The organism is Pseudomonadota bacterium, from assembly GCA_039193195.1.
In the GTDB taxonomy this organism is placed as follows: Bacteria; Pseudomonadota; Gammaproteobacteria; order Steroidobacterales; family JBCBZW01; genus JBCBZW01.
This window is the reverse complement of record JBCCWS010000030.1, coordinates 1-57671: the sequence shown is the minus strand read 5'-3', so window position 1 is coordinate 57671 and position 57671 is coordinate 1. Positions and strand designations below refer to the sequence as shown.

Annotated in this window: 47 protein-coding genes and 1 pseudogene (1 of these 48 running past the window's edge); 22 read left to right on the top strand and 26 right to left on the bottom strand. The window is 64.0% G+C overall.

Annotation, left to right across the window (positions count from 1 at the left end):
* From AAGA68_19515 to AAGA68_19490, 6 genes are all read right to left on the bottom strand, one after another.
* On the bottom strand, window positions 1-1139 hold the 5' portion of the coding sequence (locus AAGA68_19515) for a hypothetical protein (protein ID MEM9387259.1). 271 nt of this gene lie to the left of the window's left edge; the window shows 1139 of its 1410 coding nt (coding positions 1-1139); it begins with the start codon at window positions 1137-1139; its stop codon lies beyond the left edge, outside the window.
* Window positions 1136-2377, bottom strand: coding sequence for a polysaccharide biosynthesis/export family protein (locus AAGA68_19510; GenBank protein MEM9387258.1), 1242 nt, complete (start codon window positions 2375-2377; stop codon window positions 1136-1138). The genes AAGA68_19515 and AAGA68_19510 overlap by 4 nt, the downstream gene beginning before the upstream one ends.
* A gap of 161 nt (window positions 2378-2538) precedes the next feature.
* On the bottom strand, window positions 2539-3924 hold the full coding sequence (locus tag AAGA68_19505) for a sigma-54 dependent transcriptional regulator (GenBank protein ID MEM9387257.1): 1386 nt from the start codon (window positions 3922-3924) through the stop codon (window positions 2539-2541).
* A 44-nt stretch (window positions 3925-3968) separates the two neighbouring features.
* Window positions 3969-6170 (bottom strand): ATP-binding protein, encoded by a 2202-nt coding sequence (locus AAGA68_19500; GenBank protein MEM9387256.1) that lies wholly within the window; start codon window positions 6168-6170, stop codon window positions 3969-3971.
* Window positions 6163-6714: a heme NO-binding domain-containing protein gene (locus AAGA68_19495; protein MEM9387255.1), complete on the bottom strand. Its 552-nt coding sequence runs from the start codon at window positions 6712-6714 to the stop codon at window positions 6163-6165. Before AAGA68_19495 ends, AAGA68_19500 begins: the two co-directional genes overlap by 8 nt.
* A 128-nt stretch (window positions 6715-6842) precedes the next feature.
* Window positions 6843-8252: a WecB/TagA/CpsF family glycosyltransferase gene (locus tag AAGA68_19490; protein ID MEM9387254.1), complete on the bottom strand. Its 1410-nt coding sequence runs from the start codon at window positions 8250-8252 to the stop codon at window positions 6843-6845.
* A gap of 282 nt (window positions 8253-8534) precedes the next feature.
* On the opposite strand from AAGA68_19490, the gene AAGA68_19485 reads away from it, so the two are divergent.
* The 5 genes from AAGA68_19485 to AAGA68_19465 all read left to right on the top strand — a co-directional run bounded on the left by AAGA68_19485 (window position 8535) and on the right by AAGA68_19465 (window position 14326).
* On the top strand, window positions 8535-9788 hold the full coding sequence (locus AAGA68_19485; GenBank protein ID MEM9387253.1) for an oligosaccharide flippase family protein: 1254 nt from the start codon (window positions 8535-8537) through the stop codon (window positions 9786-9788).
* Complete coding sequence (locus AAGA68_19480; protein ID MEM9387252.1) at window positions 9776-10672, top strand: glycosyltransferase; 897 nt, start codon at window positions 9776-9778, stop codon at window positions 10670-10672. The genes AAGA68_19485 and AAGA68_19480 overlap by 13 nt, the downstream gene beginning before the upstream one ends.
* Before the next feature lie 11 nt (window positions 10673-10683).
* Window positions 10684-11670 (top strand): glycosyltransferase family 2 protein, encoded by a 987-nt coding sequence (locus tag AAGA68_19475; protein MEM9387251.1) that lies wholly within the window; start codon window positions 10684-10686, stop codon window positions 11668-11670.
* Window positions 11667-12659 (top strand): glycosyltransferase, encoded by a 993-nt coding sequence (locus AAGA68_19470; protein ID MEM9387250.1) that lies wholly within the window; start codon window positions 11667-11669, stop codon window positions 12657-12659. Before AAGA68_19475 ends, AAGA68_19470 begins: the two co-directional genes overlap by 4 nt.
* 269 nt (window positions 12660-12928) lie before the next feature.
* Window positions 12929-14326, top strand: coding sequence for a DUF4397 domain-containing protein (locus tag AAGA68_19465; protein MEM9387249.1), 1398 nt, complete (start codon window positions 12929-12931; stop codon window positions 14324-14326).
* Between the two features lie 26 nt (window positions 14327-14352).
* Here the strand turns inward: AAGA68_19465 and AAGA68_19460 are convergent, their stop codons facing one another.
* The gene (locus AAGA68_19460; GenBank protein MEM9387248.1) at window positions 14353-14931 is read right to left on the bottom strand and encodes a hypothetical protein; all 579 of its coding nucleotides are present in this window, start codon (window positions 14929-14931) and stop codon (window positions 14353-14355) included.
* Between the two features lie 746 nt (window positions 14932-15677).
* The gene (locus AAGA68_19455) at window positions 15678-16373 is read right to left on the bottom strand and encodes a glutathione S-transferase (GenBank protein ID MEM9387247.1); all 696 of its coding nucleotides are present in this window, start codon (window positions 16371-16373) and stop codon (window positions 15678-15680) included.
* A gap of 184 nt (window positions 16374-16557) precedes the next feature.
* On the opposite strand from AAGA68_19455, the gene AAGA68_19450 reads away from it, so the two are divergent.
* Together AAGA68_19450 and AAGA68_19445 are read left to right on the top strand one after the other, a co-directional pair.
* The gene (locus tag AAGA68_19450; GenBank protein ID MEM9387246.1) at window positions 16558-18597 is read left to right on the top strand and encodes a VCBS repeat-containing protein; all 2040 of its coding nucleotides are present in this window, start codon (window positions 16558-16560) and stop codon (window positions 18595-18597) included.
* Between the two features lie 3 nt (window positions 18598-18600).
* Window positions 18601-20439, top strand: a complete 1839-nt coding sequence (locus AAGA68_19445; GenBank protein MEM9387245.1) for a hypothetical protein — start codon at window positions 18601-18603, stop codon at window positions 20437-20439.
* Window positions 20440-20775: 336 nt separating this feature from the next.
* On the opposite strand, the gene AAGA68_19440 is transcribed toward AAGA68_19445, so the two are convergent.
* Window positions 20776-21702, bottom strand: coding sequence for a hypothetical protein (locus AAGA68_19440; protein MEM9387244.1), 927 nt, complete (start codon window positions 21700-21702; stop codon window positions 20776-20778).
* Between the two features lie 254 nt (window positions 21703-21956).
* Window positions 21957-25145: a tetratricopeptide repeat protein gene (locus AAGA68_19435; GenBank protein ID MEM9387243.1), complete on the bottom strand. Its 3189-nt coding sequence runs from the start codon at window positions 25143-25145 to the stop codon at window positions 21957-21959.
* A 467-nt stretch (window positions 25146-25612) separates the two neighbouring features.
* Here AAGA68_19435 and AAGA68_19430 point away from each other — a divergent pair, with 467 nt between their 5' ends.
* Window positions 25613-27073, top strand: a complete 1461-nt coding sequence (locus AAGA68_19430; GenBank protein MEM9387242.1) for a PLP-dependent aminotransferase family protein — start codon at window positions 25613-25615, stop codon at window positions 27071-27073.
* A gap of 37 nt (window positions 27074-27110) precedes the next feature.
* Here AAGA68_19430 and AAGA68_19425 read toward each other — a convergent pair whose 3' ends face one another.
* Window positions 27111-27347, bottom strand: a complete 237-nt coding sequence (locus AAGA68_19425) for a hypothetical protein (GenBank protein MEM9387241.1) — start codon at window positions 27345-27347, stop codon at window positions 27111-27113.
* 233 nt (window positions 27348-27580) lie between these two features.
* Between AAGA68_19425 and trmA the strand changes: the two genes are divergently transcribed.
* The gene (gene trmA, locus AAGA68_19420) at window positions 27581-28681 is read left to right on the top strand and encodes a tRNA (uridine(54)-C5)-methyltransferase TrmA (GenBank protein MEM9387240.1); all 1101 of its coding nucleotides are present in this window, start codon (window positions 27581-27583) and stop codon (window positions 28679-28681) included.
* A 39-nt stretch (window positions 28682-28720) separates the two neighbouring features.
* Here the strand turns inward: trmA and AAGA68_19415 are convergent, their stop codons facing one another.
* Complete coding sequence (locus tag AAGA68_19415; GenBank protein MEM9387239.1) at window positions 28721-30502, bottom strand: S9 family peptidase; 1782 nt, start codon at window positions 30500-30502, stop codon at window positions 28721-28723.
* A 308-nt stretch (window positions 30503-30810) separates the two neighbouring features.
* Window positions 30811-31032 (bottom strand): hypothetical protein, encoded by a 222-nt coding sequence (locus AAGA68_19410; protein MEM9387238.1) that lies wholly within the window; start codon window positions 31030-31032, stop codon window positions 30811-30813.
* A 293-nt stretch (window positions 31033-31325) separates the two neighbouring features.
* Between AAGA68_19410 and AAGA68_19405 the strand changes: the two genes are divergently transcribed.
* The 3 genes from AAGA68_19405 (at window position 31326) to AAGA68_19395 (ending at window position 34228) form a co-directional block, all read left to right on the top strand.
* Window positions 31326-31889 carry an ECF-type sigma factor gene (locus AAGA68_19405; GenBank protein MEM9387237.1) on the top strand — a complete coding sequence of 188 codons (564 nt, stop codon included), beginning with the start codon at window positions 31326-31328 and terminating at the stop codon, window positions 31887-31889.
* Window positions 31890-31988: 99 nt separating this feature from the next.
* Window positions 31989-33461 carry an SGNH/GDSL hydrolase family protein gene (locus tag AAGA68_19400; protein ID MEM9387236.1) on the top strand — a complete coding sequence of 491 codons (1473 nt, stop codon included), beginning with the start codon at window positions 31989-31991 and terminating at the stop codon, window positions 33459-33461.
* A 314-nt stretch (window positions 33462-33775) separates the two neighbouring features.
* A complete protein-coding gene (locus AAGA68_19395; GenBank protein MEM9387235.1) occupies window positions 33776-34228 on the top strand; it encodes a hypothetical protein in 453 nt (150 codons plus the stop codon).
* Window positions 34229-34236: 8 nt separating this feature from the next.
* On the opposite strand, the gene AAGA68_19390 is transcribed toward AAGA68_19395, so the two are convergent.
* The 6 genes from AAGA68_19390 to AAGA68_19365 form a co-directional block, all read right to left on the bottom strand.
* Window positions 34237-35136, bottom strand: a complete 900-nt coding sequence (locus AAGA68_19390; protein ID MEM9387234.1) for a hypothetical protein — start codon at window positions 35134-35136, stop codon at window positions 34237-34239.
* Window positions 35137-35570: 434 nt separating this feature from the next.
* Window positions 35571-35975, bottom strand: a complete 405-nt coding sequence (locus AAGA68_19385) for a hypothetical protein (protein MEM9387233.1) — start codon at window positions 35973-35975, stop codon at window positions 35571-35573.
* Between the two features lie 8 nt (window positions 35976-35983).
* The gene (locus tag AAGA68_19380; GenBank protein ID MEM9387232.1) at window positions 35984-37180 is read right to left on the bottom strand and encodes a glycosyltransferase; all 1197 of its coding nucleotides are present in this window, start codon (window positions 37178-37180) and stop codon (window positions 35984-35986) included.
* A gap of 388 nt (window positions 37181-37568) precedes the next feature.
* Window positions 37569-39476 (bottom strand): PhoX family phosphatase, encoded by a 1908-nt coding sequence (locus AAGA68_19375; protein MEM9387231.1) that lies wholly within the window; start codon window positions 39474-39476, stop codon window positions 37569-37571.
* A gap of 215 nt (window positions 39477-39691) precedes the next feature.
* Complete coding sequence (locus AAGA68_19370) at window positions 39692-40231, bottom strand: GNAT family N-acetyltransferase (protein MEM9387230.1); 540 nt, start codon at window positions 40229-40231, stop codon at window positions 39692-39694.
* Window positions 40232-40305: 74 nt separating this feature from the next.
* On the bottom strand, window positions 40306-40794 hold the full coding sequence (locus tag AAGA68_19365; protein MEM9387229.1) for a molybdopterin cofactor-binding domain-containing protein: 489 nt from the start codon (window positions 40792-40794) through the stop codon (window positions 40306-40308).
* 81 nt (window positions 40795-40875) lie between these two features.
* Here AAGA68_19365 and AAGA68_19360 point away from each other — a divergent pair.
* Window positions 40876-41375, top strand: a pseudogene (locus AAGA68_19360) (GNAT family N-acetyltransferase).
* Here the strand turns inward: AAGA68_19360 and AAGA68_19355 are convergent.
* The 4 genes from AAGA68_19355 to AAGA68_19340 all read right to left on the bottom strand — a co-directional run bounded on the left by AAGA68_19355 (window position 41372) and on the right by AAGA68_19340 (window position 45655).
* A complete protein-coding gene (locus AAGA68_19355) occupies window positions 41372-42223 on the bottom strand; it encodes a cobalamin-dependent protein (GenBank protein MEM9387228.1) in 852 nt (283 codons plus the stop codon). The pseudogene AAGA68_19360 and the gene AAGA68_19355 sit on opposite strands and share 4 nt — an antisense overlap.
* A gap of 224 nt (window positions 42224-42447) precedes the next feature.
* Window positions 42448-42912, bottom strand: coding sequence for a DUF6491 family protein (locus AAGA68_19350; protein MEM9387227.1), 465 nt, complete (start codon window positions 42910-42912; stop codon window positions 42448-42450).
* A gap of 104 nt (window positions 42913-43016) precedes the next feature.
* Window positions 43017-43673, bottom strand: coding sequence for a copper resistance protein B (locus tag AAGA68_19345; protein MEM9387226.1), 657 nt, complete (start codon window positions 43671-43673; stop codon window positions 43017-43019).
* Between the two features lie 107 nt (window positions 43674-43780).
* Complete coding sequence (locus AAGA68_19340; protein ID MEM9387225.1) at window positions 43781-45655, bottom strand: copper resistance system multicopper oxidase; 1875 nt, start codon at window positions 45653-45655, stop codon at window positions 43781-43783.
* Window positions 45656-45670: 15 nt separating this feature from the next.
* Between AAGA68_19340 and AAGA68_19335 the strand changes: the two genes are divergently transcribed.
* On the top strand, window positions 45671-45943 hold the full coding sequence (locus AAGA68_19335) for a metal-sensitive transcriptional regulator (GenBank protein MEM9387224.1): 273 nt from the start codon (window positions 45671-45673) through the stop codon (window positions 45941-45943).
* Between the two features lie 49 nt (window positions 45944-45992).
* Here the strand turns inward: AAGA68_19335 and pckA are convergent, their stop codons facing one another.
* The 3 genes from pckA to AAGA68_19320 form a co-directional block, all read right to left on the bottom strand.
* On the bottom strand, window positions 45993-47576 hold the full coding sequence (gene pckA, locus AAGA68_19330) for a phosphoenolpyruvate carboxykinase (ATP) (GenBank protein MEM9387223.1): 1584 nt from the start codon (window positions 47574-47576) through the stop codon (window positions 45993-45995).
* A 169-nt stretch (window positions 47577-47745) separates the two neighbouring features.
* Window positions 47746-48318: an NnrU family protein gene (locus AAGA68_19325; protein ID MEM9387222.1), complete on the bottom strand. Its 573-nt coding sequence runs from the start codon at window positions 48316-48318 to the stop codon at window positions 47746-47748.
* An 84-nt stretch (window positions 48319-48402) separates the two neighbouring features.
* Entirely contained in the window at window positions 48403-49671 is a 1269-nt protein-coding gene (locus AAGA68_19320; GenBank protein ID MEM9387221.1) for an MFS transporter, read from the bottom strand.
* A 539-nt stretch (window positions 49672-50210) separates the two neighbouring features.
* On the opposite strand from AAGA68_19320, the gene AAGA68_19315 reads away from it, so the two are divergent.
* The 8 genes from AAGA68_19315 (at window position 50211) to AAGA68_19280 (ending at window position 57579) form a co-directional block, all read left to right on the top strand.
* On the top strand, window positions 50211-50900 hold the full coding sequence (locus AAGA68_19315) for a hypothetical protein (GenBank protein ID MEM9387220.1): 690 nt from the start codon (window positions 50211-50213) through the stop codon (window positions 50898-50900).
* A gap of 294 nt (window positions 50901-51194) precedes the next feature.
* The gene (locus AAGA68_19310) at window positions 51195-52145 is read left to right on the top strand and encodes a hypothetical protein (GenBank protein ID MEM9387219.1); all 951 of its coding nucleotides are present in this window, start codon (window positions 51195-51197) and stop codon (window positions 52143-52145) included.
* A 19-nt stretch (window positions 52146-52164) separates the two neighbouring features.
* Window positions 52165-52302 carry a hypothetical protein gene (locus AAGA68_19305; GenBank protein ID MEM9387218.1) on the top strand — a complete coding sequence of 46 codons (138 nt, stop codon included), beginning with the start codon at window positions 52165-52167 and terminating at the stop codon, window positions 52300-52302.
* Window positions 52303-53596: 1294 nt separating this feature from the next.
* Window positions 53597-53710 carry a type I restriction enzyme endonuclease domain-containing protein gene (locus AAGA68_19300; protein MEM9387217.1) on the top strand — a complete coding sequence of 38 codons (114 nt, stop codon included), beginning with the start codon at window positions 53597-53599 and terminating at the stop codon, window positions 53708-53710.
* A 42-nt stretch (window positions 53711-53752) separates the two neighbouring features.
* Window positions 53753-54934: a dsDNA nuclease domain-containing protein gene (locus tag AAGA68_19295; protein ID MEM9387216.1), complete on the top strand. Its 1182-nt coding sequence runs from the start codon at window positions 53753-53755 to the stop codon at window positions 54932-54934.
* Window positions 54935-54936: 2 nt separating this feature from the next.
* Entirely contained in the window at window positions 54937-55413 is a 477-nt protein-coding gene (locus AAGA68_19290; GenBank protein ID MEM9387215.1) for a hypothetical protein, read from the top strand.
* Window positions 55413-57182, top strand: coding sequence for a hypothetical protein (locus AAGA68_19285; GenBank protein ID MEM9387214.1), 1770 nt, complete (start codon window positions 55413-55415; stop codon window positions 57180-57182). Before AAGA68_19290 ends, AAGA68_19285 begins: the two co-directional genes overlap by 1 nt.
* A 241-nt stretch (window positions 57183-57423) precedes the next feature.
* Window positions 57424-57579, top strand: coding sequence for a hypothetical protein (locus AAGA68_19280; GenBank protein ID MEM9387213.1), 156 nt, complete (start codon window positions 57424-57426; stop codon window positions 57577-57579).
* The last annotated feature ends 92 nt before the right edge of the window (window positions 57580-57671 follow it).

The window sequence follows — 57671 nt, the reverse complement described above, 5'->3', positions numbered from 1 at the left end:
GCGCGACGGGCTAGCTCGCCGGCATCTTCAGCAAGCTGGGTCACGCGACGGTGCTGACGCTCGATCTGTCTGACCAATGCCGCCTCCTGCGCCGCAAAGCCCGCGCGTTGCGCTTCATCGGCAAGCAGCTGCTCGAACAGGCGCGCTCGCTGCTGGCTCACCGATAGGTCTACCAGGCGCAGTATGACTGCACCGGCGAGCCCGGTTAGGGTGGCGCCGCGGGCACTCAGCGAGTCCACTAGGGCGGTGTAGTCCGCCATCAACGCCATGCGACGCGGATGCCGCTCGCCCAGGCGCCCACTCAACTCATTCAACTCACCCGACACGCGGGTGAAGCGCTCTAGCAAATCTTGAAACTGCGTGTCGGCTTGCAGCACGAAGGCACGCGATGCGGCGCGGACATCGATTCCCAGCGACTCGCTCAGCCGAGTCACGGTCGCCTGCGCCTTCGCCAACGCGGCGCGTACTTCCATCGCCCGCGCACGAAGCTGCTCCAGGGTAGCCACCGTGGCGTCGTACTGCTCGACCGACGCCACCTCGCCCGACACCTGCAGCTCGATCACAGCGCGTCGTGCCCGATCCACCTTTTCCTCGAACTCGCCGATCAGCGAGCGCATCATTCGCTCGCGGATCTTCGCCTCTCCCGCACGTAGGCGCTCGAGCTCCGCCGAGAAGGCGCGCTCCACCGTAAGCGCGAAGTCACGCGCCTGCGCGGCCGTGGCACCGGTGAGTTCCACATGAATGAGCTCAGTTTGATCGACCAGCTCTACGCGCGGCCTGGGAAAGCGCTCCAGGCTGATGCCTTGCTCGCTTGCGGCGATCGACAGGGTCTGATCGGCAACGATAAGTCGCTTGTACTTCTCCGTTGGCGACAGGCTAGAGGAGGCGTAAGGAGAGGCTGTCGAGGAGACAGCCTGCCCAAGACTCTCGAGCTGCAATGTCGTGCTCACGCCCGCCGCGGGGAGCAGCAGGGAGAACCGACTGGTGTACGTGGCGCGAGCCAGCGTGCAGTAGGCAATCACGCTTGCCCACACGAGGCTCAAGGCAAGGGCGGTGATGCCCCCGTAGCGCCGACCCCGTCCGGTGGGATCGAACCCGTAGCGCAGCCGGTGCCACGCCTTGATGGCGAAGGCCTTCATCCACCGGTACCTGGAAGGCCGAGGGCACGCGATGCGCCCCACGCGCCAGCCAGTACATCGCCCAGGTTGATCACCGCGCTGTCGTAGCAAGCAATCGCATCGCCAGGCAACAGGTAGGGGTCAAAGCCATCGCGATCCGCTCGCCTGACCAGCGCCTCTACGGGGCGACTGATCACCTCGCTGCGTCCCGTCAGTGGATTTCGACTGATTAGCACCGCGTGACGATTTGCGTTGGTCGCTTGCGTGCCGCCGACGCAATTGGCCGACACCAACGCCTGGAGCAAGCGCGTACCGTAAGGGAGCGACCAGGCATCGCGCCCAATCGCGGCCAGCGCGTTGCCTGGCGCCGGTCGGGTCAGGTTAGACATGAACACGCGTATGCCCGGCGGCGTCACCGCGCTCGCTCGCGCAAGCTCTGGCTGGAAACACTCGCGGCTCATCACGTGCACCTGATCCCCAGCGATCAGCGGCAGGTCGTCGAAGGGCGCTCCATCCATTGCGCCGCGCAGGTCGATGATCCGCCTGCGTCCGGCGCGCGTCAGCACCACGTTAGTCAGATCAGCGTCCGGGCGCACGCCCCCTGCCGCCTGCAGGGCCACGCTCAGGCGACGACCGCCCGGCGCATCACCTGGCGACTCCAGGCGGACGGTGGGCTGGTCTTCGGCCCGCCGAACGTTGATCTCGCGCATACCAGGAGCGAACACGGCACCGGACACGAACACTTGGACAGGACCGTAGTCCACCACCTGCAGACTCAGACGTAGTGCGCCCTGGCGGTAGAAGCGCTCGGCCACTAGCATCGCCGCCAACATGGACTCGACGTCCGAGGGGCGAAAACCTGCAGCGATCAACGGCGCTAGGTGAGGAAGCTGAAGGCGACCGTCCGGGCTCAGCACGTAGGTACCGGAGAGCAGCTCATCATCCTCGATAATCACTCGCACCATGTCCCCCGGGGACAAGGGGAGGTCCACCCGCGTGGCTACTTGCGCAGGCGTGTAGGCAGTGTCCGCGTAGGACGAGGGCTGCGCGGCGGCGCGACAGGCGTCGCGGTTGAGGGCGTCTAGTTCCTCGAGCGCAAGCGTCCCACCGGAGCGAAACGAGACGCGCTCGTCCATGTACGGGGCATCCCCTTGAGACGCCTGGTACAGGTTGCTCGGCGCCTGCACGGCGGATACACATCCGGTCAAGCACAGGCAAGTTACCAGCGGTGTCAGCAGACGGATCATCGGGGAATTCATGGCAGCGCTCCTGCAGGACTACAGGGCCAGGGGCAAGGGCTGTGCCAGCCCGAGCGCCCTATATCGATCAGGGAGTTAGCGCAGACCTTTGCATTTCGCGAGGCGAGTGATTCGCCGTTCGCAACGCCCAGATGCGCAGCGCGCAGGCGTGTGTGCTGCGGCTAGCCGGCGTGGCGATTCCACCCCTCGAGCTTGCGGTACAGGGTAGAGGGCGACACGCCGAGGATCTTGGCCGCTTGAGGCACAGAGCCATCCACCATATCCAAGGTGCCCTCGATCACCTGACGCTCGATATCACGCAGCTTGCCCCCCAGGGGCACATAGCCCGTGCGACCGGAAACGGACGCGCGGGCTTGCACCGAATGACTGCTCAACGGCGGCGCCGACACTGCCTCGCCGGGCGCCGCGGCGAGGGCCGTCACCTGACCGTGGAGGTCTTCACCGAATCCGGGCACCGCTTGCACCATCTGCCCGCTCACATGCGTGCCTTCGTTCAACACCACGATGTTGCGCACCGCATTTTGCAGCTCGCGTACGTTTCCGGGCCAGCGGTGAGCGCAGAGCATAGCGGCAGCTTCCTGATCGAAGTCCTCGAACTCCCGATGCTCCTCCGCCGCGAAAGCGCGCAGAAAGCTGAGGGCCAACAGCAAGATGTCATCGCCGCGATCGCGCAGCGGCGGCAAGGCAATCGGCAGCACGTTCAAACGGTAGTAGAGATCTTCGCGAAAACGACCGGCGCGCACTTCCGCCACCGGATCTCGGTTCGTGGCGCAGATCACCCGCACATCCACCTCGCGCAGCTCATTGCCTCCGATCGGTTGAATCAGCGAGGTCTGCAAAAAGCGCAGCAGCTTGGTCTGCAGCTGTACGTCCATCTCGCAGATCTCATCCAGGAACAAGGTGCCCCCATGGGCAGAGAGCGCAGCACCGGGACGATCGGCGATCGCGCCCGTAAACGCTCCCTTTAGGTGGCCAAACAGCTCACTCTCGATCAGGTCTTTCGGTATTGCGCCGCAGTTTAGAGGCACGAAGGGGCCTGACGCTCGAGGGCCGGCTCGGTGGATCGCGTTCGCGGCCACTTCCTTACCCGTGCCGCTCTCGCCCGAGATGAACACCGTCGCCTTCGACTGTGCGACGTTCTCGATCGCTCGGTAAACCGACTGCATTACCAAGGACCCACCGACGAATCCGTGGTACTCGCCGACAGCGCTCTCGCGCCGATAGGCCGTAACCTCGCGGCGCAGGGACTGCAGCTGCAACGCGTTCTCAACGGTGGTGAGCAGACGGTTCTTGGAAACGGGCTTGACCAGAAAGTCGTGCGCCCCCCGGCGCATCGCTTCCACCGCACGCGAGATCGACCCGTCCGCGGTGATCACGACCACTGCCGCGGGATACTGGTCGCGGCGCAGGGTCTCAGCGAGCTCGAGCCCATCGCCATCGGGCAGCTGCAAATCGAGCAGCAGCAGGTCATAGGCGTACTCCGCGATGGCCCTACGCGCATCGCTCAAGGACCCTACTAGCGTGCAGTGATAGGCACCTCCTTCCAAATGGGCGGCGAGCAGCGCGGCCAGAGAAGGGGTGTCCTCTACGATCAGGACACGGCGACTGATGATCGTTCCTCCCGGTAGCGTTCAAGGGCACTGAGCGCGCGACGCCCCTCGTGCAATAGCGCGCCTCGCATCGCGTCCACCGCGGCCGGATCGGCGTCGCCGCGGCGACATGCCCGATCCAGGCGCCGCGCAAGCTCTCCCACCTGTACCGCACCGAAGCTACGCCCTAGGCTCTTGAGCTTGTGTGCCACGTGCGCGAGTTGTTCGTCTTCCGTGGCGACCTCGATCGTATCGAGCATCTCGCCAAGATCGTGAGACGCCATCCGCATGAGGCCGGCGGCGGGCTCGCCTTCGAGGCCTTCCAGCATTTCGTCTAAGATCGCGCGGTCTATCCCATCGCCATCGCTCGCCTCCTGATGCTCGTCGGGCCTGTCGAGGTCGAGAGTTGGTACTAGCGCGCACTGCACGACCTGCCACAGCAGATGAGGCTGTATCGGTTTCTCGACAAACCCCTGAACATCCATAAAGCTGCACCGCAGGCGCGTGTCCGCATCCGCGAAAGCCGTCGCCATGATGATAGGCAGCTCTGCGTGAGGCCCCTTCATGGAACGTATTGTCCGGATGGCTTCGAATCCCCCCACGATGGGCATGTCCACGTCCATCAGCACGACGTCGTAGGACTCCGCCTCGACCGCGTCGATCGCCTCCTGCCCGTTGTCGGCCAGTTCAACCGCCGCGCCCATGCGCTCGAGGTAGGCCTTCGCGATCAGTTGATTGGTCGCGAGATCCTCTGCCACCAGCACACGCGGTGGTGCCCCGGCCTCCGTGCGCAGCCTGCGCTCACTCCAACGCACGGGCTCTGCCTCCTCACGCTCGGGCAACACTTCGGGCAGAGGAATCTGCACGCTGAAGCAGCTGCCGACACCGAGCTCGCTCTCGAGGGTGATCCCCCCTTGCATGAGTTCCACCAGATGCCGTGTGATCGCAAGTCCAAGGCCAAAGCCACGAATGCCACGCGCCGACTGACCAACCCGCGTGAAATGATCGAACAGGCGGCGCTGATCTTCCTCTGCGATGCCGTACCCCGTGTCCTCGACGCGAAAGCTAACGCTCCCTCCGATTCGTTCTACGCAAAGGCGAATCCCGCCATCGATGGAGTACTTGACGGCGTTGGAGAGCAGGTTCTCCAGAATCTGGCGCAAGCGCCCAGCATCGCCTACCACCACGTGGGGCAATTGGCCGCAAATCGTGGTGTCGAAGGTGAGCCCCTTCTTGACCGCGGCAGCCCGCCAGGTCGCGGCCACCTTATCGACGAACTTCGGCAGGTCGAAGCGTGCGCTCTCCAAGCGAATGGCGCCGGCATCCGCCTGGCTGAGCTCGATCAGGTCGGCGAGCAACCCTCGCAGCTGCTCGCCGGAGGCGAGCGACAGGGAAATCAACTCATGCTGCTCATCGTCGAGATCGGTCTGTTCGAGCAGGGTCAGGGTGCCGAGCAGGCCGTTTACGGGCGTGCGGATGTCGTGGCTGATCATCGCTACGAAGCGCGACTTCGCGCGATTCGCAGACTGCGCCATGTCGTGCGCCTCCTCGAGCGAGCGGCCGAGGGTCTGCAGCTGCGCCACCTGCTCGCCGAGGGCTCGCTTCTGTGCCACCAGCGTGTGTTCGGTGTGCTTTTGATCGGTAATGTCTGAGTAGGTGGTCACGATGCCGCCGTTGCGCAGCACTCGACTGCTGATGGCAATGTGCTTGCCGTTGGCGCGTTGACTGACCTCTTGGAACTGACCGCGCTCGCGACGGCGCTTGAGCATCGCCAGGCGCTCCTGCATCAGCACCCGGGGGTCGCCCTCTCCGTAGTCCCTACGCTCCGCGCAGTACAGCAATAGCTCCTGCAGGGATTGACCTTCGCGCAGATAGTCCGCGGGCAAACTCAGAATTACCGCTAAATTTTTGTTCCAATTGCGCAGGCGCAGCTGCGAGTCGAAGACACTTACCCCCTGGCTGATCGCATCCAGGGTGGTGGTCAGGAATTCCGCCTCGTCCTGCGCCCGCTTACGCTCCGCCTCCAAGGCCAGCGTTCGCTGCAGCACCTTCTTGTTCAGGCGGACGCTCGCCTGCTCCAGACTCTGATTGCTCTCGAATAGCTCGCGGCTCTTGAGCTCGAGCAGCTGTTCGGCGCGCTTGCGCGCGCGACGCTCACGCAGTAAGCGCCGTTCGAGCAACTCGATCTCGGTAAGCTCAGGCATGCGCACTCAGATCCAACAGGCGAAACACAGCCTGCAAGTCTTGAGCACCGTCTGCGACTTCGCGCACGATGCGCAGGCGCTCGCCAAAGTGTACAGCTGAGGCTTCCATTAGGCCGTGCGCAAGAGCGTGGAGCGGGCGATGGGAGTAATAGCGTACTGTCCATTCGCCATTCCCGCCCTGCGTTCTAAAGCGAGGCGGTTTGGCATCCGGATGCAGTTTCTTCACTTCGATGTGAATGTGATCCTCGACGCGTTCCATCAACGCTGCCGTGCTTTGCAACGCGCCGAAGTACTCGGGGTGTCCGGTCAGGAATACCCCGAAGAGGTGGCGACCGTAATCGACCAATAGCGCCTCGGCATCCTCGTGCTCTTGGCGAGCGACGGCCGCCAGCATGGCGTACAGCTCCTGCGCCGGATAGTTGTCGACCGCGGTGTAGGCACCGCCATCGCTGGCCGCTATGGCATCGAGCACGGCCTCCACCCGCCCCAAACCAAAGCGTGCCTCGACGTAGTCCATAAACTCCGTAAATATCAGCCCGCGCATTAGCTTCCTATCCCAGGGGTTGCGGCCCAGCTCACACTTTCGACACGGTATAGAACTATCGAATCGGAAGATGTGACAGGCCCGGTGTTTTTGCGAAATCTCACAGATTAGGAGGCACTTTCAACACCTTACATCGCGCCGCGCCCGGAGATTACGGCTGGTACGGTGCGCAGCAAGATGGATATGTCTAAGCGCAAGGAGCGGCGGCGTAGGTAGTCAAGATCCATCTCCACCTGCTGCTCAAAGCCGATCAGTGCGCGACCGGACACCTGCCAGGTACAGGTCAGGCCAGGCTTGCCAGTGAGCCTTCCAAGGGCGCGTCGGTCGTAGTACGAGACCTCCCTAGGGATCGCCGGACGCGGCCCCACGACGGCCATGTCTCCAGCCAGGATGTTGAATAGCTGAGGGAGCTCATCGAGGGAGGTTCTGCGCAGCATGTGGCCAACCGCCGTTACCCGTGGATCATCACTCATCTTGAAGCTGCGCAAATCGCCACGTTCGTTCCGCGCCAGGAGCGCGGCGTGGCGCGCCTCGGCGTCCACGTACATTGATCGGAACTTCAGCATCTGAAACGGCTCACCGTGCGCGCCCATACGGGTCTGGCGAAACAGCACCGGCCCCTTGCTGCCCGCGCGAATCGCGAGTGCGATGATCGCGAGCAGGGGGCTGAGCACAAGCAGCGCACCTGCGCTTAGAGCAACGTCGAGCGCACGTTTCGTCCCATCGGAGTCGATGGCTCGCCTGCTGTGATGGCTCAGCGCCAGCAGCAATGCGGTGGCCAAAAACGCGGGGTTGCCCAGAACGTAGCGTCTGAACAAACGTATCGGCTCCTGATAGAGGCGGAACACCCACTCGCCGCCGAGTTGCCGCAGCCACTTGGGCGCGCGAGGGATGCGTCCGGAGTAGAAATCGAATAAGCCACCCACACCAAGGCTGGCACGTACGTTCAGGGAGTCGTGGTGGCGTGCCAGCCACCGATCCTGGCGAGGCACGCCCATCGCGACCAGCAAAATGTCAGCGCCCGACGCGTTCACTCTTTCGATGGCCGCCGTTTCCTCGACACTGCCAGCATCGAAGTAGCCGTGGTGCGTGCCGGCGATTCGAATGCCTGGCGCCAGACGCTCGGCGGTATGTGCGACTCGCTCGGCGACGCCGGGCTGAGCTCCCAACAGGAAGATGGAAAGACCGGCATCGCGTGCGGCACGGCAGAGCAGGGGAAACATGTCAGTGCCGTTCAGGTTGTCCGCACGCTCACCGACCAGGCGCGCCGCCCACCGCACACCGGTACCATCCGGGAACAAGCTATCGGCGCTGTTCAGCGCCTCTCGGTAAGACGTCGATCGCCACATGACGTTGTAGCAATGGGCGTTCACGAAAGCGTAGCGGCGCTTGGCACCCTCGAGGGCGCTGGCGACGATTCGCTCGACGGCCTGCTCCAACGTGCCGCGCGCCAGTGCTAGCCCCAGCACCTTCGCCGTGCTGGTCGCATCGAGTGGGGAGTGTCGATCGGGGTAGCTCATCACGAACCTCTTCTGCATACGGTGCTCGCCGTCCTGGAGCAGAGTTCGTGCCAAATGCGTAAGTCATTGAACCAGATGGACTCTTCTACGGCTGCGATGGATGCAAGACCGGACGAGCTTCGCGAAACGCAAAGGTCCGAGCGCAGAAGGCGACGAGCCTCGCAAACTCAGCACCCCCAGCAACGCCAGAAGGGTCGCCGAGCGCCTCAGTTTAGGTTGGCTCGTCAGTGAGTTACTGCCCCGCAAGGCGAATTGGCCCGTTTCGTGGACAGCTACCCCGTCTCACCCATGAGCCAACCCATGACGGATCACCGCCACATACTCCTCGCCCAATTCGGCGCCTTCTGTGCTAGCGAAGGTGCGACGCGCCTAACCCATGTCTTCGCTGCTGTGGTTGCGGCGAGGTACCTAAGCCCCAGTGAGCTTGGTCTCGCGGCACTGGCTATCGCCGTCAGTGAGATGGTGAAGGCCATGGCCAACGGGGGCCTGGGTCCGCAGCTGATCGCCGTGGACGGCAAGGAGCTGGCCGCGCACGCACGCACCTGTCAGCGGCTTGCCTACTGGACCTGCTTTGGCGCCGCGGGCATCCAGTGTGTGTTGGGCCTACTGCTCGCGCACTGGATGGACGCACCCATCTTGGCCCCGCTCCTCGCCAGCCTCGCGCTGGTGTATCCGATCATGGCCCCAGGCCTGGTCTCTTGCTTCCTCATCATGCGCGAGGGTCGCCTCGCGAAGACAGCCGAGATCAGCGCCACACAGATGGTGACGGACAACTTACTTACGATTGTGCTGCTGCTGCTGTGGCCGAGCGTGTGGGCGCTGGTGATACCCAAGCTGTTGGTGGCTCCCGTCTGGCTGGCACGCACGCGCAGCGCCCGCCCCTGGCGTGCAGACCAGACCGTCCCCCCGGCACCCTCCTGGCCTCTGCTGCGCTTTGGCGCCCACGTCGCGATGGCCGAGCTGGCGGCGACGGCCCGGCTGCAGGGTGACAAGCTACTGCTAGGCCTCATCCTAGGCGCAGATGCGCTCGGCGTTTACGTGTTCGCCTTCAACGCTGGGCTCGGCATCAGCTTGGCCCTGTGCGGCGCGTTCTCCTTGATCGCTTACCCGAAGCTCTGTCGCAGCGAGGTACCAGCGCGCGAACTGCCGGCCCTCATCGGCCTCGGGCTGGTGGTGATCGCGCCCCTGACGCTCCTGCAATCGCTCGGCGCACCACTCTACGTTCCCCTGCTCTTCGGCGAGCACTGGCGCGAGGCAGCTCCCCTGATCGGCGTGCTTTGCCTGGCCGCCCCAGCGCGATTGATGGGTGGAATCTCGCAGCAGTTCCTGCGCGCCACGCACCGCACCGACAGCGACGCGGCTTGGGCCTGGGGCAGCACCATCCTCACGCTTGGCACCGTGGTGGCCGCCGCCATGGCGGGCAGCGTCGGCGGCGCCATCCACGTCTACACCTTTATCACCTGGGTCTGCGACGGACTGCTGTGCGCGTTCGTCTTAGGCTCTCTCTCCCAAACCACCAGGCCTAGTGCCAGGAGTACCCCATGCAAACCGTAAGCATCATCATGCCGGTGCACAACGCACAGGCCACCCTCACGGACACGATTCAAAGCGTGCTCGAACAAGACTACCGCGAGTGGGAGCTGCTCATCGTGGATGACGGCTCCACCGACGACAGCGTGGCCCTCGCCCTGGCCGCGGCGGAGCACGACGAGCGCATCCGTGTCCTGTCGCAGGAGAACCGTGGTCCCTCGGCAGCCCGCAATCTTGGTCTGCAACACGCTTCCGGGCGAATCATCGCGTTCATCGACGCGGACGATCTCTGGCAGTACGACAAGTTGGCCACGCACGTCTCACTGTTCAGCTTCAGGCCGGAGGTCGACATGAGTTTCGCACGCGTCCAGCCCATCGACGGCACCGGTAAGCGGTGCGCACGGCGCAGCCGCATTTCAAAGACCACCTTAAAGCTAACGAATCTATTGGCAAAAAACCCTGCCTGCACCTCCTCGAATCTCGTTGTGCGCAAGGACCTCCTAGATCGTATCGGTGCGTTCGATGAACGTCTGCGTCATGCGGAGGACCAGGAGCTGATGATCCGCGCACTCAGGCAGGGCGCCCAAATCGAAGCGATCCAGTGCACTCTCGTGCGCTATCGGGTCAGCGGCACGAGCGCCTCGGCAGACCTCGAGGCCATGCTTCGCGGGTGGCGCTCGATGATCGATGCGATCCCAGGGCTCGCCAGCGCGACGATCGAGCATGCCCAAGCCAAGTACCATTGCTACCTCGCGCGCCAAGCGCTGCGCACCGGTCGCCCCTTGGGAGAAGCCATCGGCTATCTGCGCCTAGCATTCCTCAGACGCCGCGACTGCGCCACCGGACCTTCAACCCGGGACAGCATCGCCACCGCCCTGCGCCTGCCCTTCGCCCACGGCCGAAGCTAGGAGGGATCGCCATGCCAACCGTCTCAGTCATCATGCCAGCCTTTAGGGCGTCGAAGACGATTCGCGAAGCGGTCGACTCGGTTCTGTCCCAGCGCTACAAGGACTTTGAGCTTCTGGTGGTGGACGACGGATGCCCTGAGCGAAGCGGCAACATCGCCCTGCGTGCGAGAGATAGCCGCGTGCGATTGATCCGCCAGTCGAACCGTGGACTGGCCGGCGCGCGAAACACGGGAATCGCTGCGGCAGATGGGCGCTACATCGCCCTGCTCGATAGCGACGATCGCTGGATGCAGGGAAAGCTTGAGCAACACGTAGCTCTGCTCGAGCGAGCGCCCAAGGTGGGCGTCAGCTACAGCGCCTCCTCGCTGATCGGCAGCGACGGGCGTGCACTCGCCCTTACCCAGCGCCCGCGCCTTAGGCAGATCTCGCCGGCCCACGTATTCTGTCGGAATCCAATCGGTAATGGCTCCGCGGCTGTGCTTCGGAGAGAGGTCTTCGATCAGATCGCCTTCCATCGGCCGGGTGAGAATCGTCCTGAGTTCTTCGACGAGCACTTCCGCCAAAGCGAAGACATCGAGTGTTGGACACGGATCGCCCTGACCACGGATTGGGAGTTTCGCGGCATCGCCGAGCGACTAACCGAGTACCGCGTGGCTGAGGGGGGGCTATCCGCAGACGTCATCAAGCAGTTCGATAGCTGGGAGCAGATGGTGGAGCGCGTGCGCGGCATCGACTCCGCGTTCGCAGCGCGTTACGAGCGCATCGCCCGGGCCTATCAACTTCGATACCTCGCCCGCCGGCTGGTGGCGCAGCGCGATGGCGGCTTCGCCTCACAGCTCATGGCGCAGGCCCTGCGCTGTCACCCGGCCATGGTCGTGGCCGAACCGAGCAAGACTTTCACCACGCTCGGTGCCTGCCTGGCCCTCAAGGTGCTGCGCGACTCCTGGTACTCGGCGCTGGAGCGCTCCATCACAGGACTGAAGGGGGTAACCTCATGACACCTCACAGGGTCGTGCACCTCCTCGGTGACACGAGACTCGGCGGCGTCGTGCGCATGATTCACACGCTGGTCGAAGGCGGCGCCCTGGCGGATATCGACCAGGCACTGCGAGCCGCCGATCGGCCGCAGCAGTGGGGTGCGGCCTGCCGCGACGCAGATATCATCGTGCTCCACGACTCCCTTAGTTGGCGCCTGCTACCTTGGCTGATGCTCCTTCGCGCGGGGCGGCCCCGCGCTAAGATCATCCTCGTCGAGCACACCTACTGCGCAGGCTTCGAACGCCATCGTGTCCCCGCGCGAGGTCGCTTCCGCCTGATGCTGGCGCTGTCCTACGCCCTGTTCGACAAGGTGGTCGCCGTGAGTGCGGCGCAGCGGCGCTGGATGCTCGACGCCCGCTTGCTGGCCCCGGCGAAGATCCAGGTGATCTACCCCCATCTCGACTACTCTAGGCTGCTTCGGCTACAGACCCCTGCAGCCACACGGCGGCTGCGAATCGGCGCCATCGGTCGGCTCCACAAGCAGAAAGGGTTTGACCGACTGATCCGAGCGGTGCGCGCCCTTGGGCGCCGGGACATCGAGGTGCTCATCGCAGGCGAGGGACCGCAAAACGATGTTCTCAAGACCCTCGCCCACGACTTGTCACAGGTGCACTTCTACGGGCGTGCCGACGATGTCGCACAGTTCATGCGCCAGGTGGATATCGTCGTGGTGCCATCGCGCTACGAGCCCTTCGGAATCGTCGCCGCCGAAGCGCGCGCTGCCGGTCGACCCATTCTGGTCACCGCCAGCGATGGCCTCGCCGAGCAAGTGGTGCCCGGGGCGGGCTGGGTGATAGAGAACGACACCCAGCAGGCGCTGATCGAGGCCTTAAACGCGCTGCCTACCCGACGAGAGCTGCGTGCTGCCGGCGCCCTGGCGCGGGAGAGCCTGACGGGGGAGTACGAGGTGTCGATGCACCGATGGCGCATGCTTCTCACCTCGCCCTGAATTGCTCTTTGAATGATCGCTCGGTGCCTGCGCTCCCTGGCTTGCGGTGTACCCCTCGATGGGCTTGACCGCTTCGGCTCTTCTCTACACCTCACGGCCCCTCCCGAGAACCGCACCGCGACGCCCTGGCGACTGCCCGCCTCTCGCGGGCAGTGCAGTTCACTAGCCCCCCCCGTCTGTGCAACACTTGCGGCGCTTTTTTCACCGTCGAGCTGTGGATGCGCGGGCCAGGCCCACGATCGCTCACCGCTCGAAAGGACCGAATACCGATGAGTTTCCGCCTTGCCCTTGGCGCCGTCACCCTGCTACTGGCCCTAGGCGCCTGCACCTCGAACGACGATGACACCCCCGAGAACGACCCGTTCCTCGGCGCCGTGCGCGGCATCAACGCTCTGGCGGAGCTGGAGGATGTCCGCTGGCGCGTCATCTTTGAAGACTTCGATCCCTCCGTGTCGACGCAGCTGTTCTTCCGTGCAGCATCGCCTCAGGTCGAGTTCAGCCAGCGTTCCTACGCCTTCTCCTTCGATGTGCTGCTGCCCGGCGATGAGGACACCACTCTCATCATCGAAACCACGGGCACCATCGACCCCGAGATCATCTACGACTACGTCATCACCGGCACCTTCGCCGATCCCCAGATATTCCTCTGGACCCAACCGCGACGCGACTGGGCCCAGGAACTGGCCGATGCGGCCGACAACGGCACAGAGATCACCGAGCTCGTGGTGAGCTTCGGCCACGTTGCAACGGGCGTCGGTGCGGTCGATGTGTACTTCGAAGCGCCGGGCACGGACATCACCGCGGCCACCCCAATCGCCACCATGGCCTTTGGCCAGCTCGCCCCGCCGGCGACCGTCGAGGGGGGCACCTACCAGCTCACCCTGACCCCGGAAGGTGATCCCAACACGGTGTTGTACGCCTCCGAGGATCTCGACGTGCTGGCCGCCAACACGGCCCTGTTCACGATCATGGAGAACGGCGGCATCACAACGCAGGCGGTGAGCGTGCAGCTCTACGTCGACAGCCTTGGGAGCACCGTCTCGGACGTCACGACACCTGGCGTCCTGAGCGTGGTACACGGCTCCCCGGATGCGGCGGCCATCGACGTCTTCAATAGCGACAACTTCGACATGCCGCTGATCAGCGGTCTCGCCTTCGGCGAACTGTCCGATGACGTGGTGGTTGAGGAGGGCGAGATCGATCTGGCCGTGACGCCCGCCGATGATGTAGGCGCAATCCTCGCGGAGCAGACCGTGGACGTGCCGGCGACCGCCTACCGCCGCGTGTTCGTCGTCGGCGCCCCTGGGGAGCTGCAGAGCTTCTCCGTCGAAGACGACAGGCGTGCGTTTCTCACCCAGGGGCGTTTGCGCGGAGTCAACGCGTCCACGCGCTTCGACACGGTGGACGTCTACCTGCTAGATCCCGGGGCAGACCTCGAGGAGTCGACGCCTGCCATCACCAACCTCTCCTTCGCTGGTGCCTCCACCATCGCAACGATCGACCCCGGCACCTATGAGCTGGTGGTCACGGAGGTGGACACTACCACCATCCTCTTCGGTCGCAGTGAGCTGGTAATCGACGCGGGAGATGTGGTCGAGCTCATCGTCATCGACGATGCGGAGTCGACCAACGCGGACGTGTTCGTGCTGCAGACGGCAGGCGAGTAAGCTCGCCAGCGCGCAGCATCGCCTCCTTAGTCACGCCGCGGCGCCTGTGTTGCAAGTACCTCTGCCTGTGCCAGCACGTAGCTCAGCAACTTAGCGCTTGCGCTGGGTCGTACGTAGACCGCGCGCCGACGCCCCCGCTGGCCGACGGGCGCTTTGTAGGAGCGGCCAACCGCCACCGCCCGCCCCCCCACTCGCTCGCGTCGCTCCGCGTCGAGCAGTTCGAACGACTCCAGCACATCCGTAGGCGCATCGACATAGTCCGCGTGCAGTAGGTCAGGATCAGACTTGCGAATCTTGATGTTAGCGTCATCGAGGAGCCGCTCCGATAGGGCATCGATCCGCGCACGCAGCCTCGGCAACTCCGTTTGCAGAAAGGGGAGTAGATCGGGCACGCGGTCACGTCCGACGATCATGCGGCCGCCGCGGCGCACGTGCAGCATGGCGCGCTTACGGCTAACGCTGACGATGTGCTCGGGGTAACGCTCCTGCAGCGTCGTCCGGCTGGCCTCATCAAGCGTTAGGAATCGATCGAGCACGGCACGGACGACTTCGGCCTGTTCCCTGTAGCTGGGTGTACCGACAGCGCTGGAATCGTGCTGTGTCACGTACGCTCGCACTCGAGTAGCTCTCGCATTTCGCGAACGGTCTCACGAACGGCATCGCCTCGCGCAGAAAAGCCAATAAGTCTAGCTCCGAGACGGGCGGACAGACATCGGTTAAGCGAAGCTTCTCGTGCAGGCGCGGGAGCGGCACCGGGACCGCGCACGGTACGGTATGGCAGTGGGCGAGTGATACGTATACCTGTGAGTGCCTCAAACTCAGTGTGCATGGAGTGCAGCTGGCGCGCGTCCGCCAAGCAACTCCGATAGGCCTGCAGCCCTTGACCACGGGGTCCGATCACGAGCAGAAACCCATCGCGATCGCGGGAAGCGTGTGCACCGGAGCGCGCGCGGGTACTGCCCGTCATCGCGAACGCGCCATCCTCCAACTCCAGCGTTGCGTGCAGCGTGGTCATTCGCTTGCTGGAACGGAAGCGCTCGTACCACATCAACTCACCCGCTGCGTCGAAGCGCACCAGCACAGGATTGAACTCTTACGTGCCCGTCACCAATACACCACCATCGCGCAACGGAAACGGCCGCCGGACACCATCGTCTTCGCGCCGCGCTCAGGGACAAAAACTCGCGTGCGAATTTATCAACGAACTTCCAACTCAGGACACTAGCACGGCGCACTCCAGACAAAATCAGCGCAGCGTCTGCACTGCGGGATACCCAAAGGAACGTTGTCTCAGCAGAATTGGGTCACCGCCACGCGCCATCAGGCAACCGGCATCCTCAGCAGGGTGAAATCACAGCACGGCCCGCAAGGAGGCCTCGATCTCACCGCCGCACCACACCTCGCCATAGCCCTCGTCGGTGCACTGACGCAGCTCCACCTGACCCGGTGAGGCCCGCACCCGATCTACCAAGCCCGCGACGGCTGGCGCCGTGTTGTCGAGGAGAGACCGCAAGCTGGGAAAGCGCGCCGTCATCGTGCCCCACAGCTCCGCCACGGTCAGATCTGCCAGCCCCAGGGTAGGCGTGCCGAGAAAACACCCATCCTGCGCGGTGAGGCCATGGCGATGCCCTGTCTCCGCGAAGACTTCCATCCACCGGATCAGGCGCGGTTGGAACGCCGACCACGCCTCGGCAGTCCACAGCTGCTGGCCGTGGTAGCGGGTCGCCTCGTAGAGCACGTCACTGGCATCGGCGATCACCTTAGCGGTTAGGGCCTCGGCCACCGGATCTTGGGGCAATAGATGGTGCTTGCGGCCCAAGTAGGACAGCACCGCCGGCATCTGGGACAGCGAGATGTTTGCCGCGTGATCGGTGAGCACCGGCAAGCCCATGAAAGGGATGGGCTGCTCCTTTGGGTGCGCCTTCCAGCGGGCGCGAAGCGCCTCGTCGTTTGCCTCCTCCCAACTCGCGCCAACGTGCGCTAGCAACGAGCGGACGAACTGCCCGCGAAAGGGAATCGGCCAGTAATACAAAGTGTAGTCGACCACGGCGAACCTCCGGAGGCATGTCGGGACTCGCTCGAAGCATACCCCCGACACGCCTGATGCTCCTCCCTCACCCGGCGTTTCACCCCTCATGAGCTCTACGCACGCTCGACCGCGCAGGTACGAACGAACCCCCTCGAGCGGGCGCACCGCGCGAGACCACCTGACCTGAGCGGAGATCGTAGCCATGACCTCGAAAGCCCTGACCCTCGCCGTGCTGGCCGCCTGCAGCCAGAGCGCCCTCGCCACGCCCCAGTTCGCTGAAATGAGCGACACCTGGGGCATCCACTTCGCACGCGCACCGTCCACCTCCCATGCGCAGATCGAAGCCTATCAAATCGACTCGCTTACCACGCCCGTGCCCGCGGGACCGCCGGGCCTGATCGAGCTGCCCCTCGGCGCCCGAGGCTGGCAGGGCGTCGCCGTGCTCGACTACGACGGCGACGGCGACCTCGACATCCTCGCCCCCAACGGCCCGAACGCCGACAACGCCCTCTACCAGAACCAGCTCGTCGACAAGGGCGAGATCGACTTCATCGACGTGGCCGTGGAAGCGGGCATCGCCACCCGCGCCCTCGACATCAACGGCGTGTGCTACGGCGACACGGACAATGACGGCGATGCCGACGTGCTCCTGCTCGCCCGCTCGGCCCCCAACGCCTTCTTTGTCAACGAGGGCAACGGCACCTTCACCCTCGCCATCGCCAGCGGCCTCGATCTCGACAGCGAGGGCCATCACGCCTGCGCCATGGGCGATGTGAACGGCGACGGCCTCCTCGACGTCACGGTGGCCAACGCCCTGGACCTCGATACGGGCTTCTACCCGATCATGGTCGAGCCCTTCGCCGCCAACCAGCACAACCAGCTATTCCTGAACGTAGGTGGCAACGCCTTCATCGACGTGAGCGAACGGGTCGAGCCGATGGTCGAACTGCCGCCGGGCGAAGCCGGCATCACCTGGGCAACCTCCATGGTGGACCTCGACATGGACGGTGACCTCGACATCATCTACGGCGACGACCAGGGCGCCATGTCCACCACCAAGGACGATCCCGTCTTCGGCGTCGACCGCGGCTACATGCACGTGCTCTACAACGACGGCACGGGCCACTTCACGCCCTACGCCGTGGCCGAGCGACCGGAATCCGTCGGCTCCTGGATGGGCGTCGGCTTCGGCGACATCAACCACGACGGCCACCTGGACATCTTCGGCTCCAACTTCGGCGACTACGGCTTCGGCGTAACGGGCGTGCCCTTCGAGCTCGGCGATGAAGCCACCCGTCCCCTCTTCGGCCGCGCCGACGGCACCTTCGCCGATCCCGGCCTCGGCGTGGACTCGAGCGTCTTCGGCTGGGGCAACGCAGTGTTCGACGTCGACAACGACGGCGACAGCGACGTCGCCTACCAGGGCGGCCTCGACATGGTGCAGGTGCTGCTCCTCGACAACCCAGGCGCCATCCTCGAGAACGACGGCGCTGGCAACCTCCTCGCCAACGTCGATGCCATGGGCGGGCGCCACAGCCGGCGCAGCGTGCACGGCCTTGCCATCGGGGATCTCGACCGCGACGGCTTCGTCGACATGGTCAGCATCGCCAACGTGGTAGTGCCCGAGGAGGTGGACCTCCTGCCGGGACCGACCCAGTGGGGCAGCCCCTTCGACCTGGCGCCCTACTTCGTCGCCCCGTTCTCGCCGACGGAAGAGGATCCCGCGATGGTGTCCTGGAACGGCATCACCTACGACGATGGCGATGTGAGCATCGAGCGCAACCTCGGCGAGAGCGGCTACGCGGGGGTGACCGTGCGCGGCCGCGGCAGCGTCGGCGACCTCGAGGGAGCGAAAGCCCCGCGTGACGGCACGGGCGCCGTGTTCACCTTCACGCCCGCTGGCAGCGAAATTTCCGCCATCATGCCCATCACCGCAGGCTCGAGTAACGCCTCCGCCCACGCGCAGGAAGCCTACTTTGGTCTCGGCGAGGCGAACCGCGGTCGCCTCGACGTGCTTTGGCCCGGCGCCGTGCGCAACCGTGTGTACGGCGTGCAGGGCGGCGAACAGTTCGTGATGCCTGAGATCCCCTGCAGCATCGACGGTGAGGGATCCTTCCTCGGCTACCGCGCCTGCGTCAGCGACGCTCTGCGTGAACTCGTGGCCACACAGGTCATCGACGCCGAGCAGGCACGGCGCCTGCGCAGCAGCGCGATGCTGGCCTGGGCCGATGAGCACCGCTAGCTGATGAACGCGCCGCGAGACATCGCAGGCACCTCCGTGGGCGTGGCGGATCTCAACGGTGACGGCCTCGCAGATCTCGTCATCGCTGCCCAGCAGGCCGACCCCTTCGAACGCAACATTGCGGGGCGCGTCTACGTCGTGTTCAGTCGCCGCGAACGCGACGAGGTGGAGCTCCCGTTGGCATCGATCGCCACGGGCGATGGCACGCGCGGTTTCACCATCAGCGGTGGGGAATCGGACAAGCTGGGACTGGTGGTGAACGGCGCCGGCGACGTCAACGGGGATGGCATCGCCGACCTGCGCTTCGCCACGGATCGCTTCGATCTCGGCGCGCCTCGCAGCGATCGCGCATACGTGGTCTACGGCACCCCCCTGCAGGACGCGGCCCTGGAGGTGAGCGACATCGAGGCGGGGGATGGCAGCGTGGGCGTGGTCATCCCGAACGAGGTGATGCAGGCGCAGCAGACCGGTCTCGATCGTCTACTGGTGAGCGATGCCGGCGATGTGAACGGCGATGGCGTCGACGATCTGCTGTTCGCCAACACGGGCACGGCACCCAACGCGGAGAAGGCCGTCCACATCGTCTACGGCCGCCCCGGTGGCTTCGGCCCGGAGCTCTCCCTGGCGGAAATCGCCGACAGCGACGGCGCGCTCGGCGTGCGTATCCTCGGCCTGGCCGACGAGGAAGGTCGCTTCGCCGGTGCAATCACCGCCGCCGGCGACGTCGATGGGGACGGTCGCACAGATGTCGCCGTCGCCACCGGCACGCGCGTCTACCTCGTGCGCGGCCAGGCCGCGCCGCTGCCGAGCGACGCGACGATCGACGAGCTGGTCGAGCTCACCGGTGGGACCACCGTGGTGGATGAGGCGGACAGCTGCCGCATCACCCAGGATGGCCTCACGGCGGGGGACTTCAATGGCGACGGTCTGAGCGACATCGCCTTCGGTTGCTTCGACGAGGGGGTCTATGCGGTGGGCGCCACCTACGTGCTATTCGGCAACCCGAACGGCCTACCGGAGCAGATCACCTTGGCCGCGCTCGGCGACGGAGTGGGAGGCGATGGCGCCGTGCTGATCGGGCGCAGCGCCTACGGCTACGCGGGCCGCGGCATCGCCGCGGGCGACATCAACGGGGACGGCGTCGACGAGCTGGTGGTCGGGGCTAGCATCGCCTATAGCTTAGATCGTGTGTACAGCGGTCAGGTCTACGTGGTGTACGGTCTACCGAGGTTTCCTCAACGCTTGTCCGTCAGCGATCTGCTCGAGGGCGACGGTTCCGCCGGCTTCGTGATCAACGGCGCGTCGTCGTTCGACAGCGTGGGCTTGGACGTCGCCGTGGCTGACGTGGATGGCGACCAGATCGAGGATCTCGTCATCGGCGCCTACGGACTCGATCGCCCCAACTACTTTAGCCAGGGCGGCGCTTACGTGATCTACGGCCGATCGTCACTGGCCGTGGACGGCTTCGTCGATGGCACCCTCACCACCTTTGTCAGCTGTCAGAATCTGCGCACGGGGGAAGCGCAGACGCTCACTCTCAGTGAGCCCGCCCTGGAGACCTCCTGGTCGTGCGGCGAGCTGGGGGTATCCCTGAGGCTCGGCGACGACCTTCGCCTGATCGCCGGCGGGCGCGCCACCACCCGCCCTTTCCGGGGCTTTGTGACCGGGCTTGCCACCAGTGGCACGGTCTTGTGCAGCAACCTGACGCGAGAGATCGATGTGGTAAGCCTGCTCAGCAAGAGCGGGGGCTGGAGCTGCGACTTCGCGGGGTTACCCACAAGTCCAGGGGATCGCGTGCGCGTCGTGGTCAGCGGGCAAGTCGATCGGCCGATCCCTCCCTAGCCGTCGAGGAGGCCTGCACGGCTCTGCCTATCGCTGTGACGTCGTGCTTGCACTACGGACTGAGTCTGCGAGGCTTGCTGCGATCTGGGGCGGCAACCCGGCTCCCGCGTCGCTTCGGAGCGAGCCGATGGCCATGAGCTTCACCACGAGCGCACGCGCCCGACAACGCGCCTTGGCAGCCCGTCGCCGCCACATGGCATCGCGCTGACGGCGGTCGGCCAAATCAGCTCCCGCCGCGACGCCTAGCGCCCAACGCGTCGAACCTTCGCAGCGACCGCTACGAAGGCCCTAGCGCGGTGCCGGTTCAGCAAATCCTGGCACCGTTGAAGACCTGTCCTACGGCACTAGCGGGTTGCCGGCGTCGTCGAGCAGGTAGTCCCCGGTCGGGAAGCACAGATGGTCGGCGAAATAGCCCACGCCGAACTCCGCCGTGTTGTCGGTGGGCGCGGTGCCGAACAGCTCGCTGTCGAAGTGCGCGAGCAGGGCGATGTACATCAGGGGATCTTCGATCTCGAGCGGACAGTACCCCAGCTCACGCTCGAACGCGGCGCGCCCCTCACGATCGGCGACCATGAAGTTCGGCGCGCCGCCCATGCCCACGGCAGCCGAGGGGAAGCCGGGCGCCTGATACTCCTCCTTGTCCGTGGAGAACACGGACCACACGCTGTACGGAATGCCCGGGAAGAGCTTGTTTGCGGTGATGCGCACGAAGCCGCTGTTCTCGTCGTAGCACCCGAGCTCGGCACTGCCGTTGACACGGTTCCAGCGCCGCACCGTGTAGGGACGGGCGTAGAGATCGTTGCGGGTGCCCGGGTTCAGCTTGCTTTCCATCTCCGACTGCAGGGGCACCTGCTTGCGCTCGCTGTCGTTAGGGTCCGTGCGGATGAAGGGGTCTTGCACCGGCACGTTCACCGACTCGGGCCGGAGCAAGAAGTCCTCGAGTCCCGGGATCACGAGCAGGGCCATCAAGCGATTGAGGGGAGTGCTGGCGTCGATCGGCAGCGCGTTGGTGGCCTCAGCGTCGTGATCGACCACGCCCACCTCCGGCAGGATGAAAGCGTTCCAGAAGGCGAACTGCTCGTCCGAGAGGAAGGCCTGCAGGCTCGAGTAGTCGGTGATCTGCTCGCCGTTAAAGTAGTTCGCGCCCTGGCAGGGGTGGCCGGGGATAGTGCGTTGGGCGAGCAGTTCGTCATTGGCTTGGGCGGCGGTGAAGGTGGTGAGGCCGATCACGGCGGCGCCAATGGTGCGGATCGTGTGCTTCATTCTGCGACTCCCTAGGGCATTCAGTGCCCGAATCGATAGCTGCGGATGCTGACCTGCCAGGGCTGCCGACCGCGCTCGTCGACGGCCACCGCGGTGCAGGTGGCGAGATGATGGGGAGTGCACGGAATCGAGGGTTGATCAAACCCTCAAATAGTCTTCAAGAAAGGCTAAAATATTGATAGTTAATGTTTTTCTATTATTCGCTAAGGTGATGCGGACGGCGCACAGGCCGACTCGCGCAAGTAGGGGCAGGGTTAGTTCACCTGCGCTTCCGCTGGCATCGACCTGGTGCTCGCCTCGGCCACACGCACCAGCGCCGCGGCGCGCTGCGCGATGGCGATGAATCCCGCCGCCTCGGCCTGCTCCGCCAATAGGCGCAGCGCCGGCTCCGCTGCCGGGGCGGGACCGCTCGCGTCGGCCATGACGTCGAAGCGGGCCAGACGCGCCTCCATGGCACGGGCGACGAAGCCGTAGCCTTCGGCGGTGGCGCCGACCTCGGCCAGGGTCGCCATTGCGGCGTCATGCTCGCCTAGGGCGCCGAGAGCTCGCCCAATCTCCAGGTCCATGATAAGGCGCATGCTCGCGTCTTCGCTCGCACTCTCCTCGAGTGCGGACACCGCCTCGGATAAGGAGGTGCGGGCGAGTTCCGGCAGGCCGCGGGCCGCCTCAAGTCGTGCCTGCAGCGCGAGCAGCACGGCGCGCCAGCCTTGGATGTTTGTCTCCAGGGCCGAAGTGGCGACGTCGAGGGCTCGTTGGGCCTCAGCGAAGTCGCTTCGGTCTAGGGCTAGACGTACCAAGGCCATTTCATTGGCTGCGGCGTTGCCGTATTGACGCATGCTCTCGCGCATGTCGCGCGCTTGCTCGTGCAGCGCCCTCGCCGCCACCCGATCACCCTCGAACACGGCGAGGTCTCCCAAGCTGCTCAGGGCATGGGCGATCGCTACCTTCGCGCCGGACTCGCGCGTGGCGGTCAGGGCCCCGTCCAGGGCCTCGCGAGCGGGCTCGAGCTTGCCCTGGTGCATCAGCACATCGCCGTACTTGCGCTGCACCCATGCCGCGTTGCCGGCCAACTCCAGCTCGGCGAATGCCTGCTGCGCATCCCCCAACAGGCGCGCGGCCTCTGCGACCGCGCCAGTGCGCAGGTGCACTAGGCTAAGGTTGTACATCACCTTCGCTGCCCCCCGTTTACTGGGGATGCGCTGGTAGAGGTCTAGGGCCTCGGACATATGCGCCACGGCAGGCTCGAACTGGCCTCGGCTCGAGTACTGGCTGCCGAGATGTCCAAGGGCGTCTGCCTCACCGCGGCGATCGCCCGACTCGCGGTACAGCTCGAGGGCGCGCTCGAAGTGACGCTGGGCATCGAGCGACCCGGAGCGCCCCAGCATCGCGCCTAGCATGTCCCACGCGCGGGCCTCCCCGTGCAAGTCACCGATCTGTTGGAACAGGCCGCGCGACTCGCGCATGAGCGCCAGGGCGCGATCGAAGTCGCCGGCGCGTCCGATGCCATCGGCGTAGCGCAAACGCGCCTGCGCCTCGCCGCGCCGATCACCGTTCGCCGCAAAGCTGGCGAGCGCTTGCTCCTGCAGCGCGCGCGCCTTCTCCCCCTCCCCCGCGTACAAGGCTAAGGCACCGAGCTGGCTCGTGTGCTCAGCGGCGAGGCTGATATGCTCCGTGCGCTGTGCCAGGGTGAGCGCTTGGTCGAGCTTGCTGCGCGCAAGCTCCAAGGCTCCCGTGTCCATCAACGCCAGCGCCCAGTTGGCCGACACCTGCGAGGCGCTCGGCAGATCGCCCAGCATCTGCAGCATGTCGAAGGCGCGGGAGAACAGGGCTGAGGCTTCCTGGGCATTGCCGAGGCGAAGCTGAGCCAGCCCCAGCTGGCGCCGCGCCTGGCCCTCGTGCCACTGGGCGCCAAGGGCTGTGGCGATTTGCAGGGCGTCCTCAGCCGCCTGCCGCTGAAGCAGGAACTCCCCGATCGTCTCCGCTACGACTGCCACCTCCAGCGCAATGAGCAGACGGTCCGTGGCGTTGCCGGCTTCCTCACGCATGCCTTCTAAGTGGCCCAGCGCGCTCTCACCCTGCCCTGCGTCACTTAGCGCACCTGCTAGGTCTAGCCCCATCTGCAGGGCGCGCTGCGCCTCGTAGGCCTGGCGATACAGGTCCGCCGCCGCGATAGGTTGCCCTGCCAGGCGCAGCGCCTGCGCTCGCAGGGGGAGTTGTTCGGACGCGCGCCAGTGCTTCGCGAGTTCGGCGGCTCTACCCGCATAGTGCTGGGCACGCGCTGTCTCGCCGCGTGCCCCGTGCACTTGCGCCAGCGCACTCGCGATGTGCGCCGACGCAGGATCCGCGGCCTCGGCGACGGTGAGCTGCTGGAGCGCAGCCGCTAGATCGAACTGACGAGAGCGTGATAGGGCGCTGTGATAGGCGGGAGCTGCGCTGGGGTTGGTCGGTGCTTGCGCCAGGCCCGGACCCTCGCGCAGGGCGTCTGGTGGCCTCAGCCCCAGGCGTTGGCGCAGCTCCGCTGCCGCATGGCTCGCGGCATCCGGCCACTGCGCCACGGTGAATTCACTCGTGTGCGTGGCCACCGCATCGATTCGCAGGGTGTCCCGAACCCTCACTTCGAGCCGCATGGCGCCTGCATCTGCCAGGGGTGAGACAGCGCCGGTGACCACCCAACGCGCGCCCGTGCGTCGCTCCACGCGGCGAACTGTGGCGGGTGATAAGGAATCGCTCGCGCTAAGCTCAAGGTCCGTCTGCACGCGCGCCGTGCGCTGCGGCGACAACACCTCCAATTCTCTGGAGCGACCGAGCTCCCGTCCAAGCGCATCCGCCATCGCGGTCGCGAGCCAAGCCGTGCTGGCGCCCGGCGCGGTCTGGTGTAGCGGCAGCACTAGAAGACGACCATCGGCGCTCGCCGGTGCAGTGGGGGCTGGCGCTGTCGAGCGCTGTTGGAGCGATAGCGCCACCGTCGCCCCCGCTAGGAGCGCCACCGCTGCCAGGGCGGCGGGCATGCGCCGTGCTGGTGACGTTTCCATGTCCTTCGAAGCGGCTGGCAGCGAGGGCGCATCGCGCGCTTCGAGTGGCGGCGGCGAGGACGCCGCCGCTTCGCTCGGCGCCCCGTCGCAGGTGGCTGTCGGCGCAACGAAACGATAGCCTCGGCGGTGCACCGTGGCGATGTAGCGCGGCTCGCGCGTGTCGTCGCACAAGGCTTGGCGCAGCTCGCTGATCACCTGCGGTAGGGAGTTCGCCGACAGGTGCTCCGAGCCCCAAACCGCATCGAGAAGCTCATCTCGGGGCACGATCCGCGCGTGCTGCTGCAGGAGATACAACAACACGCGGAATGCTTGCGGCCGCAACTTGATGTCGCCTTCGACGCCCATCAGCACTCCGGCGTGGACGTCTAGCGTGAACGGACCGAATTGGTAGCGCAGGCGTTCCTGTTCCATGGGCGCGACTGACAAGGATCAGACGCGGATTATAGGCACACTCTGATGCGCCACGGACAGCCACCAGCCCAGACCATCGTTCGGACGAAGGCGAGCATTTGCCATCTCGCACGACGCCTACACAACTCGCTCATTGACCCGCGGTGATCGGGAACGACCGAGGGTTACTGGGCCTTTGTCAGCGGCGATCAGATCGGTCTTGGCGCAAGGCACCGCGCAAGGCCCGCCCGCGCCAACGGGCGCCTAGGTAGCGATGGCACAGCCAATCCCGCCACCAATCGGTCAGGCTGGCAGGCGCGGACCGAGCGGCCGGTGCGCAGGGCGGTAGATCGATGGGTACGCACGGCGTGCAAGCTCCAGCCATGGCCCTGTCCTCCTCGGAAATCCTCTGGTCGATGGCCATTGACGATACGGGATTACTGTAGCTATAACAGATTCAGTTTTTCCGAAATTGTACATGAACAGTTATGGCCACCTCGGACCAATTCACCGACGGCTCCCCGTTCCTCTACCAGCAGGTGGTACAGCGGGTGCTGGCACAGATTGAGAGCGGCACCCTGCGTCCCGGCGATCGCCTGCCCTCCCTGCGTCGAATGAGCCAGGCTGCGGGCGTCAGCGTGCCTACCGTGCGCCAGGCCTACGTGGAGCTGGAGCGCCAGCGTCGAATCGAAGCACGCCCCCAATCGGGCTTCTACGTGCGCCACCTCGCCCGCAACGCGCTCGTGCAACCTAGCGCCAATCCCACACCGAAGCCTGAGCCGTGCGTCCGGCACTGCCGGGATCTCATGGCACGCGTGTACGACAGCATCCACCGTCAGGACATGGTGCCCCTCGGCATCGCCAACCCGACGATGGCCCGCCCTGCCACCAAGGCCCTCCAGCGCACGCTGAAGCGAGCCGTCACCCGCGCGCAGAGCCACGCCCTCGACTACGCCCCTATGCTCGGTCATCCCGCCCTGCGCCGCGCCCTCGCCCACCACTACTTCGATACGCTCGGGGCGCACGTGGATCCGAATGACATTTGCATCACCAACGGCGCCCAGGAAGCCCTGATGCTCGCCCTCAAGGCCGTCACCTCACCCGGCGATCTGGTGGCCGTGGAATCACCCACCTATCACGGCGTACTGGAGCTGATCGACAGCCTTGGCCTGCTCGCCGTGGAGGTGGACACCTGCGCCGGCTCCGGTGTGATGCTCGATCACCTGACTCAGCTGTTTACTGAGCACGAGATTCGCGCCTGCGTATTCTCCACCACCCTGCAGAGCCCCCTCGGGGTATCGATGGCAGCAGGCGAGCGTGCTGAACTGCTCGCGCTCCTCGCTGAGCACGCCGTGACGCTGATCGAAGACGACGTTTACGGCGAGCTACGCTTCGACGGCCAGCGCCCGCGGCCGGCTCAATTCAGCTCACCCGTTGCCCGCGTGCTCACCTGCGGCTCTTTCTCCAAGACCGTAGCACCAGGCTATCGTATCGGTTGGGTAGTGATGGGCGATTGTGGCGACCATATCAGCCGCACCAAGCGCGCCTTCAGCTGCTCGTCGGGTCTGCTTGCGCAGCTCACCTTGGCCGAGTTCCTCTCGAGCGGCGACTACCAACGGCACCTGACAGCCCTGCGCCCAGTGCTGTGCCACCATGCACAGCGGATGACTGCCCTAGTGAGCGAGCACTTTCCGGCGCAAACACGCATCTCCCAACCGGTGGGCGGCTGCGTGCTGTGGCTCGAGTTGCCCGCCGGCATCAGCGGCGAAGCCCTCTTCGATCAGGCGCTCAACGAAGGGATTAGCCTGCTTCCGGGCCAGGTGTGCTCACCGAGCGGACGCTACGAGAACTTCATTCGCCTGAGCTATGGCCACCCGTGGAGCGAGCAGAGCGAGGCTGCCGTGCGCTGGCTCGGGGAGGCGGTCTCAGCGCTGAGCGGAGCAGGCTGAACCGCCCCTTCCAGCAACTCGGTACTGCACGCCTTACCTAGGCGCCGCGCACCGCCAACAGGATCTGAATGTCGCGGGTGGATAGGCCACGCATCAGCTCCTGCTCCGTGACCGACATGCTGTCGCCAGCGCGGATGCGCTGCTCCAGCTTCGCCGCTATCTCCACGGTGGGCAGGTAGTAGAAGCTTGGGTGCTCTTCGGCCATGCGAGCCACCATGTCCTCCAGGAATCGGCGCTGTTTTTCAGACTTGAGGTCTTGACGCTTGTCTTCCAATGACTTGTCCCGTTGGAGGCTAGTGGCCAACAGTACACGAGCGGGACGACATCCAGCCTGCTGAAGCGTAAGCAGCCCCTTCGCCCTTCGCAAAGCGATGGGATTCACATTGCGTGTCGACTTCGCTTGCAGCGCGGGGGTAGGGTGCGTGCCTGCGAACTGAAGACGACGACGAACACTCCCCGGCAAGGACCGGTGGTTTCGAACGTGACTATACCCCACGAGCACTCCCGATGAAGCCCTGGACCTTCGCACCTGAGCGTTACGACGCACTGTTCGACGCCAAGTGCGCCGCCACGGCGGAGCTGCTGGCGCCGTACTGCGACCTGCCCGCGCAGCGCTACCGCTCGCCTTCGCAGGGCTTTCGCGTCCGCGCCGAGTTTCGCCTCTGGCACGAGGGGGACGCCCTAGACTACGTGATGTTCGATCCGAAGGCCCCGCGCGAGCCCGTCGTGATCGATGAATTCCCACAGGCCCTCGCGCCGATCACCGAGCGCATGCCCCGGCTGTTACGCGCGCTAAGGCACAGCGCGACCCTGCGGCGGCGCGTGTTCCAGGCGGAGTTTCTCGCCTCGCGCAGCGGCCAGACGGTGGTGACCCTGGTCTACCACCGTCCTCTAGACCAGGCCTGGGAGCAGGCGGCGACCGACCTTGCCCGCGAGCTCGGCGTCTCGATCATCGGTCGCAGCCGCAAGCAGAAGATCGTGATCGGTGTGGACCGCATCGAGGAGTCCTTCGAGGTGGGCGCCAGGCAATGGCGCTACTACGCGTATGAGCAGTCCTTCGTGCAGCCCAATGCGTTCGTCAACGAGCACATGCTCAACTGGGTATGGACACAGGCGCAGGACGCCCGAGGTGATCTGCTCGAGCTTTACTGTGGCAACGGCAACTTCACCTTGCCGCTCGCCTCGTGCTACCGCGCCGTCCTCGCCACCGAGGTCGCAAAGATCAGCACGCGAGCAGCCATGCAAAACATCGAGCTGAACGCAGTGGAGAACGTCGAGCTGGTGCGACTTAGCGCTGAGGAAGTGACCCAAGCCCTAAACGGAGCGCGGCCCTTCCGCCGGCTGCAGGCCCTGCGCCAGCCCCTGGCGGCCTACGACTTCTGCGCTGTCTTCGTCGACCCGCCACGGCAAGGGCTCGATAGGCAAACCTGCGAGCTACTGCGGCGCTTCGAGCGCATCTACTACATCTCGTGCAGCCCGCAGAGTCTAGTGGACAATCTGCGCGCGCTACACTCGACACACGAGGCAGTCGCCCTCGCCATGTTCGACCAGTTCCCTTACACCCACCATGTGGAGAGTGGGGTCGTATTGATCCGCCGCAGCACGTGACCTGACCTACCGCTCACCCGTGAGCGCTACCGGCGAAACTTACTTTTTCGATAGGTAGCGATCCAGGAAGCTGACGTAGACCTCGGACGCCGCGATCTTGTTCTCCCGCCTGGCGAAGCCATGGCCTTCGTCGTCGAACACCAAGTACTCCACGGGCACATCGTTGTTGCGCATGGCCTCTACCAGCTCGTCGCTTTCCACCTTGAGCACGCGCGGGTCGTTCGCACCCTGCACAACCAGCATCGGCCGCTCGATCTTCTGCGCGTGGAACAGCGGCGAGATGCGCCGGTGGCGCTCGGCATCGGTGGCGGGGTCGCCCATCTCGTCGTAGAGCGCTACCTTGAAGGACTCCCACCAGGGCGGGATGCTCTCGAGCGTGCGCACCCAGTTGGTCACACCGAAGATGTCGATACCCACTTCGAACGCATCGGGGCGGAAGGTCATGGCAGCGGCGGTCATGTAGCCGCCGTAGCTGCCGCCCATCACGCCAATGCGCTCGCCATCCACCCAGTCCAAGCCCTCGAGGTACTTTCGGCTCCAGACGATGTCGTTCAGGTCGCCCTCACCATCGCGCTTATCATCGAGGTGGAAAAAGGTCTTGCCGTAGCCGCTCGAGCCGCGGTTGTTGGCGCCCAATACGGCGTAGCCGTGGTTCACCAGGTGCTGGAACATGGCGTAGTAGCCGCGGCGGGTTTGCCCGCCCGGACCGCCGTGCACGAACACCACGGCTGGCACCGGGGACGCCGCGCTGGCCTGATGGGGGCGGTAGAGCACGGCGGGAATCTCTCGTCCATCGAAGCTCGGGTAGCGTACGCTGGTCACCTCCGTCAGCGCGTTGGGGTCGATCTCAGGATTGAGCGCCTGCGTGTACTGGCGCGCGGCGCCGGTGTCAAGGTTGGCCACGAACAGGTTGTTCGGCTGCGTATCTGCGTCAATGAAGAACGCCATGCGCGCATCGTCCAAGCTGAAGCGCACGTTCTTGATGTTCCCCGCCGGCAGCTCACGCAGCGCTACGGGCTGCCCATCGCGAATATCCCTCACGGTCACCCTAGTCAACGCGTCGGCGTTGATGCCATCCACGCGATAGCGTCCGGTCTGCGACACGGCAACGTAGCTAACGTCCCACTGCGCCTCGAGCACCAACGACTTCTTACCGGTCGCCAACTGATGCGACCAAGCCTGGGCGAACTCACCGAACTCATCGGTCAGGTAGTGAAGCGCATCGTTCTGGCGCGTGAAGGTGGTCACGGCGTGGCTCACGTTGCCCTCATGCTCAGTGATGAGGGCTGGCGGCGCGTCGTTCGTCAGGTCCTGAAGGTAGATATCAGCATCTGCACTGGTGCGCGGCTTGTGCAGCGCTAGCCAGCGACCGTCGTCGGACACGGCGGCCGGGGAGTAGCCGGCTTCGTTGCGGAACAACAGTTCTCTGGAGTAGTCCTTCGCGTCGTAGCGGTAGAGATCAAAATTGCGGCCGTCGAGTTCCGTAGTGCCCACCCAGAAGGCCGTGCCTGCTTCATGCCACCCCAAGAACCTGGCCTTAACCCCATCGCCGGGCGTGAGATCCCGTGACTTGCCGTCTTGCTCACGCACGTACAGATGATTGAGCTCGGTCCCTCCCTCGTCGAAGGTGTACAGGATGCGCGCGTCGCTCGGGAAGTAGCTGACCGGGAAAACCGCATTGGTGGTGGACTCGGTCAGCGCCGTCGATTCGCCGGTTGACACGTTGAAGGCGTGCACGTTGTAGACGCCGGACTCGTCGGAGCCGACCAACACCCGTTTGCCGTCGGGAGAGAAGGCGTAGCCCTCAGCATCCACGGGCACGTGGAGGTGGTCATGAAGAATGCTTCGGCTGGGTAGCGCGGTACAGCGGCTACCTCAGCCTGCGCATGAGTACTCGTATCGCCTACGGCAACGCTGAGCAGGGGCACAGAGTTGAACAGTGCACAGGCGACCGTTGCGACGGGGTGGTTCACTAGCAATCCCACAGGGTACGACGTGGAGCGGGGGTGTAGCAGGGCGCCCCAACGTTGGTGCGCGTTCGGGCGCACGCTCGTCTGTGCATCCCCACTCGATACCCTTCGCCTACACGGCGCGCGGAGCACCGATCACGCGCGCCCCGGCAAGTGAGCCTACCCATCGATCGCGGGGGATCCAGCGGCCCTCGGCAGCTCCTCGTGAGGACACTCCGCGAAGCGCAGGAGCGCTGGCGCGGTCGGATCGGCGCCATCCATGCTTGGGCCGTTGGCCTCGACAGGCCCACCTGCGGCGAGCAGCAGCCCGGATAGGCTTAGGGTGGCGGAGGTGGCGGCGATCAAGGATTTCTGCAAGACGCAACCGGTGAACATTGCCATGGGTTTATCCCCGTGTGATGAATGGCGGCCTCACGCCTGCTTCGCGCTCAGCGCCGGTGTTACTCATCTGGCCCAATTCGCTGCGGAGAGTTCTGCTGCGCAGCGCTCAACTCGTCGCAGATATGACTCTTTACGCATCAGCGACGACACGAACCTATCGCCCACCGGTCACACGCCCATCACAGGGCGCGCAAAGCGGCCCGCACACAGCGGTATGGGACGTACCCGAGGCGCCAGCGGTACGCACCAATCCGCCGGTCGCTTCGGCGCCGACCAGCAGCTAAACTCAATCCATGGCCGACGATCCCAAGCACACCGTCACTCGCATTCTGAGCGGGGCGGACAACGCCAGCGACGCGGTGGAGCAGCTGTTCCCGGTGCTCTACGCCGAACTGCGCCGAATCGGCACCGGCCTGCTGCGCAATGAACGACAGGGCTACACGCTCAGCACCACGGAGTTGGTGCACGAGGCCTACTTACGCCTGTTCGACGCCCAAGGCGTGCCCTGGAACAATCGGAAGCACTTCTTCGGCGCTGCCGCTACTGCCATGCGCCGCATCCTCGTGGATCGGGCCCGCGCAGGTAACGCGCAAAAGCGTATCCCCAAGGACCAGCTGCGCGGACTCGAGCAATCGGTGGTGTTCGAGGAGGGGCAATCGAAGGACGACCTGCTGGCCATCGACGCCGCCCTCGAACGGCTCGCCAAAGTAGATCCACGGCGGGTGGAGATTGTCGAACTTCGCTACTTCATCGGCCTGACCGAGGAGGAAACCGCGGAGATCATGGGAGTTTCACGCGCTACGATCGCCCGCGAGTGGCGAGGCGCGCGCCGCTGGCTACTCACCGAACTGTCTTGATGACTGACTCGCGGGACGCCGCGAGCTCACGATGCCAACGCTAGCCTGAGCATCGCACCACAACGGTGCACAGCCGACGTGTCAAAGGAGTGACCGACCATGCGACCTCGCCTCTCGTCCCAAGCCATCGCGTGGCTGCTGGCTGCCGCCCCCCTCCTGCCGGCCGCCGCTCAAACACAGATCGGACCCGACGATCCGCTCATCGCCTACACGGAAACCGTCTTACTCGACGTCAATTCCAACCGAGCTCGCTTCACCCGTGAGACCGTGGACTTCTTCGCCAACAACTTTGCCCCGGGCGCACGCATCAACTTCACCACGGACGCGACATCGGCAAGCGTCGGCCTGTACTACCGCGAACAGGGAGGCGATGGCCACTTCGCCCTGGAGATGGACGGCGAGCTCGTCGCAACCAACATAGGCGCGGACCTGTTCCGAGAGGGGTTCATGTGGGCGCCACTGTTCAGCGAGGCCGACGGCACTGCGCACTCCTACAGCCTCGTGCTGCCCTACGGCGCCGACGTCGACTTCCTCGGCCTTCGCCTTACGGGCGGCAGCGAGGGATTGCTCCCCAACCCCGCCGACCGTCCGAGCGTGCGCTACGTCGCGTACGGCGACTCCATCACCAACGGCACCGCCGCTTCGGGCATCACCACGACTTACCCCTACCTCGTGGGCGAGTTCAACGGCTGGCAAGTCATCAATATGGGCTTCTCCGGTCAAAACGTCACGCCAGCGGACGGCACGGCCGTGGGCGCCATCGAGGCGGATCTGATCAGCGTTGCCATCGGCACCAACGACTTCTGGTTCATCCCGGGCGAAGCGGCCTTCAAGGCAAGCTACAACACCTTCCTCGACAACATCCGCGCCCAGCAACCCACCACTGCGATCTACGCCATCACGCCCTTGTGGGCGTATTACGACGGCCTCAACTACTTCGGCTCCATGCTGGATGACTACCGGCGCTACATCCGCGAGGTGGTCGCCGAACGCCAGAGCTCAGACCATCACCTAGCACTCCTGGAAGGCTACGACATGGTGCCGCCCGAAGACGTACACTTCGCGGACGGCATCCATCCGACCGACGCGGGCTACGGGCTTTTCGCCGACTCCCTGGCCCAGTTCAACCTGGTGCGCAACGGCGACTTCGAATGGGACGATTCGAACACAGCCTGGGTCAACTGGGGCAATAGCGGCTACACGGCTGCGCAACGGCTGAGCGGCGAGCGCTCCTTGCAGGTGGGCCCTGGCGCGGGCGGGCGGGGACAGTCCCTAGGCGGCCTCGCGGTCGGCGGATGCTACCGATTGACAGCCTCGGCACGCCAAGTCGGCACGGCCGGGATGGCCTGGTTCGGCATCACCTTCTACGACGAAGCGGGAGGTGAGGTCAGTGCGTACCAAAGAACGATCGCATCGCGTGAGTTCGCTGAGCTGTCTTTGGATGTGAGCGTGCCGGCCGCCTACGCCAACGCCCTAGTCTGGACCTGGAAAGACGAGGCCGGGTTCGTATTCCTCGATCTGGTGTCCCTGACGGCCGCCAACAGCTGCAGCGCACGCGGCGAGGTTGGCTGACGGCAACCAGGTAACCACCGACCAGAGACCTCGGGGACACGGCAACACGCGAGCCTCCCTTCCCTTCGGCGATGGACATCGACCGACCCCATTTTTCCTTAGTGGCGTCAACCACCACCTCCTTGTGTCAGGCGACCGCAAGCGCCGGGCTCGCGTGAAGGCGGTGTCGGCGGAGCACCGGTGCGACTAGCGCACCGCCGAAACCAACGGGTGACACAAAATGGGTGATGCTTGCGCTTGTGAGGGTAAGGCCGGACAGGCTTCCAGCCGACCTGACGGATCAGGTCAAGCTTACCCAACGAGGGCGACGAACGATGCACTCGACCGATCACACCCACAAGGCTACGCCGCACGCGACGATCACCACAATGCCGCGGTCGATGCCGCGTAGAACACGCCAGCCCGTGACCGCGCCGAACTCCGGGACGGCCTACGAACGCAAGGCGATTCTCTCCTTGTTGCAAAGCGCCGTGGCGGACATCGACGGCTGGCACGGCGTGGACAAGGACGACTACCTTGGCTCAGCGGCCCGGCTAGGCAGCGATCTGCAGTTCGATCTCGCGCGCATCGCCGCCCTAGGGGCGGCCTTGCGCTGTGCACTGCCGTCGGTGGCGCCGGCGCGGATAAGCTACTGCGTGTTGGCGGCATACGATCGCGATGCCTCGTTGCACGCGCTCGCAAACGCCCTATCGGGGATCGCCGGGCGAGCGCTGACCCCAGCGCAAACGCTCCGACACCCCACGCCAGCCCCTGCGGTCGCGGGGTAGTCTGTCGACTAGAGCGGCCCCAGCAAGCGCTCGAGGTGCACGGCGTTGTAGCCTGTGTTCAGGTGCGCATGGCGTTGCCAATCCGCACGCAGTGCGCCGACCATGTCGGGCCCAGATAGATCGAGCATGGCCTGCGCCGCTGCCCTCGCAGAGCGATCGAAGGCGGGGTCTAGCAAGCGCATTCGCAGGGCAGGAACGCTCGCGGCATCGGCCTGCTCCACGAGATAACGGCTAACCACCCCGAAGTCCGTGTCGCCCGACGTCATGATCGCGGCACGGGCGAAGGCCAACGCCTCCCCAACGTTCACGGCCCGTACGAGATCTAACATCGCCGCGAGCGCCCGCTCCCGAGGTATCCACAACTCCTGTACCCACGCAGCCCCGAGCCGTCTCAGATCCGCGGCGGACAGCTCGCGGTAGTGATCATCGATAAACGCGCGGTCGACCGCCTGTACCGTGCCAGTCCATTGGTCCAGCAACTCGCGGGTGATGCGCATCGTGCTCGACGGGTTCGTCGCCACCATCCAGCGCAGCGCGGGGGCAGTCATGCGGTGAGTCTGTTCATAGTAGCGACTCATCAAGGGCAGCCACGGTTGGGCGGGTTGGCGGAACAGGGCCCCGGCGGCTGCCTCTTGGTGCAGCTGGCGCTCGCGATAGCTCAGGGGCGCCTCCAGCGGGTAGCTGAGCCAGTACCCCGCAGGACGTGCCCCCGCCGCGCCCGCCGCATCCGTAGCCTCGCCGAAGCGGCGTGCGGTATCGTAAAACCTGTGCCATAGGTAGCTACCATTTTTCTTCGCTGCCTGCTGAAACCCTGTCAGCGCATCCGCGAGTGCGGGGTGAGGGAAATGGTAGATCGCCGTCAATGCCTCTAAGGGGGCGCTCAGCAAGGCGTCCTTCAGTTGCGGCACGTCGGAGGGTCTTGTAGGCGCGCTAGCGCGATGAGCGCTGCGGGCTGTACGGCAGCGAGCTCGATAAATCTCGATTCGGCAGTCGCTTCAGGAGAACATCAAGTGCGTAGAGCCTAGTGTCCTGAGTTGGAAGTTCGTTGATGAATTCGCAGGCGAGGTTTTGTCCCTGAGCGCGGCGCGACGACGAGCGTGGCAGGTCCCTCGGGAGGAGGAACAACGTGTTCAGGGGCAAAAAGGTGCCGCGAAGTCATCAACGAACTTCCAACTCAGGACACTAGAGTGGGTCGCTTGGTAAATAAGGCAACGCTCAGTCTGCGTAGGGGCAGCGTCAGCAAAGCGCGTCGCGCAGCCAATGGCATCGCCATTGGCAAGCGATGCAACGCCGCGGACGCTGCCCCTGGGCAGATCCGAAGGGCGAGTAGCTGAGCGTCACCTCATTTACCAAGCGGCCCACTAGCCACCGGATTCGGGTCTTGCAGCAACGGCTCGAGCACCTCGTTGCCAGCCTGCGCATCCAGCAGTTCGAACGCACGGTAGGTGTCGCTCTTTCCCCCACCCATCCCAATCGCCGCCGAATCGAAGGTCTGCGCTCGACGCAGAGCGCAAACAGCGCTCTGCACGTCCCTTGGGACCGACTCGGGGATGGCGGCGAAGGCGGTCATGCCGATCACCAGCCCGCAGACCAGCGTTGCCCCCGTTTGCAGCTTTATGTCGCCTCCGCGCGAATGCCTCTGACCTTGGGATGTTCTTAACGCAGGGAACGTCGACACCGGGTTGCAACCGACGAGGAGAAACGCGTGTATCCGATGGACGGTGCCCATCTGCGGCGTGCCGGTCATGCGAGCCATTACTGGGCGAGCGTCTCGGCGACCCCGCGTACGAAAGGGCCCGTTTGGTGAGCCGCCACATAAGCCGCCGCCCCGTGTGGATCTACCTGACACCCTCCGGCCAGGCAGCGCTGCATGGCATCGGCGATGGCAGTGGGGTCGGTCGTGTCGACCACCAACCCGAGGCCGTGTTCTGTCGCGAGGTGGCCGAGCAGGCCGTAGCGCTGGGTGATCAACGGGGTGCGGGCGAGGGCTGCCCAACTCAAGATGCCGGACGAACCCACGAAGCGCTGGTAGGGTGCGAGCACCGTGTCCGCCGAGTACAGCAGGCACGACAGCTCCTCCGGCTCCAAGAACCCGTCCTCGACTCGCAGCCACCCGTCTACCCCGACCGCGCGCTGCACCTGCTCGTGCACATCCCACAGACGGCTGCGGATCGGCTCCTCCACGCGACCGGCCATGATCACAGCGCTGCTCGCGAGGACATCTCTCGGGAGGTGATGCAGCGCCTGCAGCGCACGGATCACCCCCTTGCGCGCCTGGAGCGCACCGAGCAGTACGAATAGGTGACGGTTTGGCGGCACGCCCCAGCGCCCACGCACTTGAGCCTGCATCGCCGCGCTCGGGGCGAGCTCACTGACGATGGGATCGGGAATGTACTGGACCTTCGGATGCCGCGCCCAGGCCGAGTAAGTCGGATCCAAGGTAAGCACGCGAGCGAGTAGACGATTACTCAGCATGCCTGAGTAGAGAGCCCGCTTGCGCAATTCTCGAAGGTGCTCCGCCGCACGCGCCTGCGTCGCGAACACCTGTGCGTAGTGCTGCGACGGACGGAACAGGATCCCTGAGACCTTTACCCCGGGTCCGATGCGCGCCCCGAACGCGAGCGGCAACTGCACGGCATCGATACAGAGGAAGTGGACATGGCTGGCACCTAGCCGGCGGGCGTGGGCGCGCGCCACCTCCCAGCGGGCAAGGGCACGACGCCACTGGGACGGGGCAAGGCAATGCTCTGCCTCGCGACGCTCAAGCGCCTCGAGGCGCACCCGGTGCGCGCCTCGCTCCAGAAGACTCCCCCCGCTCGCCTGCGTCAGGCGCTCGTACAGCTTCGGGTGCACGAGAAACACCACGCCCATGCTCGCCGCCTCAGCAGCAAGACCAGCCGCCAGCAGGCGGACCCAGTCCTCCTGGTGCCCGCCCCACTCCGGTTCGAACACGAGCACTCGAGGTTGGCCGCGGGCGGCAGCGATGTCCCTCCCGGCGCCCTGCTGCTCAGGGGCTTGCAGAGCGGTCCCCCTGGATGCGCATTAGCGGGATTGGCTGGACCGACGCCAAGGAGCATCCTTCGGCGTTGGATTGGCACTTAGGTGCAGAAGGGCAGCGCAAAGCACACCCAGCTCCTTTCGAGTCGCGCGTGGGAATCGATGGCGCATCAGGCGGGTTTCCGTGTCTGCTGAACGGGCCCAAGCCTAGCATCGGCGAGTGCGACCGCGCACAGCGCGTGCGCCAAAGACGACAAAGCCCCGGCGCAGGGCCGGGGCTTACCTAGTCGGTCTTGCGAATGACGCCGGCCTCACCGACGCCGTTCACGGCCCGCGCAGCCGCCTAGGAGCCGACCACGCCACCGTCGCGCTTTTTCAGCACGATGGTGCAGTCGCGGGGGATGGTCACCCCATCTGTCATCGCCGGGAAGTTGGTGTTCTGGGGGTTGCCGTCACCAGGGTGCTGCATGTTGGTGAAGGCGGTGCGCAGGTCCGGCGTAGTGGCCCAGCCGGTAATCTCATCGCTGTTCACGCCTACGAATAGGCGCTTCGGCGTCGGGTCCTGGCCAGGGCCGAGATTCTCCGTCGTGTCGAACACGGTCAGCTGGTCCTGCAGGCCATCTGGCTGGCCGCCGTCCGTGCCGATGAACAGTCGTCCCTCCGGGTCGACATAGGCCGCGTCCGGGTCAGTGAACACCCCTTCGCTCTCGCGCGTGCTGGAGGCGAGGATGTAAAAGTCCCAGGAGAAGTCCTGGCTTTCCGGATCGCCGCCGAACTCGCGGGTGCGGATGATGTGACCGTCGTTGTTCGGCACCTCGCGGTTGGCCGCATTCTTCTCCGTGCGGTTGGAGTTGTTGGTGAGCGTCCAGTAAACGGTGTTGTTCTGGCCAATCGAGGTCCACTCAGGGCGATCCATCGGCGTCGCACCGACCAGGTCGGCGGCCTGCCGTGCGTTCACCAGCAGCTCTTCGTCCGTCGCGAAGGCCTCGCGCAGGGTAGGATTTCGACGGGAGAGTTCGATCCAGCGCCCGCGACCGGTCACGAAGAAGCGAGCGACGTACAAACGTCCCGAGGCCAGCGGGCTGATGCCGGCCTGGATGGCGTCTTCCCATCGAAACTCGCTAACGAACTTGTAGCAGTAGTCGAAGCGCTCGTCGTCACCCATGTAGCAGGCGACCTTGCCGCTCGGGGTCTCCTGGATGGCGATGGCTTCGTGCTTGAAGCGGCCGAGAGCCGTGTGTTTGACCGGCGGCTGATTGGGGTTCTGCGGGTCGATCTCTACGATCCAGCCGAAGCGGTTGGACTCGTTCACATAGTCCTTGTTGGAGATGTCGAAGCGAGGATCGAAGTTGTACCAACCGTAGCCGAAGCCGTCCGCGTCGAAGCCGTAGCGCGCCTGTGACTCGGTCAACTGGTAGTTCGGATCGACGATGCCGAAGTAGCCGTTGAAGTTCTCTTCGCAGGTCAGGTAGGTGCCCCAAGGCGTGAAGCCGCTACCGCAGTTGTTCACGGTGCCAAGCGGCGGGTTACCCGCGGGATTGACCAGAAACGGCGAACCGGCGACCGGGCCATCAAAAGCCACAGGCGTGTTCACGGTGATGCGACGGTTGCGATCGTCGAACACCAGATCCCAGCTGCCCTGCTCGTCCTCGGCGATGCGCACGACGGACACGCCATGACCGGCCTGGGACAGGCGCACATCATCGAGGTTCTCCGGATCGTCCTTGCCGAGCAGGTGGCTATCCGTACCAAACTCGTGGTTGATGCAAAGCATGCCGTCACTGGTGGCACCCGCTTCTGGGAAGAACCACATGCCGTCGTGGCCGATGCCGACCATCAGCTCCTGCTCAGCCGCCGTCGGGCGCGTGTTGGGGTCGCCCGTGTACTCGGCGACGCCAGGCACGATAGGGGTGCCCCACGGAATCAACACCTGGAACTCGTAATCCGAGGAGATGACCGGAACCGTGCCGCCCTCGCTCTGTGCGGTGTATTGCTCGATGGTGACCGGCTCGAAGTTCACCAATCCCCCCTCGACCTGCTTCGCCTCGGGGATGCCGGTGCCCTCGCTATAGCCAGCGAAGGCCTTCGGGGCGAGAAAGCCAGACACGGCGGCGGCAAGGCTCCCCGCCATCACGTCGCGGCGCGTAGCCGCGATCTCGGCGAACGTTGTGTTGCCTGAGCGGTTGGAGCCAACGCTCTCTTTTTCGTCGTGGATAGCAGCGTTGTCGCCGCCCAGCTTGGTGCTGATCATCGAAGTGTAACCCCCATAGTTGTCTCGTGCGCCAGCGCGGGCCGGCGCGGCGAGAAGGAGTCTACGGAGCAAGTGTTGCGCGTAGTTTGCGGCTACAAGTCGCTACGCTTACGGGGGAATTTCAGAAAAAAGTCAGGATCAAGACAGCGAGAAGACGACGCGAAGACACCGAGCAGGGGATCAGGGCTGACAACCCTGAGCTCAGGGTTGGCGACCTAAAGGGACTTCCTCATCCTAATGATAGTGTTCGGTTCGCCGTTGGCGCCGGGTTGATTCCAGCGCTCCACCTCGCGAAAGCCTCGCGCCCTGTAGAGAGGCTCTCCCGAGATGGTGGCGCCGAGTTCGATGGCGCGAAATCCCGCCTCGCGAGCGGCCTGCTCGCCGAGATCGATGAGCAAGGTGCCGATGCCGCGTCGGGTCCAGTCCGGGTGCGTGTACATAGCGCGAATGCGGGCAGGTTCGGTGCGCGGATCGCTTAAGGAGTCGTCACGTCCCACCGTGTGGTTGCCGCCGAAGAGCGTGCGCCGCTTGCCCCAACCGCCACAACCCACCATCACGGCGGCCCTATCTATCTCGCATTCGATGACAAAGTAGGTGCCGTCTTCGATCAGCGTCTGGTCGACACCCATGGTTTCCTTAGCTGCTTCGATCTCGGCGACAGAGAGATATGCGCGCATGTTTCCCTCGATCGCCGCGAGCATGAGCGCTTTGATCGCGGGGATGTCGGCATTGGTGGCGATGCGGTGAGTAAACATGAGGACGATGGTAGCGCGCCGTGTGCCCGGACGTACTGCCGGAACGCAGGGCGTCCCGCCGTTGCGGAACGGCCCTACCTGGGCGAGGGCACCACCACGGTGGTCGCCGGTTCGCCCAGACCAACTGACGTCTCTCTGCTATCGATGAAGGTCACTTCCAGCTCGGGCACATCGCATGTGCACGGACGTATAGGTGCCGAAGTTGGTGTCGCGCCCCTTGGCGTTCTCGATCCCGTGCCCTCGTGCAGCGCCACGCTGGCCCCCCACAGGGCCGCGCCCTCCACCTGTGCCCGGCCACCGTCTGGGCTCACGACCAGACCGGCATCGGTTGCCAGCGTGAACTTCTGCAGCTTCACCTCTGCGCTGTCGCGCACTACCTTCACCCGCGCAACGCACGCGATCCAGTCGCGAGAGTCATGGACGGTGCAGGCGTGCTTCGACTCATCGTTGACGGTGCAACGCTGCAGCGCCAAGGCCGCGCTAGTGGGCCGCTTGGTAAACAAGGTAACGCTCAGTCTGCGTAGGGGCAGCGTCAGCAAGGCGCGTCGCGCAGCCAATGGCATCGACACGCCACAAGCAAGCGGCAACATCTGCTCGTAGCGAGGGTGCCCGGATTGCCCGCTTGTCTAGACAGGGACAGCCCGATGAAGACGATCACTGTTCGCCACAGCCGCGCGGAGGACGTCGACGCGGTCGCCGCGATCTACGACGCTCAGCCTACGCCAACACGCTCCAGCTGCCGTACGTCTCCCGCAAGGACTAGCAGGCTCGATGGGAGCGGATGCGGCCACCAGGAGCGTACAGCTTAGTGGCGCAGTGCGAGGGAGAGGTGGTCGGACAGATCTCGCTCCTGACCCAGGAGCAGCCGCGGCGGCGCCATGCGGGCACCTTCGGCATCGGCGTGCTGGCGGCATATCAGGGCCAGGGCGTTGGCAGCGCCCTGCTCGGCGCCGCCATCGAGATGGCGGACAACTGGCTGGCCCTACGGCGCCTGGAAGCCGAAGTGTACGTGGACAACGAGCCCGCCTTGTACCTCTACCGTAAGCATGGCTTCGAGGTGGAAGGCACGGCGCGGGCGTACGCATTTCGCGACGGCGCCTACGTCGACGCCCACTTTATCGCCCGGCTGACGCCCCAGCCTTAGGGTGACTCGGTCAGGGTGGCTGGCGCCGGTCGGCGCTGCTCGGTGATCAGCCGTTCGAGCTTATCGATCGCGGCCGGGGCCGACGCGGCAAAGCCGTCCGCGTCCACCAGGTCCATCACGTCCGGCTCCTCGCTCACGATATGACCGCTGACGATGATATGGCCGTAGGGACGCGCCACGCGCAACGCGATCACCAGCTTTGCAAGGGCCACCAGCTGCCCCGGCCGACTCACCGAGACGCCGATGATCACGTGATCGCTGCGCTCGAGCCCCCGCACCAACTCCTCTTGAGTGTCAGGGAACAGGAGCTGAATGTCCCAGCCCCGAGCGCGGAATAGGTCGGCAGCGATCGACACGCCGAGCGTGTGCTGATCGCCGGGCATGGTGGAGAACAGGGCGTGGCGACGCACATCGAAGGGCTGCGGCGCGAAGTGAAGGCGCAGGCCACGCATGATCACGTAGACACGCCCCGCGGCGACCGTCATCTGCCAGAAGGAGATCTCGTCCGCTTCCCAGCGCTCGCCCAGGCGTCGGGCCGCCTCGCCGAGGTAGCCCAGGTACAGGGCATCCATCGACGCGCCATCGGCTTGTGCCTCGCTGATCATGTGAGTGCCGGCGAGATCATCATCGCCCACCAAGGCGTCGCAGAACCGGTCGAGTAACACGAGATCGGGTGACCCCGGCGGCAGCGACTCTGCGCGCAAGCGGCGCGAGAGCTGGGCGAGCACCTCACTGGCCACCGAGCGCAGCGCATCCGGGTCGAGCTTGCGTCGCTGCGAATGGTGGACGTCGAGCGCCCGTTCGAGCGCGTCTCGATCCAGGGCAGTGGTAGCGCCGCTTGTGTCCATGAGGGTTCTCGTGTGGCCGAGGCCTTCGCCGGGAAGCCGCCGGCGGCGGGCATCGGGGTGATGGCATTGCGCCCACCACAAGGATTGCCGCTATGATCATCGCGAATTACGTGAAGCCGGTCAATCGATTCCGGTCACCATCGGGCCCGTTGGCCAGCGCCGCTGGGCCAATGGCGGTCACGCGGACCCGCTAGGGCCCCTAGGACACGGGGCCTGTATCGGTGCTACTGCTTGCGACGCCTACGTTTTTTCCTCTGCTCGCGCTGCTCAGCAATCGCCGCCTCGACCCACTCGACGCCCTCCTCGTCGACAGCGAAGAGCGCGTCCGGGCGGCAACGCGTGGTGCCCTCCAGCAGGCCACCGCGGGTGAATTCTCCGTGCCCGTTGAGGGCTCTAGGGCCTAGACCGGAGTTCGGCGGCGGCGCGGCACGCAGCAGGTCCGTGCGCGGTTCGAAGGCGCCGTTCTCCTGCTCCGTGACGATAATGCTGTCGCTGCGCAGGCCCGGGCAGGCTCGCTTGAGGGTGAGCAGATACGGCCCCGAGCGGGTGCGGACCAAGATGAGATCGCGGCTCAGGGGAGTGAAACTCTCGATGTCACGCCAGCGAACCGAGTCCGCCGCCTGCGCGCCCTCGGGCAGGAAGATCCCGGTGTCGAGCTGCGCGCTAAGGGAGGCGGGGGCGGCCAACAAGCATAGCCACCAAGCGCGTCGAAGTCGGTGGAGAAGTCCTGTGCGCATCGTGGGACGGCTCATCGCGTCAGCCCTCAAAAGACCCGAGCCCCACCCTAGCAGCCTCAGAACCAGAAGCGGAAACCGCCCACCAGTCTCCAGCCGGCAGGGTCAGCATCGTCTTGGCCTCCACCAGCTCGTGCCCACACTGCGCCGATATAGGGGGCGAACTCGCGGCGCACTTCGTAACGCAAGCGAACACCGGCTTCCACATCGTTAGGCCCATCGTCCACGCGCCGCGACGCGTCCTCGGTCAGGGCCACGTTCAGCTCCACCCGTGGCTGCAGCAACAAGCGCTGGGTCAACCGCAGTTCGTACTCCGCCTCCAGCCGGGCGCTCAGATCGCCACGATCGCTGAGAAATAGGGCCGCATCCAGCTCGAACCAATAGGGCGCCACGCCCTGCACGCCCAGGGTGGCGTAGGTGCGCAAGGGCGTTGGCTCGAGGTCCATGCGTAGCCCCATCTGCACGTCCCAAAACGGGGCTACCGCCCGGCTGTAGAGCGACTGCAGCTCCACCTCTTCGAAAGCACCTTCGCCGTGGGCGTAGTCGCCCTCGCTCTTCCACCACCACTTGCGCAGATCGCCGCCGTACCAGCCCTGGGCCTCCCAGACCGTATTGTCATCGCCGTCGCGCAGCTGTGTCTCGAGGCGCTCGCCCAAGACCAGGCCCACCAATTGGTTGCCGTGGCTGGCGTAGAGGGCCTCGCGGGCCGTTGCCATGCGTGCGTCGTGGTCGTGATCAGCTGCGAATGAGGTCTCGGCGGCAAGGCAAATCGCGCTCGGCAACCACAAGGCGCCCGCGCAAGCGAGCGCTGCGCCTATCGATCTCATACGGTGTCGCGCACGGAGACGATGCGCATCATGCCAGCGTGCATGTGGTAGAGCAGATGGCAGTGGAAGACCCACTCGCCTGGCTCGTCCGCGGTGATGTCGACGGCCATCTTCTCGCCCGGCTTCACGACCACCGTGTGTTTGCGGGGACGGTGGGCTGGCGGGGCCTCGGTAACCAGTTCGAAGAACATGCCGTGCAGGTGGATCGGGTGCGGCATCATGGTGTCGTTGACCAGGCCTAGGCGCAGACGCTCGCCGTAGCGGAACACGATGGGCTCGCGGACCTCGGCGAAGCGTCGGCCGTCGAAGGACCACATGTAGCGTTCCATGTTGCTCGTGAGGTGCAGCTCCATCTCGCGCTCGGGCGGACGAGGATCGGGCACGCGCTGCAGGCTCTTGAGGTCCGTGTAGACGAGGACGCGATGGCCGACGTCCTCGAGGCCGGCGGGCGGCTCGTGGAGGCGGTTGACGGGGTTCATCGCCAGGCTGACGACGCCGGGGCCCTTGGGGTGGTCGTGGCGTTGGGGGGCTTCTAGCGATGCGGCCATCGCGGCGCTGTCCAGGGCTTCGCTGCCCTTCGTGCCATGGTGCATCTTGCTGTGATCCATGGCGCCGTGCTGCATCGCGGCGTGAGCCATCTTCTCGTGCCCCACCGCACTGTGGGCCAGCTTGCCGCTGGTATCCATGGCGCCGTGGCCCCTGTCGGCGTGGTCCATCGCCATGTCCTTCATCGTCAGCGTGGGGCGTGGCCGCAGGGGCGGCACGGGGGCCGTCATGCCCATGCGCGGGGCGAGCGTCGCGCGCGCAAAACCGCTGCGATCGTTGGTCTCGGCCACCAGCGTGTAGGCCCTATCCTGCGTCGGCTGCACGAGCACATCGAAGGTCTCGGCGGTGCCGATTTGCAGTTCACCGACCTCGATAGGCTGCACGTCCTGACCATCCGCCTGCACCACGTTCAGCGGCAAGCCTGGGATGCGCACGTTGAAGATGGTCATCGCCGACGCGTTGATCAGGCGCAGGCGCACGCGTTCGCCCAGGGCGAAGAGACCGGTCCAGTTCTCGCCCGGCGAGTGGCCGTTGATCAGGTAGGTGTAGGTGGCGGCGGTGACGTCTGCGATATCCGTGGGGTTCATGCGCATGGCGCCCCACATGGTGCGATTGGCGAAGGCGCGATCGAAGCCCCGCTTCGCGGCCTCGGCGATGAAGTCGCCCACCGTGCGTTGCTGAAAGTTGTAGTTATCACTCATCTTTTTCAGCTTGGCGAAGATGCGATGGGGGTGTTCGAAGCTCCAGTCGGACAGGACGATCACCAGTTCGCGGTCGTAGGCCACGGCGTCGCCGTTGCGCGGCTCGATGACGATCGGGCCGTAGTGACCCTGCTGCTCCTGTAGGCCCGAGTGGCTGTGGTACCAGTAGGTGCCCGCCTGGCGTAAGGGAAAGCGATAGGTGAAGGTCTCCCCCGGGTCGATGCCGGGGAAGGACACGCCGGGCACGCCGTCCATCCGGTAGGGCAGCAGCAAGCCATGCCAGTGGATGGAGGTGGGCTCGTCAAGGGCGTTGGTGACGCGCAGGGTCACCTGCTCGCCCTCGCGCCAGCGAAGGAGCGGCGCGGGCAGCTGGCCGTTGACGAGCACCGTATGGCCGCGGCGGCCGTCGATGCGCGTGTGACCCGAGGTGACGCGCAGGTCGAACTCGGTGCCCGCGAGCACGCGCAGGCCGCGCAGATCCGTGCCGTGTCCGCTGCGAGCCCATGCCGGCAGTGCCACCAGGCCGGTGAGCCCTGCCATCCCCTGCAACCATTGCCGCCTGTCCACCCGAACCCCTTGATACCCTATACTGGTAAGGGGTATAAAGTAATCGAAGCAGACCATCAGATTCAAGGACGCATGCACGAGAGCACACCCGCCACGATCAAGCGCCTGAAACGCATCGAGGGTCAGGTGCGGGGCGTTGCACGAATGCTGGAAGAAGAGCGCTACTGCATCGACGTTTTGCAGCAGCTGCAGGCGATCAAGGCCGCCCTCGGCAAGGTGGAGGACGCGGTGCTGAAAGACCACACCTCCACCTGCGTGGCGGCAGCGATCGCTTCAGGCGACGAGGACGAGCAGCAGCGAAAGTTCGCCGAGCTAGTGGAGCTGCTGGGGAAGTACCGCCGCTAGGGGGTCGGCGCTCCGGCCGAGAGCACGCTCCCGGCCAGAGGTCGGTCGATTAGATCTGCGGGCCGGCCGAGAGCACGGCTTCGCTCGCCTCGGACTCAAACTGGGTGAAGTTCTCGACGAACAGGCGCGCTAGGCGACGCGCCTGGGCGTCGTAGGCGTTGCCGTCGGTCCAGGTGTTGCGCGGGATCAGCACCTCGCCCGGTACGCCCTCGCACTGGGTGGGCACTTCGAAGCCGAACACCGAGTCGGTTTGTGTGGGCGCGCTCGACAGCTCGCCCGAGTGGATGCCATCGATGATGGCGCGCGTGTGCTTGATCGACATGCGATGGCCCACGCCGTAGGCGCCCGCCGTCCAGCCCGTATTGACCAGCCAGGTTTCGGCACCGAACTGCTGAATTTTCTCCGCCAGCATCTCCGCGTAGCGCGTTGGGTGCCAGACCAGGAATGGGGCGCCGAAGCATGCCGAGAAGGTGGCGTCCGGCTCCGTCACGCCCATCTCCGTGCCCGCCACCTTGGCCGTGTAGCCACTGATGAAGTGGTACATGGCCTGCTCCGGCGTGAGCTTCGCCACCGGCGGCAGCACGCCGAAGGCGTCGGCCGTGAGCATGACGATGTTCTTCGGGTGGCCGCCGACGCAGGGCAGCTTGGCGTTGGGGATGTGCTCGATCGGGTACGAGCAGCGGGTGTTCTGGGTGATGGAGACGTCGTCGTAGTCCACCCGGCGAGAGAGTTCGTCGTAGCGGGTGTTCTCCAGCACCGCGCCGAAGCGGATGGCGTTGAAGATCTCCGGCTCGTCCTCCGCCGAGAGGTTTATGGCCTTGGCGTAGCAGCCGCCCTCGATGTTGAACACGCCCTGCTCGCTCCAACAGTGCTCGTCGTCGCCGATGAGCTGGCGCTGGGGATCGGCAGAGAGGGTCGTCTTACCGGTGCCTGAAAGGCCGAAGAAGATGGAGACGTCGCCGTCCGTGCCCTCGTTGGCCGAGCAGTGCATGCTGAGCACGCCGCGCTTGGGCATGAGGTAGTGCATGATCGTGAACACGCCCTTCTTCATCTCGCCGGCGTACTCCGTGCCGAGGATGACGAACTCGCGACGGCCGAAGTGCAGGGCCGCGCTGGTCTTTGAGGTCATGCCCGTGGTGTAGCGGTTAGCCGGAAAGGTGCCCGCGTTGAAGATCGTGTAGTCCGGCTCGCCGAAGTCCGCCAGCTCCTGCGCCGTCGGGCGGATCAGCATGTTGTGCATGAACAGGGCGTGGTAGGCGCGGGAGCAGATCACGCGCACCTTGATGCGGTAGCGCGGGTCCCAGCCGGCGAAGCCATCGACCACAAACAGGCGCTTGCGCGTGTTGAGGTAATCCAGCGCTCGCTCGCGGTTGACCATGAAGGAGTGCTCGTCGAGCTCGATGTTAACTGAGCCCCACCAGACCTCGTCCTTCGAGCCCGGCTCAAGCACCACGCGCTTGTCCTTCGGGCTGCGGCCGGTCTTCTCGCCGGAAAGGGCGACCAGGGCCCCCGCCGAGGTGATGGCGCTGCCCGGCTCGTTGCGCAGGGCCTGCTCGTAGAGCACCGCTGGCGCCGCGTTGTGCAGCACGTGATCGACGTGAATCTCGTAGGCCTCGAGGGGGTTGGCGATCATGGTCTTACACCCTTCGCATCAATAAGGGGCTAAAAGGTTACACGTGAAACTACGCAGCGAAAAGTGACGTTGGAGGAAACTCCCAGGAATTCAAGGAACACTAGGTTTCGCAGGGCTTTCGCAAGGCTCCACGGGCAGCGTACTTGCGCAACCGGCTAGGCGCCAAGACCTAGCCGAAGGGGTAAACGCCGATCAGCGCCAGGTGACCCCAAAAGGCGAACCCCGCGTAGCCCGTGAGGCCGACGACCACCAGGAGGATGTCGTTCAAGCCGCTCGCCGGCGCCGTCAGCACCGGCTCGCGCACGGGGCGACGCTTCATCGAGATACGGTCTACCACCGCCCAAGCCAGGAAGGACCCGAACAGGATCAGATCCGGCAAGGCGCTGTTCACCAGGAGGTGGGAGAACGCCCACAGCTTCACTGCCACCAGCTGCGGGTGCTTAAGAGCCGTCTTGATACGCCCCGGGAAGTACGAGGCGAAGAAGCAGATGAACACCGGCAGCATCAGCAGCGCCACCAGGTGGCGCATGAAACCTGGCGCCGCCCAGAGGGGCGCGTTCTCCAGGCGCGAGTGGCCGTAGCCGTCGATGATCAGAAGCAACCCGACTAGCGAGAGGATGCCGTATCCCGCTTTGAAGAGCACCGCATGGCGCGCCACCACGGCGTCGCGCCAGGGCAAGGCGAAGATCGACACCGAGTGCACGCCGAGAAAAAGCACCAGTCCAATCAGCAAGATCGTCATGAGGATTCCGTTTCCTATGGGCCGTAGGGAGGGAACGGAAGCAGTCTAGTCGGCGCAGCGCGCACCAACCAGCGTGGACAATACTCAGTCCTTCCGATGCATGGCTCGGACGTAGAAGGCGATCGCCACCAGGGAGAACACCGCCGCCACCAGAAAGGGCGAGCCTGGCAGCGACAGCACCGGGTCTGCCCCCGACGACAGGGTGAAGAGGCCGTTGTATAGAAGAGGCGCCAGGATCATCGCGATGCTCGTGAGCGCCGACAGCCCACCCTGCAGCTCGCCCTGAGCGTCCGCCGGCACGCGGGCCGACAGCTGCTGGCGAATCGCCGGGTCCTGCATCGCCGAGAACAGGGACGTGGTGATCATGGCGTACACCACCCACCCCACCGTGGCCAGGCCAATACCCGTGAGCGCCAGGGCTTCCACCAGCAGGGACGCCCACACCGCCAGGGCCAAGCTGATCCGCGGTAGCACCACCTGCAGCACCAGGGCCTGGGCAATGAAGGCGATCATGCCGTAGTAGGCGATGGACCAGCCGATCTGCCCCTCCGTCCAGGCGAACTTCGCCGTCGCCACGTACGACCACACCGTGGGATACACCCACGTGGACAAGGTAGCCAGAAAGAACACGGGCAGCAGCCGCGCCACCCCCGGCATGCGGGTGAGGCTCATGATCGTGCCCACGGTGGTGGCGCGGGCCCAGCTGAAGGGACGGCGCATGGACTCGGGGAGGGACTCACGGACCACGAAGGCGCCGAAGACCGCGTTGGCACCCGCCACCGCCGCGCCCGCGAAGAAGGGGAGGCGCGTGTCGATGTCACCTAAGGCGCCGCCGATGGCCGGGCCGAAGATGAAGCCGGCGCCGAAGGCCGCGCCGATCATGGCGAAGCGTTGGGCGCGCTTGTCCGGCGGGGTCACGTCCGCCACGTAGGCCGCGGTGGTGGAGAAGGTGGATGCGAAGATGCCAGCCACGGCGCGGACCACGATGAACATCCACAGGGCGTTGACCACCGCTAGCAGCAGCATGTCTGCAGCGAAGGCGATGAGGGAGAAGAGGAGGATGGGCCGGCGGCCGTAACGGTCTGACAGGGCCCCTACGATGGGGGAGAAGACGAACTGCATCAGGGCGTAGCTCACCAGGGCGACGCCGCCCCAGAAAGCCGCGTCGGAGATGTCGCCGCCGGAGAGCTCCTCCAGGAGCGCCGGCATGACGGGGGTGGTGAGGCCCATGCCCATGGAGTTGATGAAGGCGGTGGCGAGGAGGAAGACGATGGCGCCTTGTTGGGGGGCCGCCTGGGAGCCAGGCGCGGCCTGGTCGCTGGCGTCTGGCTGGCTGGCGTCTTCGGTGGTCACAGGGCGGCGGCTCCGGGGGCGTCTGCGGTGGATTCGAGCGAGCGCGGCCGGTTGGGCGGGCGGAGAGCTCAGCGCGAAGGGCGATCGCGGAGCTTACTAGGAAATGGGCGGCGGGGCGTTCGATGGCGCGCGAGGGGGGCTCCGCTACTCGCAATTGGGGGGTTGAGTCCCGGATTGGAGGGCGCCCGACTCCCCTGCCCGCTCGCTGACTAGAACGCATGGGTTTGGATCGCCGCGGGCGGCTGCGTTGGGGGTTATATCGCGCCCGCGACAATTTCACGGGGGCTTTGCGGTGGGGCAGCAGCTGATAACAGCTTTACTTCCCTGGGCTTGCGCTCGACACCTAGCCTACACTCTTTGCTGGTTATACTGCGTGGGCAATTGCTGCGCACGCTACACTTTCCCAAGGCCTTTGGATGGCGAGCGACCTACGGAGTCAGTTACTTATGCGGATTAATCGCTTCCATTTGTCGCTGGTTACATCGCCTGGGAAATTGCTGCGGCGTCGATAGAATCAGCTGTTAAACGGCTTGATACGCGTGCCTCTCGATGACCTAGAGACAGCATGGGCGTCCTATGAAGCCGCCGAGCTTGACCGAATCAGGAACGTCACTTTGACCCGGCTTGAGGCCTTGATAGCGGCTCTTAAGCAACTCCCCGAGTCGCAAAGGTTCGAGTGGGCGAAGGACATTGCCGAGAGAAGTGTTGATGGCGAGCTTCAGACGCCGGTAAGGATGCCTCTTTTTCGGGAGGTTCTTTTCCCGGCGCTGGTATCTGGGATTCAGGCAAAGGAACCGGGCTGTGCTCGCTGGCTGGCTGGCTTCTCTCAACTCTTCTACAAGCACAAGGATGGGCAGCCAAGCCTCAGGGCCGAGCATCGATCTGAGATCGGCTTATTGAAGGAAGCCCTTTCGCTCGACCCCGAAGATAGACTGGCGGCTTCGCGGCTCCTCAAGGCGATCGCCTGGCAGCTCGAATACGCGATTCATGAGATTCCAGCCGGCGTACTCGTGAGCTATGGTCTCTCAGCCATCGACGGGTGCGCCGAATTGATGCTCCAACTCGGGGAGTTCGAGCAGCTCGCTGTCAGGTGCGATCAAACATCCAGTTACCAGGATCTAATCGACGAGTGTCGGCTGCATTTTCGCGAGTACGCGAAGTACGCGTCCGGAAAAACTGGATTTGGTAGCTATGCAGAGTATCTTGAGAGCATCGGGTTCGCCGGATGACATCGAGTACCCCTAACGAAGTACGGACAGTCAACCTGACGCAGGCGCCGTTTAACAAATGCCTGCAGCTGTCGCTTGACCCGGGCACCACTCCGGCTACCGCCGGAGCGGCACCCGCCTCAAGCGCATCTGAGGCGAAGCGTTACACAGCTCGGAGTGGGTCCTCTGTTCGGTGGGCATTAGAGTCTCCCGCAAACTGCTCGGGTAGAGCTACGGGAGGGTGACACGGCTCAGCTGATGACCGCGCCAACGTGATAGCGTGGAGGCCTGAACCATCGGATAGAGGATAGAGCGGTGAGTCGAAAGGATGTGCTCGGGTTCCGTGTCCCGCGGGCGTTATCAATAATGCTCTTTGCCTACCTTGTGTTTCTTCTGGTGTTCGGTCTGATGGTTGCACTGTTCTTGCCTCAGATGACCGCGACCTTCGACCGCAGTTTGTTGCCAGGCTTCACGGCCTCATTTGTTGCATCGTTCTTCGAAGACTTCCTGTTCTTTGGCGTCTTGGGTGTCTTGTCGCTATACCTAGCCATGCGCAATCCGGAGGACGAAGAATTCACGGTGCGGCTGAAGTCCGTCGCAAACGGGAAGGCTGTAAACGATCGCGTAGGGGAATACTTCGTCGGCGCGTGCAGAGAGTTACTTGCGTACAACAGCGATCTGAAACTCGTCGTTACGGTAAAGCGCATGAGTGAGTCTCCTCGTGCCCTTGAGCTTCATGTGAGATTCGAAACGACAATTCGCAACATGTGCAAGGACGTTCGATACCAGCCAATCAAGGCCCAGGCCCTCGTGGAATCGGATGCATGCGTAGGCGATACGTGGGGGAGCGTTTCCTACCTAACCGTGTCCGGCGGGGAGGAAGATCACGAAGTGGTCCTTGGGGATCCGATCTCGATCGATAAGGCAGGGTTCCGACGGGAGATTCCATACGAGGTGCCCGAAGATGGGGAAGTTAAGTACCGATTACACTACTCGATCTGGAGCAAGCTGGACGAGGATATCGAGAACCTCAGCAATTGGTTCTTCACGTGTGTGTCCCGCTATACCGATCGAGTGAGTCTGGAGGTGAGTAACGAACTAGATCAGGATGTTGCGGTCGAAATAAGGTATCCCAAGCAGCCAAGAGGGTCAGATGAAACGGACACCAAGTTGGTGATCAAGAGTGAGTCGACAAAACGACCCATCCCTGAGATTCAACTGAATCCGACAGATCGTGTATACATGTTCTTTCGCGTTAGCGACTAGCAAGTGGGAGATTGAGTCGATGAGCTATTTTAACGCCAATGGTTCCCAGTTCTCTTGTGCTTCCAACACTAGGCTGACCGTATTGGTTGGTGGAGGCGGCGGAGGCGAAGGCGGCGGCTCCCGAGTGATCGGCGGTGGTGGCGGTGGTGGCGGTTGATCGGAGTCTCTATGCCAACGCGCCTAGATCCGTGTTTGACTGATCGGCAAGCTTGAGCTTCCGAAGTCAGGGGCTTTGCTGCACTGTGCGGTCTACTGTGGGTCCCGCCGCGGAGCTGTGTAACCAGGCGCAGCAGTTGTCACTTGACCCTGCTGCCACTCCGGCTACCGCCGGAGTGGCAGCAGCCTCAAGCGCATCTGTGCTTCGGCGTTAGGCGGCACAGGAGCACGGCGAGGTGAGGTACCAGCGATTCCCAGGCAATGCCCCTGGAGATTTCTACACGACGGGTGAGTGTCTCGCATGCGCCTTGCCGGAATCAGAGTGTCCCGACTGCCTTGCGCCATTGGATGGGGAGAACTGCCACACCTTCTTCCTGAAGCAACCGGAAAGCGCGGCGGAGATCGAGCGTGCTTGTCGCGCTGCAAAGGTCTGTTGTGTAAACGCAATTCGATACGGTGGTACTGATCCGGCGATTATCCGGCGCCTTGGTGGCACGTCCCTGTGTTGCGACAAGCCTATTCTTGGCGGCCCGGACTCTGCCGTTGATGGGCAGTGAGCTGGGAATGGCAGGGATAGCGCGGGTGACGCCTAACAATTACGGTCGAGTCCGACACTTGACAGCTCTCTCCCTTCGCTACCGCTCCGGTCGGTCGTCGTCAAGTGCGGCTCACCGTAGGTGTTAGGCGTCACGGATGATTTGTCCCGGCTTTTTTGGCGAATTCGTCGCCAATCCCGGGCGCTGCGGTGCACTGATGGCCCGTGTCTCGCGGCGGGGTAGAATGGTCGCCATGAGCGCAACATTCAGTCGCCGCGTCGAGTCCAGACCCGCTGTCCAGAGCGAACAGTCAGGATGTGTTGCGGGAGCACCGCCTAACCATCAGCAGCAGTGGTCACTTGACCCGAGCACCACTCCGGCTGCCGCCGGAGCGGCACTCGCCTCAAGCGCCACTGTGCATAAGCGTTACATGGCGACCATACGCTTTCGGCAGTCGCACTAGCCGCCATACCGAGTGCTCTGATAGTGCCGCAAGCGCTGCGGCGCTGAATCCCCCGCCGCGATCCGACGGGAGTTGGGCAATGCGAAGGCGGTCCAGCCGATGCACGTAGAAAAGCGAGGGGGCCGCTGCGATCTGATATCGTCAGAAAAACAGCAGCTAGGGTTTTGCGGACTGGCCAAGTGACTGCGGTCGAGGTGATGGGCAATGACCGCGGGTCATCGGCCACAAGTTACTCAGCAGTCTGAAGAGCAACGCCCCCGCCGACTGGGCGCACGAGGAAGCGCAAGGGCGTATTCGTGAAACAGACACTGCGCAAACACGGTTATCCGCCCGATCTTAGGAATGCTGCGGTGCGGACAGTGCTGCCGCAAGCGGAGGCCCTATCAGAAAAGCTGCGCGGCGTGAATTGATCACGGTTGCGTGTAGAGAAAGCAAAAGAACACCAAGATCTAATGAGCAAGGCTGCAGCAAATAACGGAGCGGGCATCCATCAGGTCGAGCCGAGAGAGACCGCGGGACGGGATACGATTGCCCGCTATCAAGCCCAGTTCCGAGCAGTGGCCTACGAGTGCCTGTCCATCCTTGCGGGCAACAGCATAGACCGCGTCTATTGCGATTACCACGATGACTTTGTTACCCGCTCCCAGGTAACCGGCGAACCCATCTATCACTTCTATCAGGTCAAGACCAAAGGAAAACGGAATCACCGGTGGGACAAGACGCACGTGTTTGGTCTCTACAAGAGGAAGGCTCCACAACCGGAAAAAATCGCCGGGAGCATGGCCGGGAAGCTATTGCTTCACACCATCCGCTTCAAGAATTGCTGTGGCAGTGTTGTGCTGCTGACCAATGTTCATTTTGACGACGATGTCGAGAACATCGCCGAGAATCTAAAAGGCGCCGACTTTGCGACAAAAGACATTAAGGACCTCATTGCAAACTTCAACGAGGCGCTAGTCAAAGACGAGCCTCTGGATGAAGAGGATATCCAGCGACTGCTGGGCAAGCTCCAACTGGTTCCGGGGGTCACTTATCTAGACCCTGATGATAGTGATTTTCATGCCCTTGCCAGGGAGGCGATCTACACCTACAGCGAGATCGATCTCCAACACACAGAGTGCGAGGAGATCATCCACGACCTTGTTGGTCTGGTAGAAGCGAAATCATTCACCAAGTTGCTTTCGGAGATGTCCGAGGACGAGTTGGACGATTCCGTCGGGATCGGAATCGCAGATCTACTCAAGATTCTTAGCATCTCGAAGGGGGCCTATGATCGCCTCCTACAAGGCGGCGACCCCAAGGCAGTCAAGAACGCCTCCATCATCCAGAGGAAACTATCGGATGCTGATGCCACGCCGGAAATGATCGAGTTTTGCTCAGGTGCCAAAGTGAAGTGGGACATCTGGTACAGGGAAAAGCGTCATTTCCTGCCGGAATACGATCTAAACCTCCTGATGCAAGAGCTCTCTTCCATCAACAACATGCTCGCGAGGAACCAAATCTCCTTCCCCCACGTCGATGAGCAAATCACTAAACTGATGACCGCACTTAAGGGTAAACAGCTCCATGCGTCCCTCTCGAAAGAGTTGCTTCTTGGCGGCGTGCTGGCCGCGCTGGTACGGGGGGAGTCATAGCAATGGACTATGAGACATTCTTCGAGGCGGTGCGCAGCAGGAAGACTGCGCTGAATTACGATGGGCAGGGGGAAGCGAACCCTCCAAGGCTGAGCAACGAAGCATTGTTTCATCTCCCGCTGCTCGCCATAGCCATTCTTGTGCTGGCGAAAGATAGACGGAAACCGCCAATCGATGAGATCGGTCAACTTGTCGGGGAATGCTTGGAACGGTCTTTCCCGGGATTCAAAGGGTCCTCACAGCATCTCGGTTGGTCTGCGAATTTGAGGATGCGAACGGTCCGCGCTCTTACCTTTCTGGAAACGGCACAGCTCGTTAGTGTAGATCAGAGCAAACGGCGGATTGGGATATCCAACGCAGGCAAGGCTGTGATCAATCGCGCGCTCGCGCTTGACTCCGACCTTGCCTACACGCTTAGGCTTATTGAAAGGCACTACAGAAACATTAGTTCTGAGAAACAAATTTCGTTAGGGCTTTGATGGTGTTGCTCAGCGTTAAGATTAAGCCGGCAGGCGAGCAGGGCTGGCAGTCCCCGATGCTCGTTTTTGGTGAGGAGCTCACCCAGCTTTTTGGCCCCAACGGGTGCGGAAAGACTCCGGTTCTTCAGTCGGTGGCGTACGCGCTCGGCTACCCTGTGACCTTCAGAGAAGATATCTACCGGCACTGTGAATCAGTCACACTGAACTTGCGTGCTGGCGATCAGGAATTTTGTCTGGAACGCCGGATTGACCGTGACTTCGACGCTAAGATTATCTTAGAAAGCGAAGCAGAGTCCTTTTTTGACGAGAAGGAGTATAGCCGTGCGTTGTTTGATCTCTTCGCCGTTGAGTGCGAGGTACTGACATCAACCCAGAACGAACCCGTCCGCCCTTACCTTGCGACATTCCTTCCCCTTTTCTACTTGGATCAGGACACCGCGTACACGAACCTTTACAGTCCGCCTGCCTCATTCATCCGTGATCAGTATGCGGAGATGGTCAGACTAGCGCTCGGCATTCCGCCCAAGCACTCGTTTGATAAAAAGAAGATTGCGATCGGCAAAAAACGCCAGCTCGCCGAGCTGGATCGGGCCGTAGTGCGGAAGCAGTCCCTGCTGGAGAACCTCGTCGCCGAGTTGCCATCGCCGCGGCGCTCATTTGCTGAGCTTCAGGCCGATATCGAGCAAATCAAGGAGCGGATTGAAGCGCTTAAAGAAAGCGAGAGTCTCAGTAGCGACGCAGATTCCGCAGTAAGTTCCATGATATACGATCGGCAACGTGTTGCTCGCGAGCTGACGTCGGAGATGCGTGATCTTCGGATGCGTGCGGAAGGCTTCATAACTATCAAGGAAGAGATCGAAACTGAGATTAACACTCTGTCGCTCAACGAGTCGGCGCGCCGCCTGTTCTCCTCATTCGAGGATATCTGCGCAAAGGCAGAGTGCGGTCTATTCCTGACAAGTGCGGAGTCGTACGCCAAGAATCTTCTGTACCTCCGCGATCAGGTCAAAGACTTGGATCGAAATACGCAGCTTCAGAGGGCGCGCGTCACTGAGCTCGAACGTCGACTCTCCGAGGTGAAGGAGGAAATCACAGGTCTGGAACGCAAGCGAGAACTGATTCGCTCCGGAGAGGGTATCGATGGCGTGATTGAGACCATGACGGAGTTGAGCAGGGCGATGTTCGCGCTGCAGAGAGAAGCCGACTCCGTCGAGCAACTTGAAAGCGAGCAGCGCTCTTACGTTGAACTGCTGAACGAACGCGATAAGGTGCAGAACGATCTGGCGTCTATAGGCGGTGCCGGAGGCGCCAGTGACATCAGGTTAATTGAGCTCCGCCGTGATTTGCGTGAACGAATACTGTTCTGGCTCGATACCCTCCATACCAAGAACGTATCCCGTGAGGTCCGTGTAGATAACGACTTCGGAGTTCAGTTTGGCGAAGAGAGGATTCGCCAGTTTAAGGGCAGTACGCTTGTTCGCGTGATCCTGGCAATCCGCGCTGCACTGTTCGAGCTCTACACCCGTGACCCGTCCAACCGTTTCCGCTTCTTCGTCCTCGATACGCCGCGCCAGCAGGACATTGAGGCCGTCGATCTCGGCAACTTCATTACGAGTCTGAAAGATCTCGCCAAGAGAAATGGCGCCCAAGTCATCTTTTCGACCACTGAGTATCACTTCGAATGTGATGCACGGGATCGAGAGTGGGTTCCGCAGTACAACGGTCTGGAACAGAGGATGTTTCTCGGCGTAGGAAAACCGAACGATTAGAGGTATCGTCCTGCGGGAGGGGCTCGCTCAGCCGTCCTGCGTAACGCGGAGCCACGCGGGCTTCTTCCCAGCTGTTGTCTGTCGGGCCGGGCGGTAGCGTAGTCCAAACAAGCAGACTCGTAGTTTCTTTTTGCAGTCTCGTTGCATGAAGTCGATAGGTTGCCGAACAAGACGCATCCTACTCTCTCACCCGTTTGATGCGAATTTGAAGGCGAATAGCTGGCCTGATGAGGATAAGTTCGTGCTCAAGGCAATTCTCCGGAGAGCCCGCCTAATTGCTGAATCTGGTGCCGGCAACGTGCTGCTCTACGCCTTCCTCTACGTTGTGGTCACCGTCCTCTTGGTTGACAGTAAGCGATCGAGCATCGACGTGGTTCCCATCTCAGCAGATCGCTGAACGGCTTATCAGGGGCTAGCGGGGCTGGGCCGGGAGTAGCGCCTCGATCTGCTCCACGGTGGTCGCCGCCGGCAGCTCGGTAAGGATGCGCT

Bases quoted from the DNA above. Each gene is read 5' to 3' on its own strand.
- AAGA68_19510 (MEM9387258.1), bottom strand. From the start codon at position 2,377: ATGAATTCCCCGATGATCCGTCTGCTGACACCGCTGGTAACTTGCCTG.
- AAGA68_19500 (MEM9387256.1), bottom strand. From the start codon at position 6,170: ATGCCTGAGCTTACCGAGATCGAGTTGCTCGAACGGCGCTTACTGCGT.
- AAGA68_19495 (MEM9387255.1), bottom strand. From the start codon at position 6,714: ATGCGCGGGCTGATATTTACGGAGTTTATGGACTACGTCGAGGCACGC.
- AAGA68_19490 (MEM9387254.1), bottom strand. From the start codon at position 8,252: ATGCAGAAGAGGTTCGTGATGAGCTACCCCGATCGACACTCCCCACTC.
- AAGA68_19485 (MEM9387253.1), top strand. From the start codon at position 8,535: ATGACGGATCACCGCCACATACTCCTCGCCCAATTCGGCGCCTTCTGT.
- AAGA68_19480 (MEM9387252.1), top strand. From the start codon at position 9,776: ATGCAAACCGTAAGCATCATCATGCCGGTGCACAACGCACAGGCCACC.
- AAGA68_19475 (MEM9387251.1), top strand. From the start codon at position 10,684: ATGCCAACCGTCTCAGTCATCATGCCAGCCTTTAGGGCGTCGAAGACG.
- AAGA68_19470 (MEM9387250.1), top strand. From the start codon at position 11,667: ATGACACCTCACAGGGTCGTGCACCTCCTCGGTGACACGAGACTCGGC.
- AAGA68_19465 (MEM9387249.1), top strand. From the start codon at position 12,929: ATGAGTTTCCGCCTTGCCCTTGGCGCCGTCACCCTGCTACTGGCCCTA.
- AAGA68_19450 (MEM9387246.1), top strand. From the start codon at position 16,558: ATGACCTCGAAAGCCCTGACCCTCGCCGTGCTGGCCGCCTGCAGCCAG.
- AAGA68_19445 (MEM9387245.1), top strand. From the start codon at position 18,601: ATGAACGCGCCGCGAGACATCGCAGGCACCTCCGTGGGCGTGGCGGAT.
- AAGA68_19440 (MEM9387244.1), bottom strand. From the start codon at position 21,702: ATGAAGCACACGATCCGCACCATTGGCGCCGCCGTGATCGGCCTCACC.
- AAGA68_19435 (MEM9387243.1), bottom strand. From the start codon at position 25,145: ATGGAACAGGAACGCCTGCGCTACCAATTCGGTCCGTTCACGCTAGAC.
- AAGA68_19430 (MEM9387242.1), top strand. From the start codon at position 25,613: ATGGCCACCTCGGACCAATTCACCGACGGCTCCCCGTTCCTCTACCAG.
- trmA (MEM9387240.1), top strand. From the start codon at position 27,581: ATGAAGCCCTGGACCTTCGCACCTGAGCGTTACGACGCACTGTTCGAC.
- AAGA68_19410 (MEM9387238.1), bottom strand. From the start codon at position 31,032: ATGGCAATGTTCACCGGTTGCGTCTTGCAGAAATCCTTGATCGCCGCC.
- AAGA68_19405 (MEM9387237.1), top strand. From the start codon at position 31,326: ATGGCCGACGATCCCAAGCACACCGTCACTCGCATTCTGAGCGGGGCG.
- AAGA68_19400 (MEM9387236.1), top strand. From the start codon at position 31,989: ATGCGACCTCGCCTCTCGTCCCAAGCCATCGCGTGGCTGCTGGCTGCC.
- AAGA68_19395 (MEM9387235.1), top strand. From the start codon at position 33,776: ATGCACTCGACCGATCACACCCACAAGGCTACGCCGCACGCGACGATC.
- AAGA68_19385 (MEM9387233.1), bottom strand. From the start codon at position 35,975: ATGACCGGCACGCCGCAGATGGGCACCGTCCATCGGATACACGCGTTT.
- AAGA68_19375 (MEM9387231.1), bottom strand. From the start codon at position 39,476: ATGATCAGCACCAAGCTGGGCGGCGACAACGCTGCTATCCACGACGAA.
- AAGA68_19370 (MEM9387230.1), bottom strand. From the start codon at position 40,231: ATGTTTACTCACCGCATCGCCACCAATGCCGACATCCCCGCGATCAAA.
- AAGA68_19365 (MEM9387229.1), bottom strand. From the start codon at position 40,794: ATGCCATTGGCTGCGCGACGCGCCTTGCTGACGCTGCCCCTACGCAGA.
- AAGA68_19355 (MEM9387228.1), bottom strand. From the start codon at position 42,223: ATGGACACAAGCGGCGCTACCACTGCCCTGGATCGAGACGCGCTCGAA.
- AAGA68_19345 (MEM9387226.1), bottom strand. From the start codon at position 43,673: ATGGCAACGGCCCGCGAGGCCCTCTACGCCAGCCACGGCAACCAATTG.
- AAGA68_19340 (MEM9387225.1), bottom strand. From the start codon at position 45,655: ATGGTCTGCTTCGATTACTTTATACCCCTTACCAGTATAGGGTATCAA.
- AAGA68_19335 (MEM9387224.1), top strand. From the start codon at position 45,671: ATGCACGAGAGCACACCCGCCACGATCAAGCGCCTGAAACGCATCGAG.
- pckA (MEM9387223.1), bottom strand. From the start codon at position 47,576: ATGATCGCCAACCCCCTCGAGGCCTACGAGATTCACGTCGATCACGTG.
- AAGA68_19325 (MEM9387222.1), bottom strand. From the start codon at position 48,318: ATGACGATCTTGCTGATTGGACTGGTGCTTTTTCTCGGCGTGCACTCG.
- AAGA68_19305 (MEM9387218.1), top strand. From the start codon at position 52,165: ATGAGCTATTTTAACGCCAATGGTTCCCAGTTCTCTTGTGCTTCCAAC.
- AAGA68_19295 (MEM9387216.1), top strand. From the start codon at position 53,753: ATGAGCAAGGCTGCAGCAAATAACGGAGCGGGCATCCATCAGGTCGAG.
- AAGA68_19290 (MEM9387215.1), top strand. From the start codon at position 54,937: ATGGACTATGAGACATTCTTCGAGGCGGTGCGCAGCAGGAAGACTGCG.
- AAGA68_19285 (MEM9387214.1), top strand. From the start codon at position 55,413: ATGGTGTTGCTCAGCGTTAAGATTAAGCCGGCAGGCGAGCAGGGCTGG.